41 protein-coding genes are annotated in these 53,586 nt (G+C 65.7%); 23 read left to right on the top strand and 18 right to left on the bottom strand.

The annotated features are described in order from the left end of the window. Positions 1 to 1,556: hypothetical protein (locus tag ACBJ59_RS60540; protein ID WP_375118986.1), on the bottom strand; the 1,556-nt coding region annotated here is incomplete at its 3' end. Positions 1,557 to 1,869: 313 nt separating this feature from the next. Here ACBJ59_RS60540 and ACBJ59_RS60535 point away from each other — a divergent pair. The 9 genes from ACBJ59_RS60535 to ACBJ59_RS60495 all read left to right on the top strand — a co-directional run bounded on the left by ACBJ59_RS60535 (position 1,870) and on the right by ACBJ59_RS60495 (position 18,512). Then, positions 1,870 to 4,992 carry a class I SAM-dependent DNA methyltransferase gene (locus ACBJ59_RS60535; RefSeq protein ID WP_375118985.1) on the top strand — a complete coding sequence of 1,041 codons (3,123 nt, stop codon included), beginning with the start codon at positions 1,870 to 1,872 and terminating at the stop codon, positions 4,990 to 4,992. Positions 4,993 to 5,785: 793 nt separating this feature from the next. Then, a complete protein-coding gene (locus tag ACBJ59_RS60530) occupies positions 5,786 to 6,769 on the top strand; it encodes a pentapeptide repeat-containing protein (protein ID WP_375118984.1) in 984 nt (327 codons plus the stop codon). Between the two features lie 694 nt (positions 6,770 to 7,463). Continuing rightward, on the top strand, positions 7,464 to 8,600 hold the full coding sequence (locus tag ACBJ59_RS60525) for a dsDNA nuclease domain-containing protein (protein WP_375118983.1): 1,137 nt from the start codon (positions 7,464 to 7,466) through the stop codon (positions 8,598 to 8,600). A gap of 115 nt (positions 8,601 to 8,715) precedes the next feature. Next, positions 8,716 to 9,165: a hypothetical protein gene (locus tag ACBJ59_RS60520; protein WP_375118982.1), complete on the top strand. Its 450-nt coding sequence runs from the start codon at positions 8,716 to 8,718 to the stop codon at positions 9,163 to 9,165. Beyond that, a complete protein-coding gene (locus ACBJ59_RS60515; RefSeq protein ID WP_375118981.1) occupies positions 9,162 to 11,051 on the top strand; it encodes a hypothetical protein in 1,890 nt (629 codons plus the stop codon). Before ACBJ59_RS60520 ends, ACBJ59_RS60515 begins: the two co-directional genes overlap by 4 nt. A 185-nt stretch (positions 11,052 to 11,236) precedes the next feature. Continuing rightward, a complete protein-coding gene (locus ACBJ59_RS60510; RefSeq protein ID WP_375118980.1) occupies positions 11,237 to 11,773 on the top strand; it encodes a hypothetical protein in 537 nt (178 codons plus the stop codon). Between the two features lie 1,303 nt (positions 11,774 to 13,076). After that, the gene (locus ACBJ59_RS60505; RefSeq protein WP_375118979.1) at positions 13,077 to 14,642 is read left to right on the top strand and encodes a tyrosine-type recombinase/integrase; all 1,566 of its coding nucleotides are present in this window, start codon (positions 13,077 to 13,079) and stop codon (positions 14,640 to 14,642) included. A 614-nt stretch (positions 14,643 to 15,256) separates the two neighbouring features. Continuing rightward, entirely contained in the window at positions 15,257 to 17,221 is a 1,965-nt protein-coding gene (locus ACBJ59_RS60500) for an NACHT domain-containing protein (protein WP_375118978.1), read from the top strand. Between the two features lie 139 nt (positions 17,222 to 17,360). Further along, entirely contained in the window at positions 17,361 to 18,512 is a 1,152-nt protein-coding gene (locus ACBJ59_RS60495; RefSeq protein ID WP_375118977.1) for an integrase core domain-containing protein, read from the top strand. Here ACBJ59_RS60495 and ACBJ59_RS60490 read toward each other — a convergent pair whose 3' ends face one another. From ACBJ59_RS60490 to ACBJ59_RS60480, 3 genes are all read right to left on the bottom strand, one after another. Beyond that, on the bottom strand, positions 18,513 to 18,671 hold the full coding sequence (locus ACBJ59_RS60490) for a hypothetical protein (RefSeq protein WP_375118976.1): 159 nt from the start codon (positions 18,669 to 18,671) through the stop codon (positions 18,513 to 18,515). 335 nt (positions 18,672 to 19,006) lie between these two features. Further along, positions 19,007 to 22,126, bottom strand: coding sequence for a BTAD domain-containing putative transcriptional regulator (locus tag ACBJ59_RS60485; protein WP_375118975.1), 3,120 nt, complete (start codon positions 22,124 to 22,126; stop codon positions 19,007 to 19,009). Positions 22,127 to 22,655: 529 nt separating this feature from the next. Further along, positions 22,656 to 23,246, bottom strand: a complete 591-nt coding sequence (locus tag ACBJ59_RS60480; RefSeq protein ID WP_375118974.1) for a hypothetical protein — start codon at positions 23,244 to 23,246, stop codon at positions 22,656 to 22,658. Between the two features lie 403 nt (positions 23,247 to 23,649). Here ACBJ59_RS60480 and ACBJ59_RS60475 point away from each other — a divergent pair, with 403 nt between their 5' ends. After that, on the top strand, positions 23,650 to 24,195 hold the full coding sequence (locus tag ACBJ59_RS60475; RefSeq protein ID WP_375118973.1) for a hypothetical protein: 546 nt from the start codon (positions 23,650 to 23,652) through the stop codon (positions 24,193 to 24,195). Between the two features lie 74 nt (positions 24,196 to 24,269). Here the strand turns inward: ACBJ59_RS60475 and ACBJ59_RS60470 are convergent, their stop codons facing one another. Beyond that, entirely contained in the window at positions 24,270 to 25,583 is a 1,314-nt protein-coding gene (locus ACBJ59_RS60470; protein WP_375118972.1) for a hypothetical protein, read from the bottom strand. A 654-nt stretch (positions 25,584 to 26,237) separates the two neighbouring features. Between ACBJ59_RS60470 and ACBJ59_RS60465 the strand changes: the two genes are divergently transcribed. Continuing rightward, positions 26,238 to 26,432 (top strand): hypothetical protein, encoded by a 195-nt coding sequence (locus ACBJ59_RS60465; protein WP_375118971.1) that lies wholly within the window; start codon positions 26,238 to 26,240, stop codon positions 26,430 to 26,432. A 425-nt stretch (positions 26,433 to 26,857) separates the two neighbouring features. Here the strand turns inward: ACBJ59_RS60465 and ACBJ59_RS60460 are convergent, their stop codons facing one another. Beyond that, the gene (locus tag ACBJ59_RS60460) at positions 26,858 to 27,082 is read right to left on the bottom strand and encodes a hypothetical protein (protein ID WP_375118970.1); all 225 of its coding nucleotides are present in this window, start codon (positions 27,080 to 27,082) and stop codon (positions 26,858 to 26,860) included. A gap of 30 nt (positions 27,083 to 27,112) precedes the next feature. Next, a complete protein-coding gene (locus ACBJ59_RS60455) occupies positions 27,113 to 28,378 on the bottom strand; it encodes a S1 family peptidase (RefSeq protein WP_375118969.1) in 1,266 nt (421 codons plus the stop codon). 836 nt (positions 28,379 to 29,214) lie between these two features. Between ACBJ59_RS60455 and ACBJ59_RS60450 the strand changes: the two genes are divergently transcribed. Genes ACBJ59_RS60450 through ACBJ59_RS60440 form a run of 3 tightly spaced genes read left to right on the top strand, consistent with a single transcriptional unit; the run spans position 29,215 to position 30,732 of the window. Next, the gene (locus tag ACBJ59_RS60450) at positions 29,215 to 29,631 is read left to right on the top strand and encodes a hypothetical protein (RefSeq protein WP_375118968.1); all 417 of its coding nucleotides are present in this window, start codon (positions 29,215 to 29,217) and stop codon (positions 29,629 to 29,631) included. Further along, entirely contained in the window at positions 29,628 to 30,410 is a 783-nt protein-coding gene (locus ACBJ59_RS60445; protein WP_375118967.1) for an NB-ARC domain-containing protein, read from the top strand. The genes ACBJ59_RS60450 and ACBJ59_RS60445 overlap by 4 nt, the downstream gene beginning before the upstream one ends. Further along, entirely contained in the window at positions 30,388 to 30,732 is a 345-nt protein-coding gene (locus tag ACBJ59_RS60440) for a class I SAM-dependent methyltransferase (protein ID WP_375118966.1), read from the top strand. The genes ACBJ59_RS60445 and ACBJ59_RS60440 overlap by 23 nt, the downstream gene beginning before the upstream one ends. Before the next feature lie 279 nt (positions 30,733 to 31,011). On the opposite strand, the gene ACBJ59_RS60435 is transcribed toward ACBJ59_RS60440, so the two are convergent. Next, positions 31,012 to 32,001, bottom strand: coding sequence for a hypothetical protein (locus ACBJ59_RS60435; RefSeq protein WP_375118965.1), 990 nt, complete (start codon positions 31,999 to 32,001; stop codon positions 31,012 to 31,014). Positions 32,002 to 32,289: 288 nt separating this feature from the next. Here ACBJ59_RS60435 and ACBJ59_RS60430 point away from each other — a divergent pair, with 288 nt between their 5' ends. Beyond that, positions 32,290 to 32,955 carry a helix-turn-helix domain-containing protein gene (locus ACBJ59_RS60430; protein WP_375118964.1) on the top strand — a complete coding sequence of 222 codons (666 nt, stop codon included), beginning with the start codon at positions 32,290 to 32,292 and terminating at the stop codon, positions 32,953 to 32,955. Between the two features lie 424 nt (positions 32,956 to 33,379). Here ACBJ59_RS60430 and ACBJ59_RS60425 read toward each other — a convergent pair whose 3' ends face one another. From ACBJ59_RS60425 to ACBJ59_RS60415, 3 genes are all read right to left on the bottom strand, one after another. Further along, complete coding sequence (locus ACBJ59_RS60425) at positions 33,380 to 33,916, bottom strand: WD40 repeat domain-containing protein (RefSeq protein ID WP_375118963.1); 537 nt, start codon at positions 33,914 to 33,916, stop codon at positions 33,380 to 33,382. 291 nt (positions 33,917 to 34,207) lie between these two features. Beyond that, a complete protein-coding gene (locus ACBJ59_RS60420) occupies positions 34,208 to 35,047 on the bottom strand; it encodes a patatin-like phospholipase family protein (protein ID WP_375118962.1) in 840 nt (279 codons plus the stop codon). A gap of 108 nt (positions 35,048 to 35,155) precedes the next feature. Continuing rightward, positions 35,156 to 35,800, bottom strand: a complete 645-nt coding sequence (locus ACBJ59_RS60415; RefSeq protein WP_375118961.1) for a TetR family transcriptional regulator — start codon at positions 35,798 to 35,800, stop codon at positions 35,156 to 35,158. 120 nt (positions 35,801 to 35,920) lie between these two features. Here ACBJ59_RS60415 and ACBJ59_RS60410 point away from each other — a divergent pair, with 120 nt between their 5' ends. The 5 genes from ACBJ59_RS60410 (at position 35,921) to ACBJ59_RS60390 (ending at position 39,366) form a co-directional block, all read left to right on the top strand. Beyond that, entirely contained in the window at positions 35,921 to 36,784 is an 864-nt protein-coding gene (locus ACBJ59_RS60410; RefSeq protein ID WP_375118960.1) for an oxidoreductase, read from the top strand. A gap of 249 nt (positions 36,785 to 37,033) precedes the next feature. Beyond that, positions 37,034 to 37,693 carry a hemerythrin domain-containing protein gene (locus ACBJ59_RS60405; protein WP_375118959.1) on the top strand — a complete coding sequence of 220 codons (660 nt, stop codon included), beginning with the start codon at positions 37,034 to 37,036 and terminating at the stop codon, positions 37,691 to 37,693. A 231-nt stretch (positions 37,694 to 37,924) separates the two neighbouring features. Next, positions 37,925 to 38,170: an LLM class flavin-dependent oxidoreductase gene (locus ACBJ59_RS60400; protein ID WP_375118958.1), complete on the top strand. Its 246-nt coding sequence runs from the start codon at positions 37,925 to 37,927 to the stop codon at positions 38,168 to 38,170. Further along, entirely contained in the window at positions 38,167 to 38,409 is a 243-nt protein-coding gene (locus tag ACBJ59_RS60395; protein WP_375118957.1) for a hypothetical protein, read from the top strand. The genes ACBJ59_RS60400 and ACBJ59_RS60395 overlap by 4 nt, the downstream gene beginning before the upstream one ends. Positions 38,410 to 38,631: 222 nt before the next feature. Then, positions 38,632 to 39,366 carry a GNAT family N-acetyltransferase gene (locus ACBJ59_RS60390; RefSeq protein WP_375118956.1) on the top strand — a complete coding sequence of 245 codons (735 nt, stop codon included), beginning with the start codon at positions 38,632 to 38,634 and terminating at the stop codon, positions 39,364 to 39,366. Between the two features lie 132 nt (positions 39,367 to 39,498). Here ACBJ59_RS60390 and ACBJ59_RS60385 read toward each other — a convergent pair whose 3' ends face one another. From ACBJ59_RS60385 to ACBJ59_RS60365, 5 genes are all read right to left on the bottom strand, one after another. Beyond that, positions 39,499 to 39,972 carry a recombinase family protein gene (locus ACBJ59_RS60385; protein ID WP_375118955.1) on the bottom strand — a complete coding sequence of 158 codons (474 nt, stop codon included), beginning with the start codon at positions 39,970 to 39,972 and terminating at the stop codon, positions 39,499 to 39,501. A 384-nt stretch (positions 39,973 to 40,356) separates the two neighbouring features. Then, positions 40,357 to 41,211 carry a helix-turn-helix domain-containing protein gene (locus ACBJ59_RS60380; RefSeq protein ID WP_375118954.1) on the bottom strand — a complete coding sequence of 285 codons (855 nt, stop codon included), beginning with the start codon at positions 41,209 to 41,211 and terminating at the stop codon, positions 40,357 to 40,359. Continuing rightward, on the bottom strand, positions 41,186 to 42,187 hold the full coding sequence (locus ACBJ59_RS60375) for a hypothetical protein (RefSeq protein WP_375118953.1): 1,002 nt from the start codon (positions 42,185 to 42,187) through the stop codon (positions 41,186 to 41,188). Before ACBJ59_RS60375 ends, ACBJ59_RS60380 begins: the two co-directional genes overlap by 26 nt. Beyond that, positions 42,184 to 42,594, bottom strand: a complete 411-nt coding sequence (locus ACBJ59_RS60370) for a hypothetical protein (RefSeq protein WP_375118952.1) — start codon at positions 42,592 to 42,594, stop codon at positions 42,184 to 42,186. Before ACBJ59_RS60370 ends, ACBJ59_RS60375 begins: the two co-directional genes overlap by 4 nt. After that, the gene (locus ACBJ59_RS60365; protein ID WP_375118951.1) at positions 42,584 to 45,484 is read right to left on the bottom strand and encodes a CHAT domain-containing protein; all 2,901 of its coding nucleotides are present in this window, start codon (positions 45,482 to 45,484) and stop codon (positions 42,584 to 42,586) included. The genes ACBJ59_RS60370 and ACBJ59_RS60365 overlap by 11 nt, the downstream gene beginning before the upstream one ends. Positions 45,485 to 45,817: 333 nt before the next feature. On the opposite strand from ACBJ59_RS60365, the gene ACBJ59_RS60360 reads away from it, so the two are divergent. From ACBJ59_RS60360 to ACBJ59_RS60350, 3 genes are all read left to right on the top strand, one after another. Continuing rightward, the gene (locus ACBJ59_RS60360; RefSeq protein ID WP_375118950.1) at positions 45,818 to 46,999 is read left to right on the top strand and encodes a tetratricopeptide repeat protein; all 1,182 of its coding nucleotides are present in this window, start codon (positions 45,818 to 45,820) and stop codon (positions 46,997 to 46,999) included. Positions 47,000 to 47,559: 560 nt separating this feature from the next. Then, positions 47,560 to 47,934 carry a tyrosine-type recombinase/integrase gene (locus ACBJ59_RS60355; RefSeq protein WP_375118987.1) on the top strand — a complete coding sequence of 125 codons (375 nt, stop codon included), beginning with the start codon at positions 47,560 to 47,562 and terminating at the stop codon, positions 47,932 to 47,934. Positions 47,935 to 48,171: 237 nt separating this feature from the next. Next, on the top strand, positions 48,172 to 49,272 hold the full coding sequence (locus ACBJ59_RS60350) for an integrase core domain-containing protein (protein WP_375118949.1): 1,101 nt from the start codon (positions 48,172 to 48,174) through the stop codon (positions 49,270 to 49,272). 283 nt (positions 49,273 to 49,555) lie between these two features. Here ACBJ59_RS60350 and ACBJ59_RS60345 read toward each other — a convergent pair whose 3' ends face one another. Together ACBJ59_RS60345 and ACBJ59_RS60340 are read right to left on the bottom strand one after the other, a co-directional pair. Continuing rightward, complete coding sequence (locus tag ACBJ59_RS60345) at positions 49,556 to 50,134, bottom strand: restriction endonuclease (RefSeq protein WP_375118948.1); 579 nt, start codon at positions 50,132 to 50,134, stop codon at positions 49,556 to 49,558. Between the two features lie 25 nt (positions 50,135 to 50,159). Beyond that, positions 50,160 to 53,309, bottom strand: coding sequence for a DEAD/DEAH box helicase (locus tag ACBJ59_RS60340; protein WP_375118947.1), 3,150 nt, complete (start codon positions 53,307 to 53,309; stop codon positions 50,160 to 50,162). Positions 53,310 to 53,586: the final 277 nt, after the last annotated feature.

Raw genomic sequence — 53,586 nt, 5'->3', positions numbered from 1 at the left:
CCTCCGACCAGCAAGAACCCAGCACACAGGCGTGGACACACGACTCGCAGGCTCTCCCACGCCCGTTGTCCCAGGTCAAACACCCAATTCAGCGCTCTCGTCTGCCCACTAACTGCGAAACTCGGGTAGCGGTGCAGGGCCTCCGGCGTCGGTTCGATGTCGAAGTTCGCCTCGGTCAGCACGCTCGGCGTGTGCAAGGGATCCATGTGATCTGCCTGTGCTCGCGCCCACGTCACCCACTGCGTAATCGTTGCCTCCTGTGCAGGCAGAGTCGCCGCAAGTGCTTCCAGCCCCCGGCAGAATTCGCGGATCTCCGCGGCGCAGGCCCATCCCTCCAGCGCCTGGCCGAAGACTCGCCGCCGATGCTCCTCCCTTGCCTGGTCGGCGGCCTGCGCACGTTCCTTATCGCGCGCTGCTTGCCGCTCCGCCTCCCGCCGCCGCTGTTCCTCCTCCTGGCGTCGCCACTTCTCAGCGCGTTCCCGCTCAGCTTTCTCTCGCTCCAGGCGTGCCTGCTGGTCGACCTCAGCGCGCCGCTCAATCTCCTTGACGGCTGCTCGTATCTTGTCCTCCAGACGTGAACGCTTGTCGTCCGCCCAGCACTGCAGACCGCGCCCCTCCCCCAGCTCGAGCCGGAGCCGGCCCGAAGGGACCTCGTCGTACTCGGGTGTGACCCGTTGCCAGGTGTAGAGCTTTTGGCTCCGGAGTTCCTCTTCGGTGTATACGTGAGGAACGCGGTCGAGTTCCTCCTTGATGTTCACCGCGTACTGGTGCCCACGCGCGTGCGCGTAGAGGCCGCGTGGTTTGCCCCGCCTGGATATGCCGAGGCAGTGACCCCGTTTCAACAGGTCCGCTGCTAAGGCGCGTACCACTTCCAGCGCACGGCCGATCGTCGCGTCGGTGACGTCGATCGAACGACGATCTTCCCGGAGCCAGTCCGCAAGCTCGTGAGGATCGGTGATCAGGTCGCGGGCGCTCAATCGGATGCGGTTCCAGTCCGCCTCGTCGGGATGCGCGGCATCCTCCAGCCGAAGGATGAGATCCCCGCGGTCGCGACCGGTATGCAGGAGGCGGAAGCCTTCCGGAATCAATCCCTGGCGCTTGGCCGCGTCCAAGGCCCGTCGATAAAGCGCCCTGGTGGCCTCGTCCGGGTCACGGACATGCAGCGTCCCCCCTTCGTCCTGCAAGCGCTTGATCAGTTCAGCCGCCAAAACGTGAGGTGATGGCGGCCTCGGGTCGGCAGTCCGTCTTCCGCCCTTGGAACTCACGGAGGAAGATGTCAGAGCCGCAACGCCCTGGTAGTAGCCATGCTCGAGATAGAAGCGTCCTGCTTCGGTTACCTCGGCGATCCAGACTCCGTCTCTCCGTGGGGTCGAAACCAGTCCCCTGTCCCGGAGTGCATACACGGTACGAGCTAGATCACTGTCCTTGGCGGTGACCGATTCTCTCTCCGCGATGCGGCGCAGGGTCGCCATCTGGCGCTCGTTCAGCTTCGGCCACTGACGCATATCACCAGATGACATCAGGTCGCCACCGTACGCAACCAGCTTGCGCGACAAGGACTGTCAATTCATGAGTGTCACGATTGATCAAAGCTGTTGCCGGGCCTGCGATGTTGCGTCTGCGATGTATATGACCACGTCGGCGGTCGATCTGAGGGGTTGTTGCAGTACAGGTGTTGACAGACTAGGGCAGTCTCGCCACCCAGTTCCTGACCCGCACCGGCCGCCCCTGCACGAGAAACCCAACCAGCCTGTGGGGGCACGGCGTTCGGGCTGATATGTGGGATTTGGCGGGACATACCGTCTCGGTAGAGAAGCGATGCGATGATGGCGCCGCAAGCCAGGTCACGGAGTGGGGGGAGCGAAGCGGGTGTTCGAGGGAGAAGGCCAGCTGGCCGGTTCGCTCTGGTCTATCGCCTCCCTGCTGAGGGCAGATTTCCGAGCATCCGAGTATGGAGGCGTCCTGCTACCGCTCGTGGTGCTGCGACGCCTTGACTGTCAGATGGAGGCCGATGCCTTCGATCGGGCGTTGGAGGACTCGCATACCGCTACAGAAACGCTCTTGGCCTGGGTGCGGCAGCTCCCGAAGGAGATTGGGCAACTCTTCGATGGCTTCAATCTTGGTGGAGTTCTGAGCCAGCTGGACACCGTCGGATTGCTGTCTCCCATCCTCCGCCAGTTCCAAGATCTGGATCTGCACCCCGATCGAGTGGCCGACGACCTGATGGGCGAGACCTTCGCCGAGCTTACCGACCGGTTCAGCGATGCCCAGCACGATACTGCCGGAGAGTGGTTCACGCCGGCCGACATCAACTCACTCATCGCAGAGCTCGTACTGCTGGGCTCGGACGCAGACGAAGGGCGTGGACCGATCCGTATCTACGACCCCGTTTGCGGGATGGGTAGAACGCTGGCGGCGGTGCGCGCCCGGCTGACCGGCCGTGACCTGCACCTGTACGGCCAAGAGATCAACATGGAAGCCCACGCAATATGCTCGGCTTCACTGCTGATGGATGGCCTCGATCCCGCTGCGATAGCACTGGGCAACTGCCTGAGCGAGGACCGGTATTCCGGGGAGACGTTCGACTTTCTGACGGCGCACCCGCCGGCCGGATTGGAGTGGAAGCACGTCTCCGACGTGGTGCAGACCGAAGCCAGGAAGCAGGGCTTCGCGGGGCGCTTCGGGGCTGGGCTGCCGCGCATGTCGGACGCGTCACTGCTGTTTGTTCAGCATCTGGTCGCACACATGAAGCCCCGTGAGGCGGGCGGATCGCGAGCCGTGATCGTGGTGAATAGCTCACCACTGTTCAACGGAGTCGCAGGGTCGGGCGAGTCTGAGATCCGGCGGTGGATCGTGGAGAACGAACTGCTGGAAGGTATCATTGCGCTGCCCGGCGGATTGTTTACCAACACCACCCTGCCGTTCTTCTTGCTGGTGCTGTCAAACCACCCGCCGAGCGACCACGGTGAGGTGGTCTTCCTCGACGCGCGTAGCCTCGGTACAACGCTGCGTAAGCCTGTGGGAGACAAGCGCCAGTACTTCACCGATGGCAAAGTTGCTGAAATCGCCGATTGTTATCGTCGCGCTCGCTTGGGGCACGATGGTCGTGATCCCATCGAGGGACTGACGGTCAGACGCCTCAAGTCGTCGGAATTTGGCTATCAACGCATCCAAATCGACCGACCGTTGCGACTCCGATTCCAGGTCACGCCTCAGGCCGTGGCACAGCTCCGGGAGAGCAGTGTGGTGCAGCGGTATCCGGCAGGCGAGGATCTTGTGTCCGTTTTTGGTGAATTCGCGGGCCGGACGTGGACGACCAAAGCGGCATTCGAGGACTATGTGGCAGACGGACTCCTCGCTGCTGGCTGCGAGGAGCCGCCAGAGCGGGTGTGGTCGGCTGTAGTGAAGGCCGCGTCGGAAGTGGACCCCGGTGGCGAGGTTCAGCGGGACATCTCTGGCAGCGTTATCGCCGATCCTGATCTAAGGTCCTATGACCGTATCCCGCTGCGTGAGGACGTCCATGCCTTCCTTCACCGTGAAGTCCTTCCCGGTTCGCCGATGGCATGGATCGATGCCGCGACAGTGAAGATAGGCTACGAGGTTCCGCGTTACCTGCTCTTGGAGACTCGGTGGCACGGTGAGCTTGGTCCACTGTCCCGCGTGGCGCAATTGATTACAAAGAGAACGTTGCCCCTGGAAAGCAGACGCAGCCAGCCGTTGCTGACGGCCGCTGGGCTGTCAGCCGAGAAGGCCACTGATCTTCCTGATGCGGCGGAAGCCGACCGCCCCCTGAGCCTGTGCACGGACGGCGACATCGTCGGGTATCCCGGCCAGTGGCGGTTCCTCCCATCGGGTTTCGGTGAGGCCTTGACCACGCTCAACGTTATCCGGCCCTATGTCGGAGGCCGTGCGCTGTGCGAATGGCTGAACGCAGTGGGCCCTGACAGGACCGGCCCCCTAGCGTCGCTATCGATGGACACCCCAGTGCCCATCGAAGCCATCAAAAGTCCCGACTTCGCCAGCCTGATCGAAGAGTCGGATGCCAGCCGCGCCGAACTGACACGACTTACTCGCTCCCTCTTGCCTGAGTTCCCCAACATCTTCAAGGGACCCACCGAGGACCTTTCCGGGCTCCAACGGGCCATGCAGTCGAAAGCCGCCGAAGCCCATCTTCTCGGCGAACTCGTGCAGCCGTTGAGCGATCCGGTGTGGCGCGCGGAGCTCAGCTACCCGTTCCATGTCGCTGGACTCTCCCGGCACTACCGAACCGCGCACCACGTCGACGTCCGCAAGGAAGCACTTCTCAAGCTCGGTGAAAGCCTCGCTCGTTCTCTGGGCGTCATAGCACTGGCAATCATGATCCAACGCAACGGAGGATTCACTCCGACCCTGGCGGCTCCGTTTACCCGGGGTGCCGGAGCGACCTTCGGGACCTGGACGACGCTCCTATCGAACTTTCTCCGTAGTGGTGATGTTCTAGAGCTCCCCGTGTTCGAGAGTATGCGCGATACCGATGGGGCGCTGGCCATACTGAAGAAGATCAAGAATCACCGGAATGCGTCCGGACATGCATTCGGCGTCCGCCCTGCGCATGAACGGGATGCCGAGGTCAAATTCCTCGAGCCAATCGTCGTCGCCGCCTTGGAGTCTCTGCCGTGGCTAGCTCGCCTCCACTGGGACCTGATCGAACATTGCGGCTACATCGGCGCGGGCTACAGACTCCAAGGGCGGCGCCTGCGCGGAAGCCACCCCGAATGGGAACCCCTTGATGAGGAATACCACGCACAACTCGCCCCCCATCGCATTTACCTACGCGGTTCGCTACTGGCCGCCTCTATCGACCTGACTCCAGTAGCTTCAGTCAATATCTGCGATATGTGTGGCCAAAGGGAGCTCTTCCTGATCAACAAGGCGAAGGTGTCCGGCGGTCAGGTGACACAGTTGACGCTGCGCAGCGATAAAGACCACGAGGTGGCGCATGACCTACCGTAACTGCGGATCAGAGTCCGTCCAGGGGGCACAGCGGTGGCCGCTGATTGAGGGTAAAGCGCGGGAGCAGGATCGTGACCTCCCCGACGCCGCCCTAAGATTTAGGTAACCTTCTGAAAAGTTACCCTCGCGAGTGGTGGACCTAAAGGAGTTCGAACTCCCAGGAACCAGTGACCGCCAGCCCCATCACCACGCTGGCTCCACTCGCAGAGACCCCAGGTAGCCGCCTTCTTGGGGCCCTGGCATTTTCTCTTCGTAGGTTTCGGACTCAAGCCCCAGTGCCCTTCCGTCTCCCGCTCCCCTCCTCGAACTCCTATCCGATCTACAAGAGCTGGCTTCGGGACGGCCATTTTAATCCGTAGGTTCCGGGTTCGAGCCCCGGGCGCCCTACCACTCTGATCTGCGATTTCACCCCACCCCTTGATCAAATAATCAAGAGGTGGGTCATAGCTGGTTCACGTCTGGGACAAACAGACACCACGAGACTTTTCTGGCATTGCGCTCAGCGTGGCGGCCGGTTCATGGGCGACGTTGGAGCTGCAGTGTCCGCTTCCGTAGTCGGCGACCTGTTCTTCGTGCTGTGGCGAGGACCAGGCGTGCCGTGGTGTCGGCGTACACCTGGAAGTGCACAAGCATGTACAAGCCAACGTGCAGAGGTGAGGCAGAGCAAGGAACGCTCGACGAGTTGGCGCCAGGTTCCGCGGTAATCGGTTCCCCTGGTTACATCTTCGATCGACCGAGTACGATCCGGGGCTGGCCCTCGTGTCGCGAAGGCCCAGCGGGGTGGAGGCGGAAAGTGCGGCTGGCCGAGATGTTGCGGGCGATGGCGGCCTTACGCACAGTCGTCCGCATACGAAGGCTGGATCTGGCGTTCGTGGCGGTTGCCGGCCTGATCCTGCTGGGGGGCCTGATCTGGTTGCTCGGCCCCGGGGCCGGGTGGGTCCTGGAGCACGTCGACGATGTGACGGGGTTGTCGGGCAAGGAACGGGCCGAGGCGCTGGACGCGATCCGGGGTCGGGGACTGGCGCTTTCGACGGGAGTAGCGGCACTCGTGGCGGTGTTCTACACCGCCCGAAATGCCGACACCGCCCGGCGCACCTACGAGGTGGGCCAACGAACTCTCGCTCTCAGTGAGCAGGGCCTGGTCACTGACCGATACACCAAGGCGATCGAGCAACTCGGCTCGCCGGAACTGGCCGTCCGGCTGGGTGGCATCTACGCGCTGGAACGGATCGCCCGCGACTCGGCGCGCGATCATCCGACCGTGATAGAGGTGCTTACCGCCTTCGTACGCGAACCATGCCGTCTTGCCCAGGCCAACCAATCCGACCACGGCACGCACCGGCAGGCAGCGAATACGCTGGCCGCGCTGGAGGTGCGGCCACGGCTGAGGGCGGACGTACAGGCGGCGGTGGCCGTGATAGGCCGCCGGGACGTCAACCATGACGACCGCGATCGTGGGCGAGTCGATCTGGCAGAGGCGCATCTTGCGGGCGCGGATCTCGCGGGAGCGCAACTCGGCGGCGTTGACCTTGCCCAAGCCGATCTCACCGACGCGGACTTGACCGGAGCCGATCTCTCTCGCACGAACCTATGGCGAGCCAACCTCACCCGCGCTCGCCTCACCCAGGCGGATTTGTCTGGTGCGATTCTCGACGGGGCCAGACTCATTGATGCGGAGACAACAAGGGCGAACTTCGACGATGCCCACCTGAACGGCGTGCTCGGTCTGCCGGACGACGTGCTTGGAGAGCAGCAGAAGTCTCCGCCCACGACCTGAACACCTGCAGAACGAGGCCTGTCAGGCGCCACGATGACCAACGCGCTCCGGCTGATCAGCGCTCTGTATAACCACTCGTACGAGGGTCTGCACAAATACCTGTACGCCGACACTTGGGTTCTCCGCTGTTCCACCAGGCCAGAACGCGCTGACCTGCGGGTTCAGACCCGAACATGCCCTGGATCCCGGATTAGCTGCGGAACGCGGGTCGCAGACCGCCCCGAACACCAGGTACTCGGCAAGCTCCTCCGCACCCAACCATCCCTCCGCGGGCCCTCCACCGACCCCGTCACCGGTGGAGGGCATCGGTAAACCGAGATCGGCCAACTCTCCAGCCGCCAGCCGCGACGGACGCAGCCGCATCAGCGCCATCGACCTGCACGATGTCAAGGAGCAACGACCAGCAGCGTGCCATTCGGCGCCGTCGCGCCAGGCGCCGAAGACTCTCAGTTCCACGCGCCATCCCCCGCGTCGCCCTTCACGCCAGTTCACAGCGAGCACCAGGCAAGCGAAGTCCTGCGGGCCCGGCCGTCCCGGAGCTCAGCCCGTCCGTCATCACAGCAAGGACAATGGCCACACGCTGCGCCTCTCAGCCAGTAGCGCTAGCAATACCAAAACGTGGCATAGATCTCATACAGCTCGATGTGTACCTTGGGAGCAAAGCCCCATGAGTCGCGCCATATGGAGCTGTCCATTGGATCTGGGCAAGGTTGAGACGCCTCCGTCGTCGGTCTCGCATGAAGCGGCAACTCCGCCAGGCGTTTACGGCAGGAGGAGCCGTCGGGGCTTCTACTACCAAGATGCATGCGCTCTCCACGATTGCCTCGATATGGTAGAAGGCAAGTGGGACAAAGTTGTCTTAGAAAATTTCGAAGACATCACGTGCGAATCAACAGAACGCATTTTATACAAACAGGTCAAAACTGATGAAAGCCCGGAGCAGCTTCACAGCATCGCCACGCTATGCCGACCCGAGAAGGGACGTGGGCCGGGGACAAGTATGCTTGGACGCCTCTTCGTTGATAAGCCCTTACCAGACAACGCCGAGCTCGAATTAGTGCTCAATGAACAAGTAAACACTCCGCTACAGGCTTTCGTGGTGGTGCCCGATGTAGATAGCACTCCGGCTCCGGAGGCTACAGTGCTCGAGATGACTGGAAAACTTAGTGGGTTACAGCCGCCCAACGAGCGCACAATTGAGTGGTGCTTAAGGCGCTTTCATATTCGCATTGAAAGCCGCACTCCAGATGATCTGGAAAATCGTGCGCGAGCCCGTCTAGGCAACCTCATATCACTCTACCTCCAAGAGAGCCCGTTAACAGAAGAGGTGGAAGACATTCTCATTCATCTCCTTTGGAAGGTCTCTGCCGTCGCCCGAAATGTCGCTGTGACGCCGTTGAACCGCGATGACTTTATTCGCGACTTTATCCGCATCGGAGAGCGCACGTTGCGTAGGTCAATAGGGTCCGCTCCAGACTACACCAGTCTACGGGAGAAGCTCAACATCGCGGGTGTCCAGGAATATGAAATTGATCACGCCGTAGAAATGTCTCTGCGATACTCCCGGAAACTACGGACGACTGTTGGAAGGGCCAAACATGCTCTGGACTCCCTAAGCGATTCAGTTTACATGGTCTGTGCAGAAACCTCGGCACTTCGCCGCGCTGGCGAGTTAGAGCCCGGCCCTAAATCGTATGCAGAAACTATACGCTCAATATCAGCTATGTGGGATCGTGAGGATCACGCAAGCAATGGATTGAGCAAGGCTGATGCGTGGGGTGCTCTAGCCTTTATCACAAGCCGGTGCCGAAATAGGTATCACGATGACTAGACAACTAGGCCCGAATCATGTGCCGCCTCTGCACCAAGTCTATGATCCCGACGATAGCCCAGATTTTCACGCAGCGCGGATCCTGATACTCCTACACCGTTGCGGTCAGGGACGCATGCCAGCTATCGAAGGCCGGACGAAGCTCGCCAAGCTCGACTTCTTCCTTCGCTATCCCCGATTTTTAGAACGCGCCGAGAACGAGCTACAACTCCGAGACGCCCCAGCCACTCTTTATCGGGCGACTGGGCCTGAAGTTGAGGCTCCAATGATACGGTATCGCTTCGGGCCTTGGGATACACGATATCGGCAATTCTTGACGTTTCTGCAAGCCAGGCAACTCATACGCATCACCAGAGGCACTCCCGAAAAAGTCACGTTGACAGCTCAGGGTCGTAACATGGCTGTTCGGCTAGAGGACAGTGAAACATTTCAGCCCATAGTAGAACGCTGCGATGCGATGTCGGACAACCTCGCCAGAATGAGCGGAACAGCACTTAAAGATCTGGTGTATAAGCTATTTCCCGATGAAGTCGTCCAATTGCCGATGCGGGGGGAGATTCAATGACCTCCGAGACCCAGCAGCTTACTGCAGTCGCCGGCATTCGCATTGAACGCCTAAGTCGGGTCGACCACAACGGCGAGCTTGCTGAGATTGATTTATCAGGCCCGGCTACAATCATCTATGGCCCACGCAATAGTTCAAAAACAACCACTCTTAAAATTATCGACTACTGTCTCGGCGATCCCGACTCTGCAATCAAGTCATTAGGCGAGGCGGTCGCAGGACGCTATGTCGAATTCTCGGCCGAGATTTTGTTGAATGGAGTAAGACACTCGCTCAGCCGGTCACTCGACAAATCCTCTAAAAGAGTCACCAAGACTCGAGTCGATGACCAACGCGACCTGAATGCTCGAGAATTATCGGACTGGCTGTTGCGTGAGTTGAATTGGCCAAACGTCGACATACCGCTAGGCCGAAATCAGTCCTCAGCAACTCAGCTGATTCCCCTCACCTTTCGTACGTTGCTGCGCCATATATACCGCCGCGAAGATTCTTGGCTTGAATTTGCAGTCAAGGAAGAAGAGTTTTACAGACGTGCAGTTATAAGCCTCTTTCTCGGCCTAGCAACCTCGCGATATAGCGGCGAGGAGTTCCGCCTAGGCCAGGCTGAGCGGAGATATGAAGAGGCGCAGGCTAGAGCGCGAGAAGCAACTGAAATAGCTGATGAAGCGATCAGGTCTGTAACTCAGGAACTCGGTATGCAACCGGTTGGTCTCCTGGCTCTGTCAGAGTTGCAGAGTCATCTAGAAAGAGATCTCGATTCTTTGGTCGCCGAGCGTACTCGTATCCAGGAAGCGCCTCGACGAGAAGACGGCTGGGAGCCCGAGCTAGGCGCTTTATACGGCTCCGTCTGTCAAGAGCTGGAACGAATAAAGGCGCACGAGGCGCAACTTCTAGAGACCATAGACTCATATGAGGAGTCTGAAGGGCTTATCAGGTCTCAGACAGCACGGCTTGAACGACTGCAGACGTCAGCGTCTCTCTTTGACGAAATTCCCGTCACAATGTGCCCAGCATGTGAGCAGAAGATAAACCCTGAGCGGGACCATGATGCTCATTCTTGCTACCTCTGCAGTCTCCCGGTTCAACCCGATCTCCGCCACCGTCGAATAGAAGTAGAGCTTCGCTCCTTGGAGCGCGAGCAGGAGGACCTCACAGGCGTCTTGCAGCGTACGCGCGAGGAGTTGCTTATCGTTCGTGAACGCATCGGTACCTTCGAAGCGTCACGCGAGGAGCTTACTTCCCGGCTGAATGACAGACGTGGTCAGCTTCTGGCCCCGTTCGTGCGCCAACTGGAGGACTTTGCTGCCGCCGAGACGAGTATCAGGCAAAAGCTTGCCGCGATCCGTGGCCTTGAGCATCTAGTTGCGTTAGTTGCATCCGCGGAGCACGCTGTCCAGCAGGCTCAGCAGGCTGTAGAGGATGCCCAGCGTGCTTTTCGGAGCATCCGTGTTGATAAGGGCAGCGCCATCAACCGATGCTCGCTCTTCGCCGAACGAATGAACGAGTTTCTCGGAGCGCTCAACCGTAGCGTATGGGTACACCGCAGCGTCACTCTCTCTGAAAACGAATTCACTTTTTACGTCGGTACCCGCCCATGGGATCAGGCTCTAGGAGCAGAAACAAAGGTAATCTTCTTTCTCGCCTACAGCTATGCACTTTTGCATCTGCATGTCGATCTACCGGAGGTGGGCAATGCTCCCGGATTACTACTGCTCGACAACCCCTACCAGCAAGGCCTGGCCGGACCGGTGGTCGAAGAGGCATTGGGTATGATCACTACAGCTGCGAACGTACATAACGCGCAGGTGCTAATAACTGCAGCTCGATTGCCCAGGCTTACTGCTTCGCATCGAAGTTTTCGCATGACGCAAACATTCGATACTTAAGCTTGGGCTTAGGCTTTCAGCCTGGCCCCGGCGTGTATTGCGGCGCGATCAGCCCTGTGCGTTTGCTAGCAATGGCTACCTGACATCTGAGTGTATCCAAGATGAGCACGCCACTCTGATACTGGTTGCGTCTGCCAACCATAAACGTGGCCGGTAGTGCGGCACGTCGATCAAAGGAAGAAGCCATGATTGATGATAGCTATTCTAATTGGTTCCATCAGTACACCAGTGATATCCTCCTGCTTACCTGGTGCTCCGCGGCCACGACCGAGGATGTCCTGGCAGCCTGCGGCATCTCACCCGAGACCGCGGAGCCGATGAATTTCCTAGGTGGCGATATCGACATGCTCATTGGGCGTCTCGGCAACGGCACCATCATCATGGATTACAGCGTCGATTACGTCACACCCAGGGCTCTCCCCGCCCTAGCGCAGTACGGTCCTTGTCTAAGCGCTGCCTGGTGCGACGAAGTTCCGGCGATGGTGTCCTACTATACTCACGCCGGTCGCGTAGCGCGGTTCGACGCAAGAGAACGGGACTGGTACCCGGATCCCAATCTCGCCAGCGTTGAACAATGGATCGCCACTACACCCGCCGGCACGGAAGCATGGGACAATCGCTGGGACCGCGCCATTCTTATCACCGCCGAAGCGCTGCTGCAAGCTGCTATTGATGAAGAATGGATGCGATCCACACACGTCGGCGTTACATTCCCCAAGTAAACACCTACCTCCAATCGGGACCGAGAACGCTGCACGAACATGCGCGGATACTGTAGGGCCAGTCCAGGCTCAGTAGCCGCCGGGGGCAAGTGACAGCCCCGGCGAGGGTCCAGCCCAGCAAAAGACCAACATGCCGAAATCATGACAAATAGAACAGTCAAGAGTACGCAATGGCGCGCCGGATCCCCCGCCACGTGCTCGTCGCGCGCTCTTCGGCTATCGGCACCCGTGAACACCGGCCGACATTTTCAGACATTTTAAATGCGACAAAATTCGGCAGAGTGATACAATTGAATACGTTGAAGTATAGCCTGACAGAATTCCTTGCGACTTTTAATCCGCAGGTGCGCTGAACTCGCAAGGATCTTCGTTCACCCTGCTGGCCACCATGACCGTTCGCCCGGCGGGTCTAGGTAGCCGGCCGATGGTAGAGGACGAGGGCTTGCACCCGGAACGGATGCATGGTCCAGCGATCTTGGTCGAACCTTTGCTTCGCCTGCTGTCCGAATCCGGGCCCGATCGCAGGTATTTATAAAGGTGACAGGGATCAGGTGGTCCAGGTGATCGGGCCACACCACATGACTTCACTGCACAACACCGCAACACCACCGACCCACAGCATCCGTCGGACCACGCGACCGCGAACCATTCCGTTCAGCACGACCAGCGACTTCCGCCTGCTGATTAAGAGATCCATCAGCAGCAACCGCACGGTCGGTCCCGGCCGATGTGCGGGGAAACATGTGCTCAGCTCGCGCGCACGCATGGGTGCGTTCCTGTAGGCGGGAGCCGCGCCTACGTTGTAGCGCCCCGAAGCGAGGAGCGGCGGGATGGCAGCGACGCCCTGTCCGTAGCCGTGCGGAGCCTGCCGGCACCCCGCCCCCGGCGTTGACCGTCGGATTCGGCCTTGACCATCGGCATCCAGGTGGGCGTCGATACGCCCCATCCGGCACGGCCAGCGATGCGGCGGGGTGACGACCACGGGCGTGCTCGCCCAATCACGCCACCGCATCGGCCACGCCGGACGGGAACACGACGACCCCGGCGCTCCGCACCGCACAGGCAGCGGCACGGGCGCCAGAACCGCCGTGCGCCCGTATCCAGCGATCATCGGGGCCACGGCCGGACGGAAGCCGCGGGATACGCCCTCGGCACAGGACCTGCGACCGGGGCGGCCAGTCCTTTCACCGGCCGCTTCAGGGCTCGGCGCAGCAATCCTGCGCCGAGCGCCGATCCGCATCCTGCTCTCACTACCGCCTCAGCCCCACCCAACAGCACTGACGAGAAGGGACCACGACACAGCATGGCCGACGGACGCACCTTCAAACGCTGTTCCTGCCGTGACAGCGACGGCAAGGCACTCGGGCAGAAGTGCCCCAAGCTACGTCGCCCCGGCGGCGGGTGGAGCTACCGGCACGGCATCTGGAACTACCAGATCGAGCTCCCGCCCGCCCCGGACGGCAAGCGGCGCGGGCCGCTGCGGCGCGGCGGGTTCGACTCCCAGGACGCCGCCGAGGCCGAGCTTGGGCAAGTGCGTGACCTGCTCGCGTTGGCCGACCCGCGTGAGCCCGCCACTCGCATCCAGATCGCCGACCTGATCAAGCGCACGCTGGCCGAGACCGACACCCTCCCGGACGCGGCAACGATCCGCCGCAAGGTCAAAAGCGGGCAGCATCTGACTCAGGAGATCACCGTCGAGCAGTGGCTGGCGGAGTTCCTCAACCGCAAGCGGAAGATCGAGGAGACCACCCGCCGCTCTTATGAGGGCCACATCCGTCTCTACCTCACCCCGTACCTGGGGCGGCTGCGGTTGGAGCAGCTCAAGGTCAGCGACATCGCGTTGATGTTCGAGCAGATCGAGGAGTTCAACGACACCATCGCCGAACGCCGCGCCGACCCCGACCCAGCGGTGCGCGAGAGCGTCAAATACCGGCGGCCGATCAGCATCGCCACCATGCACCGCATCCGCGCAACCCTCCGCCACGCGCTCAACCTGGCCATGCGCCAAGACCGGCTCATCGACTTCAACCCCGCCGCTGTCCTGGAGATGGCCGCTTACACCCGGCCCAAGCCGCTGGTGTGGACCGAGGACCGGGTCCGCACCTGGCAGGCCGACTACCACAGCTACCGGGAAAGGGAGAAGCAACGCCGGGGCGGGCGGCGGGTCGATCCGATCGACGCCTACACCAGCGTGCCACGACCATCCTCGGTGATGGTGTGGACGCCCGCGCACACCCGCCTGTTCCTCGAAGAAGCCCAGCGTCACCGCCTGTTCGCCCTCTACCAGCTGATCGCGCTGCGCGGCCTGCGCCGAGGCGAAGCGTGCGGGCTGCGCTGGAACGAGGTCGACCTCGACGCGCACACTCTGACCGTGAACTGGCAACTGGTACAGCTGGCCTGGGCGGTGCATGAGGGCACCCCGAAGACCGACGCCTCCGTGCGGACGATCGCCCTGGACAGCGACACCGCGAAGGTGCTGCGCGCTCACCGGCAGCAGCAACTCCAGGAGCGGCTGGCCATGGGCGAGGCGTGGACCGACACCGAGTTCGTGTTCACCCAGCCCGATGGCAGTCGCCTGCATCCTCAGCACGTCTCCGACCAGTTCCTCTGGCTCGCCTACCTCGCCGGCCTGCCACCCATCCGCCTTCACGACCTCCGCCACGGGGCGGCCTCACTGATGCTCGCGGCCGGGGTGGAGATGAAGGTGGTACAGGAGACCCTGGGCCATACGTCCAGCGCCTTCACCGCCGACACCTACACCTCTGTCTACCCACAGGTGGCCACGGCGGCAGCCGAGAAGACGGCGGCCCTGCTGTTCGGCAAGGAAGACCAGACCGCGCCCGGGAAACTCATCTCGTTGAGAAGCTGAACAGTCGGATTAAGCATCCGGCCCCGCATTCGCCGCCTGCTCGCGGCGAGGCGGGGCCGCTGCTCTGCCGACAAGGTCGGCGACAACGAATGGATCATGGAATGTGCAGGATTGGTGCAACCGAGCACGCACGGAGCACGCAACCGCTAGACGAAAATTCTAGAACGAGTCCGATCCCGCATAACCGCAGGTCAGAACATGATCAAAGCGCGCCCTGCAGGATTCGAACCTGCGACCGTCGGATTAGAAGCAAGATCTTTAAGTGTGGTGGAGTGTCATCTAACGGTGATTTATACCGTCTCGGCGCACAATGCGTGTCAAGTGGTGCCGGGACCTGACGGCGCGTGACGGGGCGTACGAGCACGCGCCGAGCACGGCCGGGCCACTCCATTCGACATTGCGTCGCGGCCCCCGGAATGGATCCCGCGCTCCAGCCACACCAGCGCCATCTATAGATGACGGTCGCAGTGCTCGGCGCGTGCTCCACCTGTACACCACTCCCGTGGACGCAACTCCGGCCGTCCGACAAGACCGACTCGGCGGCTTGACCTGCGTAAACGAATTTGTTCGGCAGGCGCAGAGTTGGTGTCCCGCGGTGGGCGCATTATAGAGGCATGATGCCGGAGCGTCGAAGAATCGTGCTGGTCACGCTCGCCCTGCTCCTCGGCTCGCTGGCCGGTCTCGTCGTCGTCGCGGTGGCGATCGACAGGGACACGGCCGTTGACGTCGCCACGATACTGGCGATCCCACCTGCGGTGGCGGCGCTTTGGATCGCCTGGAAGGCACTTCAAACAGGCTCCGGCTCCTCCGCGCCGGCTCTGAGCACGATCGCCCGAGAACTAGCCGCGACCGTACGCGACCAGTGGCAGCTCGACATGGAGGCGCGAAGGATCTACGACCCGTACCCGCTGCCCGTTCGGTGGGTAACGGCTCATCCGTCGCTGGTCGACCACTGGGTGAACGTCCGGGATGACGGTATCGACGCGCCGCTCGCCCTGGACGGGAGGTTCCAGAGCATCGCCGTCACCTACCAGCGGGTGCCTTCAAAGAGGCTCGTTCTGCTTGGCGGGAGCGGTGCGGGCAAGACGATTCTCGTGGCGAGCCTGGCGCTGACGCTGCTGGCGGACCCTGATGTAGGTTCAGACACGCTGCGGCCCGTGCCGGTCCTGCTCTCTCCAACCTCATGGGAGCCGAACCGGGAATCATTCCAAGCCTGGCTGGAGCGCGAGCTGATCCGCCTGTATCCCGCCTTGTCCGTCAAACCCACGGGCAAGAGCACGCTGGCTGCCCAGCTCGCGAGAGGCGGGCTCGTCCTGCCGATCCTGGACGGGTTCGACGAGTTGGCCGAAGGACTGCGCGCCTTAGCGCTGCACGTCCTTGGGGACTCGGCCGGGGGCCTGCTCCTCACCAGCCGTACCGAGGAGTACCGTGCCGCCGGTACGGAGAACGGCAGACCGCTGGCCAGGGCAGGCGCCATCGAAATGCAGGATCTCTCGCGTGACGACCTGGATGCGTACCTTTCCCGTACGACAGGAGCCGCGGCCGGTGACTCTTCCATCTGGGCCGACGTCCTGAACAGGCCGCCAGTGCGGGCAGCGCTGGCGACCCCGCTCATGGTGTCACTCGCGCGTGCCAACTACAGCGACACCGGCACCGACCCCGCCGAGCTGCTCCCGTACCGGACCAAGGACGGCATCGAGGAGCACCTGCTCGAGAGCTTTCTCCCCGCCAGGTACGACAACGTGTCCGATCGGCGCACAGGTAGATGGGACAGCAGCGAGGCTCGCCACTACCTCTTCTTTCTCGCCATCCACATGAAACGCTTCAACACGGATTCCATTGAGTGGTGGCATCTGTCGAGATCCGTGCCTAAGGCCGTCCCTGTGGCTCTGGGGCTGCTCGGCGGTGTGCTTCTGGGCCTGGGCTTCTGGCTCGCGCTCGAAGCGATGGGCGGGAACCGCCGATTCGGCCTCACCTACGGGATGACCGGTGGCTGCGTGCACGGCCTGCAATACGGCCTGGCCTGCGCGTTCGGCCGCTCGCTGCCCCCGTCCCGGGCCACGTTACGTCTGCGCAGGCATCGTAAAGGAGCTCGATTCGGATGGCGCCTGGCTGGTTACGGCTTCCTCTACGGCATGCTGAGCCAACTGGCCAACGGCCTTGCCGCAAGCTCCGCGCTGTTTGTTACAACTGGCGTGTTCACACTGTCGCCGATCGGCCTGGCCATGGTCTGGGGGCTCGTGGTGGGCATGCTGTTCGCGGTTGTGGCGGGCGCCCGCTCCCCAATCGACCTCACGAGCGTCGAAAGCCCCGAATCGCTTCTACGCCGCGACAGGGCTGCCACCATCGTCACATCACTCCTGGGCAGCGTGTCCCTCTCTTTCGCCCTGATGGCCTGGGGGCGCCTACAACTGGCGCGCGTCTGGTTCGCCACCACCGGTCGGCTGCCATGGAGGATCATGCTGTTCCTCAGGGATGCACAACGACGCGACGTCCTGCGCCAAGTGGGGACTCGATATCAGTTCAGGCACGACCGCTTCCGCGAACACCTCCTGCGATCGGCGCACGTCCGGCCGTAGTCGTGCGGACGAAGCGGGTCGTCCCCACGTGGGGGTGAAACGACGACCACCCCGTGCACTCCTTTACCTGATCGCCACACGGATCTTCGCGTGGCCCGTCCTGCTGTCCCGTTCCCCCGCGGCCAAAGAGGCAGAAATATTGATCCTGCGGCACGAGGTAGCGGTACTGGGCCTGTGCGGTGCCAAAACTCGTCCATGGCATCTGACCTGGCCTTCTATCCTCAGCACTCGTATTCCTACGCCTGCTGTATCTGCTGATGGTCCGGTTGTCGGCTGGTTGGCGCTTCTCGCGCGGGGCGACATCTCCAAGGACGTGGAGATTTTGGTGCTGCGTCATGAGGTCGCCGTCCTGCGTCGTCAGGTTTCCCGGCCGCAACCGGACTGGGCCGACCGGGCGCTGCTGGCCGCACTGGCGCGGCTGCTCCCCGCACGGCTTCGCCTTCATCGGATCGTGACGCCGGGCACCTTGCTGGCCTGGCACCGCCGGCTGGCCAGCCAACGCTGGATGTACCCGAACGCGGCCGGGCGTCCGCCGATCCCGGACGAGTTGCGTGAGCTGGTGATCCGGCTGGCCAGGGAGAATCCCCGATGGGGGCACCGGCGGATCCAGGGGGAACTGTTCGGCCTCGGCCATCAGATCGGGGAGGGCACCATCCGCCGCATCCTCACCGCGGCCGGCCTCGGCCCAGCGCCACGCCGAACATCACCGACCTGGCGACAGTTCCTCGCCTCACAAGCCTCCGGCATCCTGGCCTGCGACTTCCTGCACGTCGACACCGTCTTCCTCAAACGCCTGTACGTCCTGTTCGTCATGGAGATCGAGACACGCCGCGTGCACCTGCCGGGCCTCACCTCCAACCCGACCGGCGCGTGGACCACCCAGCAAGCCCGAAACCTGCTGATGGACCTGGGCGAACGCGCCGACGCCTACAGGCTTCTCATCCGAGACCGTGACGGCAAGTTCCCCCGCTCGTTCGATGAGGTGTTCACCGCCAATGGCGTGCGGATCGTCCAGACGCCCGTCCGGTCACCACGGGCGAACGCGTTCGCCGAACGGTTCGTGGGAACGCTACGCCGTGAGTGCCTCGATCACCTGCTCATCCATGGTGAGCGGCACCTGCGCAAGGTCCTGACCGAGTACGAACACCACTTCAACCAGCATCGCCCGCATCAGGGCCGTTCCCTCCGCCCTCCCTTGCACGACCCCAGCCAGATGATCGACACGGCCTCCCGGATCCACCGCCGAAGGACCGTCACAGGACTGATCAACGAGTACCACAGAGCAGCCTGATCACCCGACAAACGCCCAGCTCAGCAGCAGTATCAGCGTTATGGCACCGCACAGGCGCAGGGCGAGAATCTCCACGTCCTTGTCCCGATCGCCCATGGGCGGCAACCGCAGCGCGGCGAACGTGTTCGTGACGGTGAGGTAGGCCAGGCGAAGGAACACGACCGATCATCCTGCCGCACGCGTTTCCGTCTCCTGGGCGGCTGGGGTTCGCGCCGCCACGCGAAGCCCTCACATGGCCATGACCTGGGCGGATGTAATTGTCGGCATGCGCAAGGACACAGCATCGAAGTCCTGCTCAGGATCTACGCCAAGTGCGTCGTAGGCCAGGACGAGGCCGCCAAGCGCCGCATCACTGACGCCCTCAGGGAGGACTGACCGGAACCTAACGCCGCAGTCGGACCCGTAGTTTCCGGCTCTGAACCCCCGGCGAATCCGTCACCGTGCGTCGCGTATCCCGAGGATGTATGCCGCGGCGAGCGCGGCGGTCTCCCCGCTCAGGGCGCGACCGGGCGGTCGGCCATCGCGGCCAACCGGTCGATCGCCTGCTGCCTCGGCAGGTCGGCACCCTCACCATAGGCCGCGCCGTAGCCGTCCTCGCCCAGATGCCCAATCAGCTCACCGATCAGGGCGCGGATCTCGGGGTCTCCATGATCGAGCGCCCCTTTGATCCTTTCGCTCATCCCCAGCGCGTGCGCCGCGCCCTTCGGATCGCCCTCCAGAGCGAGCAGCCTGCCCAGCCACTCGCAGACGCTGGCGAGGTGACCGGGGTTGCCGTAGGCGAACGCGCCCCACACGGCCTGAGGAAGCAGCTCGCGCGCCCGCGCGGCCTCGCCCTCGGCGAGCAGGAGGGACACTCGCTCACCCGCGATCAGGCCCCGGACGACCTCCTCCGGCATGGGCACCCGGTGAATGAGCGTCTCGAGCCGGTCCAATGTCTGGTGAGCCTGCCGGTACTCGCCGGAGCGGCGCAGGACCGCCGCCCGGTGGTTCAGGAGAGTGGTCTCCAGGCGTCGGAGGCCCCGCTCTCTAGCCTGGCGGAGGCCGGCGTCGAGGTCCTGCAGGGCGCCGGCCAGGTCACCGCTGCGGGCCCGTGCCGCCGCCAGCCTTCCCTTGGACCAGGCCAGATGTTCTTCCGTGCCCAGCTCGGAGCTGATAGCCACGGCCCGCTCCGCGGCCCAGATAGCCTGCTCGTAGTTGCCTCGTACGTCCTCGTCCATGCTGATGGCCAGTAGAGCCATCACCATGCCCCAGCGGTCACCGGCCTGCTCGAAGGCGTGCAGCGCATCTCGCCGCGCCTGTGCCCCGGTCGTCATGTCGCCCTGCTGAGTGCGGACGAAGTCCTGGGCCCAGAGTGCGCTGGCTCGTACCCATGGATCGGCGGAGTTCAGCGCGTGCTCCAGTTCGATCCGGCTGTGGTCGGCACCTTGATCTGCGCCTCGGTCCGCGCTCTGATCCGAGTCTTGGCCCGCACCTTGGTTCGCGGTGGCGAGCTGGGAGAGCCGGAACAGCGGCACCGCCGGGTGGAAGCTCAGCGCCCGTCTGTCCAGGCTGGGCGGTTGCAGCTCGCCCCGCGTCCCGGCCGCCACCCCTTGAACCACCTGGAAGGCGGCACGCACGTCCGCCGGTAGTTCGTCGCCGAACGCCAGCACCTCGGAGAGGAATGTCTCGAACTGGTGGCTCATGCCCCTAATGCCCCAGTACCAGAACAGCGCACGCACGAATCTGGACGCCGTGGTCACGTCGCGGGCGGCGACGGCCAACCGCAGTGCGAAGATGAGGTTGTCGTGTTCCGTGTCAAAGGCCGCGATCGCGCGGAGTTGGTCGCTGGTCCGCAGCAGCGGCTCGTGCTCTTCGGCGAACATCAGGAAATATTCGGACAGCCGCGCGTTGATGTCGTCTCCCGATTCGGCAAGGCGGTCGGCCGCGTAGGCACGTACGGTCTCCAGCATGCGGTAGCGGTCCTCGGTCTCCTGCACAAGGGACTTGTCCACCAGCGAGCCGATCACGCCTAGGACCTCCTCGGCGGGAAGGGACTCGTCGGCGCAGATCACCTCCAGCGACGGCAGGCTCGCCCCGCCAGGCAGCGCCGACAGCCTGCGAGCCAGCACCCGCTCCGGCTCGTCCAGCAGGTCCCAGCTCCACTCGACCATCGCGAGCAACGTGCGCTGGCGGGGAAGCGCGGTCCTGCTGCCCGACGTCAGCAGCCGGAACCGATCGTGCAGGCGCCGCACGATCTCCCTGGCGCTCATCGCGCGCAGCTTCGCGGCCGCCAGTTCGAGCGCCAGCGGCATGCCGTCGAGCCGGCGGCAAATCTCCACCACGTCGTCCACCGTGCTCTCGTCGAGAGTGAAGCCCGGCCGCACGCCAGCGGCGCGATCGACGAAGAGCCGCACCGCCGCCGCCTGTTTGGCCTCGGCCGGCTCGGACTCACCTGGCGGCAGGTCGAGCGGGCCGAGCTGGCACAGCGTCTCCCCAGTGATCGCGAGCGCTTCCCTGCTGGTGGCCAGGATCTTCAGCCGCGGCAGCCGCAGCAGGATCTGCTCGGACAGCTCGGCCGCTGCCTCGACCAGATGTTCACAGTTGTCGAGCAGGAGCACGCCGTCGCCGTCGCCGACATCGAGCAGGCTCACGATGCGGTCGACAGGTGTGGCCTGCTGGAGCTGTGCACTGTCGTAGAGACGGCTGTCCGATGAGCTGAGCACGCCGAGGACGGCGTCGGCGAGCTGGGCGGGCTCGCTCACGCCGGCCAGGGGCACAAACCACACGCGCTCGTTCAGCCGCGATGCGGCCTCCAGAGACAGCCTGGTCTTGCCGGCGCCGCCAGGGCCGACGATGGTGACCAGCCGGGCGGCGCGCATCAGTTCGGCCAGCTGCCGCAGCTCATCCTCCCGGCCGAAGAACCTGGTCAGCCGGGCGGGCAGACGGTTCGGAGCGGACCCGGGCGGCGCCGTCGGCCGATCCAGCTCTCCGCGCAGCAGAGCGAGATGAACTTCCCGCAGCCCCTGGGAGGGGTCCACGCCCAGCTCGTCCCTCAGCCTGCTGCGGATCTCCTCATAGACCGCGAGCGCGTCCGCCTGGTGTCCGGCTGCCGACAGAGCGCGCATGCGCAGCTCGGTCAGCCGTTCGCTCAGCGGATGCTCGGCCGCCGCCGCACCGAGGTCCGCCAGCACCTCCGCGTGCCGGCCGAGCCGCAACTCGGCGTCGAAGCGACCCTCGGCCGCCGCGGTCCGCACGTCGTACAGCCTCGTGGCGTTGCCGTGGGCGAACGGGGCCTCCTGGATGTCGGCCAGCGCCGGCCCCCGCCAGAGTTCGAGCGCGGCCCGCAGCGAGGCGGCGGCCTCCGCGGGCCTATCGGCGGCCAGTTCGCGCCGGCCCCGCGCAACCAGCTCCTCGAACCGATGCGTATCCACGTCGTCGCTGCCCACCGGCAGCCGGTAGCCGCCCGCCACCAGCTCGACCGCTCCGACGCCCCCGAGGGCCTTGCGCAGTCTGGACACCAGGCCCTGCAGCGCGCTCGTGGCGCCCGACGGCGCGTCATCGCCCCACAGGTCGGCGATCAGCGCGTCCGCGCTCACCGGCCGACCGGCCGCAAGTGCCAGCCGGGCCACCAACATGCGGAGCCGAGTACCGCTGATGCTCACTGACATCCCGTCTGAAGCGAGCACCTCGACCGGGCCGAGCAGCATGATTTGCACACCGCAAGTCTCTCAAACATCACTTACATCACGCCTTCCGTACCCCATGACCTGATCGGCTTCCGACGAACGGGCTGACCACCTGCACTCTCCATTGACCATCGAGGTCAATGCCTCTTGCTACCCCGTCCCTCTGGAGCCGCTCCCTCGCCCCTGAAGCCTTCGCCGGTCGCCGCTGTTGATCCATTCGGGCTTGGGCTCGCAAGGGCTATCACTCAAGTAACAACCTCGCATGGCGCTTCGTGACGAACGGGCTGTGGTTCACCGTGGGGTACGTCCGGCGGAGTCTGCGGAGCCAGGGCACAGAGGAGGCGGCATGCAGAGGCTGAGGCCCAGAGGGGCAGGGCACTCAGGGGGCGGCGGGGGCGGCGTCCAGAGGGAGAGGAGTTGGGTGCAGGATCCGTAGAGGACGGTGCCCGCAGGGGGCCGCAAATCCGAGAGGAGTGGGTTACAGAGCGCGGGCCGCGGCCGGGCGCTGGCGGAAGTATGTGCGAGCTGAGGGCAGCAGGAGCAGAGCGATGACGATCAGGGAGATCAGTGGAGTTGTGAGCATGCGGACATCGGTCACGGTGAGTAGCCAGCTGGGGTAAACGCTCTCGCTCGCGTCGAGAACGGCCTGCGCGTTCGCGCCGTCACCGAGGATGGACTGGAGGTACTGGGTCTTCGACGCCTGACTGGTGAAGATATAGACGTCGAGGAGAAGAAAGATCGGCTGGACGATCAGGGTCAGGATCCGGCCTGCCCGTCGGCCGGCCAGGTTGAGCAGCGCGAGGAGCGCGAGGAGCGCGACGATTACGGCGGTTGTCACCGGCAGGACGAGCGCGTAGCCGCCCTCGTCGAAGTGGACGTTGTTCTCGGCCAGGATGGTGGGCGACAGTCCTTGCCGCGTGAGCTCGGCTTCGGCCGCGGCCTGGACGTCTCCGCCGTAGCTCAGGCCTGCGAGGGGAGCGATCAAAAAGGCTGCGGCGAACAGCAACTGCAAGATGCCGGCGAGGGTGATGAGGCGGGGGCGGGGCTGCTTCTTCGTGGTGTTGTTCATGAGAGAGACGATGGCGTCCGCCGCTGACACGGCTTGGATGCGGCACAAATGCGGCACTGACGCGGCGCAGAGATGTGTCGCCGTTCCACGTCATGGTGGGGGCCGTGGCGGCATTTGGGGCGGGGTGCGGTGGTGGCTGCCGATCTGACCAGCGGGAATCTCGTTAACGCCGGATTCCGTTCCAGATCTGCAACTGACCCCTAGCTAGCCCCGAACCAAAAATCTCGCGGCTGAGAGTGCGTTCCGCGAGCTGATGTCCCTCTCGTCGTTGGATTTGGGATAGGCAGGCTGGTCACAGGCTCACCGGTCGAGCTATGGGCACGGCTGAGTGAACAACCCCGGCTCGGTCTCGACGAGGATGCCGCGGCTGGCCAGGCGTTTGAGTTTGGCGCGGAGGTTCTGGATGTCGTTGCGTGTCAAGGGCAGGTCCATGGCCAGGGCCAGCTCGCGGGCGCGCAGGGATCCGCCGATCTCGCCGAAGACCGCCCAGGCCGACGGACGCGACGTCGGCGACCGTCCGGTGTCCAGCGGGCTGGCCCGGATGACGCCCCTGGTCGAGATGATGAGCTTGTCGAGCGGCCCGCTGTTCGACGAGTTCGCCTCTCCGCCCCCGCACCTCCTGGCAGAGATCAGCGAGCGGGAAGCCGTCCTGTGGGAGCGCCTCGCAGCGGGCCCGCGTCCCTCGCGGGACGCCAAAAAGCACGCCGCCGCCGCGCGCCAGAAGGCCGCCACCTACCGGGCCCAGGACGCCCACACCAAATCGATCGCCGAAACCCAGACCCTGGACCAGCACGCCAGCGAGCACGAACGGCGCTGGCCCAAGGAGATCTGGGGGCCGTACCGCGTGTTCCCCGACCTGGCCAGCGCACGCGACTGGTGCGCTCACTGCAACGCCTGGATCGGCGCCGTCGCCACCGAGGGCGGCGACGACCCGTCGTCTCGGTCCTGACCAGTGCTCCGGCCCGAGGGCGCTGGCGCCGGCGCAGGCCGCGGCCTGGACCGAGTGGCTGACGGCGGATGGCGTCACGTGCCAGTGCCAAGCATGGCGTTGAGGAGTTCCACCTCCCGCGTGGTGAAACGGGTATCAACCCCAGACGAGCCGGAGGACGCTACAGGGAACGTCGACTGATCATGCGCGGGGGTCGGAGCCATCTCGACAACCTGCTCTCGGGCGGCCTTATCCGGGCGCCGCAGGACAGACTCCCAGTACAGCTTGCGGATCTTGGCCGCATTGCACACCGGGAAGTACTGGATGGTCCGGGTCTGGGCGGCATGCCGCCCAGTGGAGAACGCCGCCAGGCAGATCGGCTCGTCACAATTGATCGTTTCCCCGTACGCCAGCCATCTGTCGCTGAGGTCGTGCCGGCCGGCCGTTCGGTAGGCATCGGCTACTTGCCGGCAGATCTCTCGGGGAATCGAGCCGTGGAAGCGATCGCCGTAGCGGGGCGTGATGCCGAGGCCCAGGTAGGTAACCTTGTCCTGCGCCCACTGCAGGAACTGGTTGCCTTCGCTGGTCGCGTTCCGGTTGACCAGCAGGATGCCCAGCTCGAGACAGGCGAGGGCGTACTTGATTCCGCGGGAGGCATTCCGTGCGGGCAGGGCTGTTTGGAGAAGCCTGGTCCCACGAGGACCGAACAAGCCGCTGATCCGCTCATGGCCCAGCCCGGGGGCGTCCTTGGTGCCGAGCGCGTTCAGCGTGGCGAAAGCGGCCTCTTGTTCCACCGGCTGCGGCAACGACATTGGTGTCTGAGGAGGGGAGGCCGCGGGACGGTCAAGTGGCGTGTAGGCCGGCTTGGGGGCTGCTGGCAGAGCGGGGTCGGAGTGGACCACAGCGGGATGTCGAGGGTCGGGCTGTACATCCCAGCGAGCGGTTGTCGAAGACGTCAACGGCGGCGGCTGGTCCAAGGCGGTGGATGGCCAGTGCGGCGTCGCGGGCCTGGTCGCTGACGAAGGGGTGAAAAGCACGTCCCGCAGCGTCGGGATGCCCGGCTCCACCGGAAGGCTTTCCAGCGGTGAAACGGGAACGGGCGTTGCCCCGCGTCGGGCAGGGGTGACCGAGCTCGGCGTTCCTGGCTGCGCGGCGACCGGCGGCACTGACCCCGCGCGGTTCGCAGGCGACTCACTCCGGTCGGCGGCCACCTCGCTCGACGTCGCTGCGGCGGCGGGCGCCGGGGCCGGCGCGTTCAGGAGAGCCTCATAGCGGCGGTGCCAGTCGCTCAAGGTCCCCAACACGACGTCGGCGTCCAGGCCGGTGGCTTGCGCGTGCCGATGGCAGGCGCGAAAGAAGGACGCCGCCCATTTCCAGCGCTGCGGCTTCTTCCGCTTGCCGTTCAACACGTCGTGTACTGCTGTTCTGCTCAGGCGCGGTGACCCGGACAACTTGACGATTTCGCCCAGGGACGGATTCCCGGCCCTCCGCACAGCTCATTCAGCGCTGCGACACACAGCTCCGCAGGTGTCGAGCTGGGGGAAGTTCCGCTCACGGGCGATCTGCACCGCCAATCCTGATCACCATTGATGAGGAAGGTAGATCCTCGATTCTTCCGTATGGCCGCAGAGGCGGACGACAACACGCCTCGCGGCCGGTGTTCCGAATCGTTCCGGAACGCGTGAGCCTCGGCGTACGCGCCGATGCCGACCGCTCCACCCACGATTCGGAACACGATTCGGAACAACCTGGAACGGCAGCCGACGCGCCTGTTCCTCCGTCATGCGGGCCTTCCTTGGCAGACCGTTTCGGAACGACTCGGAACAACCAGGAACCGCACCCCGGGAGTCTTCCGCACCTGCTGTCGTGCCCGGTCACAAAGAAGTTTCGACCACCTGTTCGTTCCGGATCGACCCGTTCCGATCCTTCTGGCGAGCGCTGCTGTGAGCAGGCGTTAGGCATGGAAGCGAGATACGAACACACACCCCTATTCGCCCTCCTGGGTGAGCGGGGGCCGCGTTTCGTGTCGACTGGCAACCGATTCACACACGAGGAAAACTGAAATGCGCAATGATCATGGCCTTTGGGTGGCCATCATCGTCACCGCTGGCCTGTTCGTCGCCCTGGTCGGAGGCGGCCTCGCCTGGATGGGCGGCATGCCGGCCCCGCTGGCCATCCTGGCCGGTGCCGGCGGCTTCGCCGGTTTCGTGGGGCTCGCTCTGGCGGTCATGACGTTCCTGGCACGGCTGCAGGGCTAGCGAGGGTTGACGAGCTAGAGGCGGCGGGGCGCTCAGGCCTGATGACAGATAGGGAGTCCTGGGGAAATGCCCCGCCGCAGCACCGGCGAGAAGCGCGGCTACTGGTCGGTGGGGAAGCTTGGCGACCGCGGCCTCCAGGTCGCCGTGGGTGGGGCAAGGTGTACCGGCGGGTGGTGTCCAGGCGGGCATGCCCCAACAGCTCGGCGACCACGACGATGTCCACGCCCTGGCGCAGCAGGTTTGGTGCCGAAGGTGTGCCGCAGAGTGTGGGAGGAGGCGGCCGGCGCCGAGACCGAGCAGTACGCGCGATGACGAGCAGTGCGCGCGCGATGAGGACCAGCAGTTTCATCCATTGCCCGTGGCCAGCTCGGCACGGCCGCCCTCCTGCTGGCCCAAGCGCGCACCGCCGTCGACCGCGCCACCGCCTACGGCGTGGCGTGCGAGCTCGTCCGCGGCGACGAGGTGGACGACGACAGCGGCAGCCCTGCGACGCCGAGCACCTGTATGCGGCCCTGGTGTGGCTGCCCGACGCAGCTGCGGCGGCGTCCGAGGGCCGCGGTCCTGAGGATCAGGGTGGTGTCCAGCCCCGAGGTGAGGGTGAGAAGCCCGACAATGAGCGCGAATTGCCATATGGAGGTGGTAACTGCCACGGCAGGCACCTTACCCGGGGGCCGGCGGTGTCACGCGTACAGCAGAGAGACGTCGATGCTGGAGATGTAGTTGATCGCCATGTAGACGGCCCAGTTGCAACCGGCGGTCCCGGTTCCGGTGGACGACTGGCCCTTGTAGATGCCGTAGGCCCGGTTGGCGTTGAACCAGGGGCCCCCGCTGTCACCCGGGTAGCACTTCAGGTTGGCACCGGACACCCGGATCCAGGTGGCCGCGCAGGTGGGGCCGTCGCAGGCGTTGCGCCATGTCGGGCGGTAGGAGATGGTGCTGACCCGGCCACAGCTGTAGCCGGTGGACTTCCCCCGGTGACAGACGTAGTCGCCGTTCTGGCCGCTCCGCACCACGCGCCCGGTGACCGGCCGCGTCGTCTCGGTACTGGCGGCATGGAACCTCGCGTAGGCGACCATGTTGGGACGGGTGTGCCACTGCACGTCGCTGGTGGCGTTGCGTTCCTGCCTCCGGAAGGAGGTCGTCACCCAGGTGCTGGAACCGTAGAGGCGGTACCGCTGCGTGTTGCCGCAGTGCCCGGCGGTGAGGATGCCTTTCTCACCTGCGCCGTTCCTGACGGAGAATCCGCTGGTGCACGTGTCCATCCGCAGTCCGCCCCGCTGGCCGTCGCCGGCGGACTGCGGCGTGAGCCTGATCTCGGCGGAGCGGATCTCCGCGGGCAGGGAGGCGGGCAGCGTCGCCCGCAGCGAGGTGATCACCTCCTCCCGCGAGCGGTCGCCGGTGGCCGCGCCGACCATGTCCAGCACGAATCGCTCGTTGGTCGAGTCGTAGAAGACGCCGTCGACCGCGCCGTGCGTGTCGAGGGTGTTCCCCGTCGAGTCGATGATCTTCTCGGCTTGGGCGAGGCTGTATCGCGCACCCGCTTGGAGGGTGACCCCCGGCACGCCCTTCACGATCTGCGCGGCCTGCTCGGGGACCGTGTCACCGGTGAAACGGACGCGCAGGCCGAAGTCGCCCTCGTGTTCGACCGTCGATCCGGCGAACGTGTCGGGATGGGCCGCTTCGATCTCCTCCACCAGGGCGCCGAAGTCGTTCTGCGCCGTGAGCCTGGCCCGCGCCTGCTCTGTCGTGACCCCGAACTCCTTGGCGTAGGACTCGGCGTCCACGGCGAGACCGTCCTCGGTCCCACCGGCCTCGGGGTCGAGGTCCCCGGGGTCGTCGTCGACCACGGCGACGGACGCCGCCTGCACCGGGACCGGCGCCAGTAGTCCGCCCATGAATAAGAGGAGTACGGCCAGCACTCCCGGCACCCGCTTGCTGATCCCCATCTTCGTCCCTTCCTCGTCCGCCTGTAATGGTGATCATCGGCGGACTGGATTAATGATCGTTGCACGCGTCGGCAGCAGCGTGGAATACGTCGGGAATACGCCCGGTCTATCCGGAATCGAGAGATGACTTCGGGCGGAGCCCCTTTGCCGGGGGCGCCTGTCTTTGCAGTGATGCTGAAGGAGCCGGGGGGTAACGGCGATCAGCGGCCAGATGCGCCGGCAACCCAGGTGATCGTCAGATTGCACGATCACTCTGGACGCCTCATCACGGACCGCTAACAGGCGAAGAAGTCCCGGGTCGCTACCGCCAATTTCGGCACTCAGCCTCCCCGAAGGCCGAATCGCGACACGCGAGCTTGAAGCCCCGCCTGGAGCGCAGGGCAGGCCGAAGGCAGGCTGGGCGGCTGGTCGTGCTGTGCCGCCTCGGCGTGCCCGGACCACCGCGCGATGGTCGACGTCGTCGTCAGTCGTCCCACTCGGGCTCGTCCGGGTTTCGCAGCTCCCGCACGCCCCCGAGATCGTGACATCATGATCAGTGGCCTGGTATCGCAGATAGTGAGTCACTATCTGCGATAACCGGGGGTGTTGCCCGCGGAAGCTCGCCGCGACGCCGGTGGCTCCCCATGCATATCTGCGATGCCAGGCATTCGCGCTGACCTTCGGCGGCAGGCTGGGGAACCTCAGGTGATGATCATTCGGTTATCGGAGTAATGCGGAACGTGTTCGTGGCGATAGCCCGGACACAGGGCCAAAGGGCGAGGCCGAGGAGGGGTGGGATGTTGGGGGAGGCGTTAGCGGCGTTGGCGGCGGCTGGTGGTACGGCGCTGGTGTCGGCGATGACCACCGATGCGTGGGCGTCGGCGAAGCAGGGTTTCGCCCGGCTGCTGAGCCGGGGCCGTCCTGAGCGGCAGGAGGTCGCGGTGCAGCGGCTGGAGCGCTCGCGGCAGGAGCTCGCCGGCAGGACCGGTGCCGAGCTGGAGCAGGCCCGGGCCGAGCAGGAGGCGGCGTGGCGGCTGCGGCTGAGTGACCTGCTGGAGGACGCCCCGGCTGCGGAAGCCGAGTTGCGGGTGCTGGTGGCGACGTTCGGCACGTCGGCGTCCGCCTCCGGGCCCGGGTCGATCGCGATCAGCGGTGACAACAGCGGGATCGCCTCCACCGGCGCGAACGCGACGAACGTGCAGATGCAGGCAGAGGCGTCGGGGTCGGGCCGCGTGTATCAGGCCGGCCGGGACCAGACCATCACCGAACGATGAGCGTGCCCCCACCAGCCGCAGGCGATCCCGACCCCCGGCAGCTGCAGGTCCAGATGGAGGCCATCGCCTCCGGCCACGGCCGTGCCTATCAGGCCGGGGGTGACCAGTTCATCAACGAGACGGTGCTGCCCGAGGCGGCGGTGCGGCCGGTGGTCGAGGTGGCTGCGGCGCCGCGGCTGGTGAATCTGCCTCGGCACACGCGCACGTTCGTCGGTCGCGGTGAGGAGCTGGCGCGACTGGAGGCGGCGCTGCGCGGCGGGGGTGAAGTGGTGGTGGCCGCGGTGCATGGCCTGGGCGGGGTGGGCAAGTCCACGCTGGCCGCGCACTACGCGCTCGCCCAGGCGGTGAGGCCGGATGGTGAAGGCCTGAACCCGGTGTGGTGGATCACGGCCGACTCCGCCCAGGCGGTCGAGAGCGGCCTGGCGGGGCTGGCGGTCGCGCTGCAGCCGGAACTGGCCACAGTCCTGCCGTTGGAGGCGCTGGCCGGGCGGGCCACCGCGTGGCTGGCCGCCCATCAGGGGTGGCTGCTGGTGCTCGACAACGTGGTCGACCCCGCTGATGTGCAACCGCTGCTGGAGCGGACCCTGGCCGGGCAGGTGCTGGTGACCAGCCGGCTGGGCGAGGGCTGGCACCGGCTGGACGCCCAGTTGCTGCGCCTGGACGTGCTGGGCGAGCGAGAAGCGCTCGAACTCCTGACCCGGCTCGCCGCCCCCGGCCTTCCCGTGAGCAGGCTATGCTCGACGGGCATCCGCCCGCATGACCGACCTCGAACTCCCTGACGCTTCAGTCGCCGGCCTACTCGGTTTCTGGTCGCTGATTCATGTCCCCGACGACGCGGTTCTTATGGCCTTCGGCCACTTCAAGCGGGTGCTGCGGCCAGGCGGGACGCTACTGCTCGGGTTTCACGTCGGTGACGAGTCACGGCTGAAGACCCGAGGTTACGGCGGGCATCCTATGAAAGTTCACGTTCACCTGCGCCAGCCCACGCAAGTGGCGGGATGGCTGCGCGATGCCGGGTTCACGGTCAAGGCCCAAATGCTGCTCGATCTGGACGGGAGTGCTCCAGGGGCAGTCCTCTTCGCACGCGTTCAAGAGCTCTGAGAAGACGCCAAGATCTTCAACATGCTGACTTGACAGGGAACATCATCGAGACCGGCACCGATTCCTACCGCTTCGCCAAATCCCAAGCTCAGGCCGCAGTCGGCAAGAAGGCCGCCGCCGCGAGCTGACCCGCCCGCTGGACATCTGCTCGGCTCGCACGCCCCTTCCGGGTCACCAGGACGACAGTGTCGGTCGGCGCTTCCGCCTCGAGGACATCGTGGCCTTGGTGGCCAACGGTTAAGAAGTCTGGAGCGATCTCGCAAGCGCCGAGGTTGAAGGTCAAGTTGGCGGAGCGGTGCGGCGGAGCCGTACCGCTCCAAAGGCGAGCAGCCCGAGGGCGGCCAGCGCGAAGACCGCGTTGCCGATGAGGTCCACATGCGCGGGCGCTGGGAAGCTCGGCGGCTGCGGGAAGCCGTGCCAGGCGTAGGTGACCAGGCCGGCAGCGCCCAGGGCGAACTTGTGCCAGGGTCCCCAGCCCGTGCGCCGGGACCAGCGCAGGATGAGCAGCGTCATCGTGGCGTAGAGGGCGAGGTAGAAGCCGACCGTGATCCACGCGGGCACGATGGACTCCAGCTTGATCCCCACCAGGGCGAGCAAAGTGGGGAGCCAGAACGCCAGCCCGGCCACGATGGTGATCGCGAAGACGGTCGACGGGTTGGCCGGTGTGGCCGAACGGAGGGGGCGGCGGAATCGAACGGACAGGAACGCGGCGGTGATCAGGGCGACGGCCGCCGTCAGCGTCCAGGTGATCTGAGCGGCCGACAACGGGTAGATGGCGGCCGGACTGGCCAGGGCGATGGGCACCGCGCCGCCTAGCAGGAACAGGACGGCTGACACGGTGAGGCCGGCCTTGCCGAGCCAGGGGGTGGCCGGACGGCGTGAGCCCGCCTCTACCATCGAGATCGGCACCGCGATGCTCCATACCCCATGGATGGCCAGGACGAACACGGTCCAGTAGGCGCCGATGCCCAGTGCCGGGATGAACCCGTAGTCGAGCAACCGTAACCCGACATAGTCGGGATCGAACAGCGACCGGGTGAGCAGGCCCTCCTCGATCACGGCATAGGCGAGCCCGAGCAGGATGATCCCCGGCCACCCCAGCCGCCACCGACGGGCGACCTCACGAATCAGCAGCGCGCCACCGCCATAGAGCGGAATCAGCCCGATGATCATTGGTAGGGCGTTGATGGCGATGTTGCCCAGCAGATACTCGCCGATCAGCGGCGCGAGAACCAGCAGGCCAAGCGCAGGAAGAATGCGTTTGAACACCTCTATCCTCACCGGTTGCAGAGCTCTGCGCGCAGGGCAGTGCGCGCAGAGGCGGGATCGAAGGGACAGGCGGGTGCATGGTCAGGGGACGGAGTGACCGACTCATCGCGATAGTACGTGTTTATCACGATTGAAAGCTATGTTGCTTTCAGAAATTCTGTCAATCAATGAATGCAGATGATGCAGGTAAAGTCCGATATATTGATGCGTTGACCGTGAGGCTGAATGCAATGAAACGTTGCATTGTGTGGTGTCGAACGCAATAGTGGTGTGGTGTCAGAAGGAAGGTTGACTCAGCAGGACCGCCGGCGCATCGCGACCGGCCTCGCCGAAGGCCGCTCCTACGCCGAGATCGCCAGGCGGCTGGACCGGCCGACATCGACGATCAGCCGTGAGATCGGCCGCAACGGCGGTCCCAGCGACTACCGCCCCGAGCGGGCGCACCAGGCGGCAGCGCGGCGGGCGCGGCGCAGCCCGGCCCGTTCGCCCGAGGCCGAGCCCCGGGACCGCAAGGTCCTCGAGGTGGAAGAGGGAGCCGTCGAGATGGCGGTCGGGATGGGCCTGCCGAAAATGGTGGCGCGCGTGCTCATCGGCCTATGGCTGAGCGAGGACGGCAGGCTCACCGCGGCCGAGCTGTCGCGCGGGCTGAAAGTCAGTCCCGCCTCGATCTCCATGGCCGTGGGCTACCTGACCCAGCAGGGGCTGATCAGGCGCGAACGCGATCCGCGGCGGCGGCGCGACATCTACGTGGTCGACGACGACGCCTGGTACCACTCGACGGTGATCAGCTCACGGCAGACGCTCGCGGCGGCGGAGATCACGAAGGCGGCGGGGCAGACGCTCGGGCTCGACACGCCCGTGGGGCGCCGCCTGGCCAGGGGTGGTGCGTTCCTGGAGCGGATCAGCCTGGACGCTCTGGCGTCGGCCGAACGCTGGCGCGACCTCCCGCCGTGATCAGACCGCAGGGATCGGCACCCCAAACTCCGCTGCTCCTCGGACAGCGGCGATCTCGCGTGCCAGAGGAGCAGGTCAAGATGGAGCGCCCGGAGGCGAAGCCAGGACGAACGATCTTGACCTGAGACGATGGTGCGTGACCATCCGGCCGCCGAGGATGAAGCGGCGTCAACGACTTCGGTGCCGCGAAGCGCTGCCCCTTCTCACCGACATTTCTTGCCAGCAACCGCCGTAAGCGCTGTCCAAACTGACCGACAAACGCTGCTGCTCGTCTTCGACATTACCACTCGGGGAGATCGTCTCGGCGGAGTCCTTCGCAAATACCGACATGCCACTTGAACTGCATGGATGTAGTTTCGGCAGGAGCCATCATCGACGCTCTCAGAGCCGTCCCCTGAACGACTAGGCCGGCCTCTGTCCATGATCAGCGCTTGACGTACCACTTTCGCACCGTTTTATCCGTCCCGGTGGTGAAGAGCGCCTGTCCGTCCGCCGTGAACGCGAGGTCGGTGACCTTGCCAGTGTGGCCGGTCAGCGGCGTGAGCCCCTGACCAGTTGCGGCATCGAACAGAGCTGGTTCGCCCTCCGTCGTCACGGCGGCGATGAGGTTGCCGTCCGGGCTGAACACCAGATCGCCCCGCACCGTTGCGGTCAAAGTCGCGCGAGCCTTCCCGGTCGCGAGGTCGAAGAGGCGGACGCCCCCGTCCTTGTCGGTCGCGTACGCCTTGGAGCCGGGCGTGAAGCCGGCGAAGCGCCCGGCTTTGGCAACCGAAGTCTGTGACTTGGATCGTTTGAGGTCGTGATTCTTGGACCGGTATTTGTCGTCGGGGTCGCCAGCCTCGCGACGGAGCCTCAGTGTCGACGGCGGGGCGAGATGCTCGGTGACCTTGGCGATGGCTTCGGCGCCGGGCTTGACGTAGCGCATGGCGGTGCGGGGGTTCTTGTGCCGGGTTTTGCCCATGATGTGCTGAGCGGGACTTCGGGCTCGCCGAGGTGGGTGGCGGCGCTGTGGCGCAGTTGGTGTAGGTCGAGGCTGGCGTACTTGTCCAGCAGGACGCGGGCGCGGTCGTAGCCGAGGCTGGCGCGGCCGGTGTGCGGACAGATGTCGGCGGCGCGCCGGGCGGCGGGCCGGGACGGGGCGGCGTTCGGACAGGAACAGTGACCCGTGCGTGCGCGTGCTTCCGTCAGGGAGAGGATCCGGTGGCGCATCGCGGCGGCGGCCTTCCGGCGCCGCGACCTGTGGCCGGGAGCCTCACGTCAAGTCGATCTCCAGCTGACGGCCCTGGGCGCGCCCCGCTTCGGCAGCCGGGCGACGGGTGGAAGGGTCCGCCGGGTTGGTGCCGATAGCCGCGCGGGAGGCGGGGTCGGGCTCGACGACCGCGACCTTGGTGCCGTTCGCGCGCAGCTCCTCGATGGCCGCGGCCAGCGGTTTCTCACAGGGAAACAGCTCCATGTGGCCCAGTGGCGCGATCACCAGCACGCGGGACGCGCCCGCCGCGAGGTCGGCGCTGGTGTTGGAGCGGACGGCGCCATCGACGTACCGGCGGCCGTTGATCGTCGCGGGCGGCCACATGCCTGGCACGGCACAGCTCGCGTGGACGGCGTCGACCAGGCTGACGCCGGAGGCGTTGTCGAAGACCCGCGGCTCCCCGCTGTCGGCGTCCGCGGCGATGAGTTTCAGCGTCATGTGGGAGGGCCACTCGTGCGACGGCAGCCGGGACTCGATCACCCTGCGCCGCGCCGCCTCCGGCACGGTGTCGGCGTCGAGCGCGAACCTGCCAAGCGCACGCCGCACCTGCTGGATGCCGTCGGCGCCCTCCAGCACGGCCTTGAGTTCCGCGCCGAAGTTCTGCAGGTCGACCTGCCCCATGATCTCGAAGGCCTGGAGTTCGGGATCGATCTGCCGGGCGTAGAGCTCCCGCAGGCTCAATCCGCTCCCCAGTTGCGCCGCGACGGTCGAGCCCGCGGACGTCCCCACGATCTCCTCGACATCGGTGACGTTCCGGCCCGCATCGGCCAGCCCGATCAGCAGGCCGGTCATCCACGCGATCCCCGCGGGACCTCCGCCTCCCAGCACCAACGCCTCGGTCATGTCTTCTCCTTCAGCCATTCAACGTGTTGTTCCGATGCCGCATCGTCATGCGTCACCCCGGTTCTGCCGCGGTTGTGCACGGTCTTTGCTCGGACCGGACGGTTTCCTTCAACGGCGTCGCCGTTCGTTCGGGGCCTCGGAGCCGGATTCGGGCGTGCCGGAAGCGTGTGCCTGATCGGTGCCTTCCTCGGTGGCGGCATGGGGTCGCACCAACAGGGTGATCGCCTTGACGACGTCCTCGCGCAGCACCTCGGGATCCGGCTGCCTGGTGGACGTGCCGAACGGGAACGCGGGCGACCAGGACGTGGCGATCGCCATCAGCGTCGTCACGAGGAACTCGGGCGCGAAGGCGGGGTTTACCAGGCCTTCGCGCTGGGCGTCGGCCACGGTCGCGGCCATGTCTCGGAAGGAGCCCGCCCGGGATGGTGGCAGCTGGGCGCTCTGGTCGAGGGTCGACCACGCGAGCAGCCTGATGATCTGCGGGTGTGCCATGGCGAAGTCGTACACCTTTCCGGCGAAGCCGGGGAGGTCTGCGGGCGTGAACGGCATCTTCAGGTTGACGTCCGCCAGATGGCGTTGGAGCACCGTGGTGAACAGCTTCTCCTTGTTCTCGAAGTAGATGTAGATCAGGTTTTTGTTGCACCCGGCGTTGCGCGCGATGCGGTCGACGCGTGCGCCGGCGATCCCGTAGGCGGAGAACTCCTCCAACGCGGCGTCGAGGATCCGTTCGCGCGTCGCTTCCGCTTTGCTCATGTTGGCGCCTCCTTTTCGGGCGACTCTACCAGCTTGACTAACCAGTTAGTTTCATCATAATCTCTGGCTAACTGGTTAGTTAGTCGCTGGTGAAGAGCGACCGACAGGGAAGGAAACGACATGACCGCAGCATCCGCTGGAAGCGTTGCCCTGGCCGACGGCCTGACCGTCAACCGCATGGGCTACGGCGCCATGCAACTGGCCGGCCCGAACGTCTTCGGCCCGCCCCAGGACCGCGACGAGGCCGTCCGCGTGGTCCGCGCCGCCGTCGAACGTGGAGTGAACTACATCGACACCTCCGACTTCTACGGCCCGCACGTGACCAACGAGATCATTAAGCAGTCGTTGGCCCCCTACACCGAGGGCGTGCACATCTTCACCAAGGTCGGCGCGCTGCGCGGTCAGGACGGCTCGTGGATCCCCGACATCACGCCCGCGTCGCTGAAGCAGCAGGTCCACTCCAACCTCAAGACCCTCGGCCGCGATGTCCTCGACGTCGTCTACCTCCGGCTGCCCAACCACGACGGCACGACCGACGACCCGATCTCGGATGAGTTCGGCGCGCTCGCCGAGCTGCGCCAGGAGGGCCTGATCAAACACCTGGGCCTGTCCGGCGCCTCGGACACCCAGCTCACTGAGGCACAGCAGATCGCCCCGGTCGTGGCGATCCAGAACCTCTACAACCTGGTCATCCGGCAGGACGACGCCCTTCTGGAGCGCTGCGCGCGGGAGAACATCGCCTTCGCCTCGTTCTTCCCACTGGGCGGCTTCAGCCCCATCCAGTCGGACACGCTCAGCGATGTCGCCGCCCGGGTGGGCGCCTCACCGCAGCAGGTCGCGCTGGCCTGGCTGCTGCAGCGCTCGGCCACCTCCGTGGTGATCCCGGGCACCTCGAAGCTCACCCACCTGGAGCAGAACATCAAGGCCGCCGAACTGACCCTGCCCGCCGACGCGATCACCGAACTCGACGCTATCGGAGCCTGAGCTCCGCCGACCGGCCCTTGAGGAGCACCTCATGACCGACACGACATCGATCAGCCGTCCGGCCGTGGGGTTCATCGGCCTGAGCGACCAGGGGCCGTCGCGTTGCCGCGCGAGCGGTCGCCCTCAGCGTCACGCACATCAGACCAGTGGGGTCGCGCCCCCACCCTCTGCGCGCCTGCCGACGGCGACAGCGACGGCAGATTTCCGACAAAGAGCGAGGATCCAGTGAACACGAACAGCAACGAGCCGATGGCTGATGTGCGGGACATGTACATGGCCCACACCATGATCCGCCGGGAGTTCGGCCTGCTCCCCCAGCTCGTGCGAGACGTCAAGCCCCGAGACACTCAGCGTTCGGAGGCCGTCGGCGCCCACGCCGACTTCATGTGCGGTCTGCTGCACTTCCACCACGAGGGTGAGGATGTGGTCCTCTGGCCCCTGCTCCAGGAGCGGGGCGGGGAGGAGGCCGAGTCCATTGTGCCCGTCATGGAGAAGCAGCATGACGCCATCGAGTCCGCCAACGCCGAGGCGATGCGCTTGTTGGTGGCATGGCGGTCCACCGCGACCGGCACGGAGGAACTCGCCGCGGTGTTCGACCGGCTGCTGGCCGCGCTGCTGGAGCACATGGTGATGGAGGAGGAGCGGATCCTCCCCCTGGCCGAGAAGTACGTCACCGCCGCCGAGTGGCGCAAACTCGGTGAGCACGGCATGGATGAGATGCCGAAGAAGCTCCTTCCGCTCGCCTTTGGCATGGTGATGTACGAGGGCGATCCCGAGGTCATCAGGGCGGTCCTCGCCCAGGCGCCGGCTCCCGCTCGCTTGCTCATGCCGTTCATTGCGCCGCGCCTGTACGCCAGGCACGCCAAACGGGTCCACGGCACGGCCACCCCGCCGCGGGCCACCGCCTGACCCGAAGGCCGGCCCACGACTCGTTTCCGACACCGCTGGGCAAAGGACTCCCATGAGGATCGGGTTCCCGCTCCCCTACCTGCACCATGTGGCTCATCAGGTCGCCCGGATTGCGGAGTTCGCCCGCGTGCCGGAAGACGCTGGGGCAGCGAGCCTCTGGGTAGGGGACCGCAACGTCGCCGCCGTGAACCCGCCGGTCGGGATCGCAGCTCCGGCGACACCACGATCCCGGTGGAATACCGGACCGCCGCGGACCCCTTCGTGCTGCTCGGTGTCGCGGCCGCGGCCACCGAACGGGTGTCGGTGTTCAGCCACGCCCTGATCGCGCCCATCTACGCGCCCGTGCCGTTGGCCCGCGGGCTGACCACGATCGGCCCGGTCAGTGGCGGGCGTCTGATCGCGGGCTTCGGTGCGCTCTCCAACGTGTGGGAGAGCGAGCCGACGGCTGGCTGCCGGCGTGCACGGTGCTGGGCTTGACGGACGCCGATACGGTGCTGGAACAACGTATGTACATCGACCGGTTCGCCACCGCAGCGGGACGCGACCCGTCGCGGATCGACGCGGTGATGCGCGTCGACACCGCCGAAAGCGCCTCGCCAGCTGAGGTCGCCGTCACCATCAAGTCGCTGGCCGAACACACCGGCAACAGCACTTCATGGTCGAAGCCATGTCCCTGCCCCACGTCGACGCCTCGCTCGAACTCGTCACCTAGATGATGTCGCTCATCGAGCGTGGCTGACCACCGCTCCGCGCCTCTGTTCGGCGGCCGGGGCGGCAATGGCAGAGCACGGTTACGGGCCCGGCACGTCGGCTGGACAGACACAGGACACCATCACGCAAACGAGCCGGGTCCGTAAAAGACAGATTGTCGGCGCCCGGGATATGGAGATCACCGACATATGGAACGGGCCGGCGCTCCGAGCGCTGAGATGTCGCGGGTGACTGCGAACTTCCGGCAGTACCTCGTGGGCTGGGGTCAGGCGGATCGGTCGACAGGTGACCTCGAGTACTACCGCAGCGGGCTCGCGCAACCGCAGTTCAATGGTGTGGTGCGGGTGCGGTCCCTGGACCTGATCGACCAGGCCGTGGCGACCGCGCGGGTTCGGTTGGCAGGCGTCCCCTGGTGGTGGTGGGTCGGTCCGGACAGTCCCGCGGGCACCTCCACCGCCCTCGTCGCCCGTGGGGCGGTACGGTTCGGGGTGCTCCCGCTGATGACCAGGCCGCTGGACCACGTCGCCGACCTGGAAGGGCCCTCCCCTGGCCTGAGTATCGAGGCAGCCGAGGCGGGCGGCCGGCTTGCAGAGCTGGTCGTGGTCTACAGCACCTCCATGGGCGTCACGCCCGGCGTGGAGCCGGGCATCGTGCGGATCGAGGCCCAGCACCCGGACAACGCCGACATCGTGCGGCTCGCCGCCATTGTCGAGGGGCGCGTGGTCGGGACGACGGTGGTCGTCATGGCACACGGAGTCGCCGGGATCTTCCTCGTCCACGTCGCCGAGCAGCACCGCCGACGGGGCATCGGGGCGGCACTGACCGCAGCGGCGCTGCGGACCGGACAGGAGCGCGGGATGGGCCTGGCCGCCCTCCTTGCCAGTCCGGCAGGCGAGCCGCTGTACCGGCGTTTCGGATTCGCGAGGGTGTTCGAGTACCGGCTTTTCACACTGCCCGCCTGACACCTGCGGTGCAAGCCCGCTGCCTGCTGGTTGCGCCAGCCGCCTGTCCGCCGATCAGCGTCCTGGTAGTTGGGGTTGCCGTAATACTCGCCGGGAATCGGGCGGATATCGCTGACCTGCGGTGAGCTTGTGTCAGGTCCTGGTCGGGAGCGCGGCGAACTCGGCGTGGGCGTGGTCGACGGCGTCAGGGTAGGCCTGCGTCTTGGCGTGGTCGGCGAGTGCGCGGTAGATGCTGGCCAGGCTCGGGTTCTTTCCTCTGCGCTTGCCGGTGGGGATGATCAGGTCGGAGCGGATGTCCTCGACGGACTCACCGCCTGCATGCCGGCGCAGCACGTTGTGCAGCATGTCGTCGGTGATGACCGGCAGCCGGCCACCATGGTTTCCCTTGCGGGCAGCGGCGTTGAGCCCTTCGAGGGTGGCTTCGCGGATGTTCTCGCGTTCGGTCTCGGCCATCGCGGCGAAGAACGCGAACAGCATCCGGCCTGGCCCGGCCGGGTCGTAGATGCCGGCCAGTGGCCCGGCGAGCATCTCCAGAACCAGGCCGTGGGCGGTCAGGTGGTCGGCCAGGGCGGTGAGTTCGGCGGCGTCGCGGCCCAGCCGTTTCATCTCATACACCGTCAGGATGACCCGGCAGTGCGGGGGCGTGCGCCTTGATCTGAAACACCCCGCGAGATCCTCGACGATCTGCTTTCGTGCGTGGGAACTACATCAGCTTGCCGGAGATCAGGATGAGGTCGGCAGGGCAAGTGGCCGGGTCGGTTCTGCGGAGGTGGATCCGGAGGCTGTGGGGTGCAATATCCCGTTCATCAGTCTGAGCTGCGAAGTCCAGGCGAGCAGCAGACCGGGTTTGAGCAATCGCTCAAGTCGCTTAAGCGTTTGCTCAACCACATTTGAGCGATCGCTCAGGTAGTGATCGAAGGATCGATGAAAGTACCTGGTCAGAGCGATGGCGTAATTTTCGGCACCCACAGCGTAGCGGGGCGGCTTGGCTCAGGGCTTGGTGGGCTCGGTGCTGGTTGTAGAAGCGTTGGTATTCGCGTAGGGCGTGCCGTAGGTGGCGTTCGTTCCAGAGGAGGCAGCGGTCGAGAAGTTCGTGCGGCACGACTGCACCCACCACTCCATAGTCGAGTTCATGCGCGGTATCCGGATGCCGGTGATTACGGTCTTGATGCCGGCTTCGGTGAGGATCTCGTCCATCAGGGCGGGGAACTTCCCGTCTCGGTCTCGGATCAGATAGCGCGCCCGGCAGCCCGCCTCTTCCAGGTCCATCACCAGGTTCCTGATCGTCTGGGTGACCCAGTCGGCGCTCGGGTGCGCGGTGGTGCCGAGCACCCGGATGCGCCCGGTGGTGTGCTCGATGACGGCCAGGATGTATTGGCGCTGTCCGTTCAGGGTGATGGTCTCGATGAAGTCGCAGGCCAGCAGGGCGTTGGCTTGGGAGCGCAGGAAGTCGGCCCATGTGGTGGACGCCCGCTCGGGCGCCGGATCAACATCTGCCTGCTTGAGGATCTCCCAGACCGTGGATGGTGCCACCTTGATGCCCAGCGTGGTGAGCTCACCGTGGACCCGCCGATAGCCCCAGCCGGGGTTCTCCCGGGCCAGGCGCAGAATGAGGGCGCGGATGGAGCGGACCGTGGGTGGGCGGCCAGGCCGCTTCGGCTGGCACGTACGGGCATAACGCCGTCGCATCAGATCGCGGTGCCAGCGTAGGACGGTGTCCGGGCGGACGAGGAGCCGTAGCCGGCGTAGGACCTCGCGGGGCAGCGAGGTCAGGAGAGGGGAGAGAAGGGCCCGGTCCTCGGGTGCGAGCTCGCGTACGTCAAGGCGGAGCCTTCGCAGAGTCATGACCAGGGCGGATGTGATTATCGGCAGGCGCAGAGTCGTTCTCGGCGGCCGGCGTACCAAAAACCGGATGGTCGGCGTCGGAGCCGCGCAGAAGATAGGTCGTGATGCGGCGGCCCTCGGCGCGTTCCTGGTTCGGGGTGGCGGGGAGCGGCCAGCGTAGCTGCTCGTACAGGGCGGTCCTGTAGAGGTCGAATACGGCCTCGACCACGTTCGCGTAGATGACCGCCCGGTCGGCTGCCCAGAACCGCCACGCGGCCCAGGCTGTGCCGAGGCCGACCGGGATCGCCCACAGTGACCACGGCGCGAACGCGAGGAACAGAAGGCTCCAGATGCCCGCGCCGACCGCCGAGTCCAGTGCGGTCCTGGCGCTGCTCAACTCCTGGCGAGCGGTGTCAGGGAGGAGCATCCACAGATGGGGCCAGACCTGAACGACGTCCAATCCGTACTTGTCCACGGGGCGGCTCTCCGCGGCACGCAGGATATTGCCGATGCGGGTCGGCATGAGCCAGTCGGACGAGGGGCGGCGACGGGCGCGCTGGTCCAGCCGGATCAGCTCGGTGCGCTCGACCAGGGTGAGCTCGCCGGCGTCCCTGCGATCCATGAGCTCCTGGAATCGATCGCTGTCCTTGCCTGCTTGCCTCCTTGCCCGACTCACTCCGGCCATGTGCAGCCTCGTCAGCGGGGCGGGGAGCCGTGGCCAGTAACCTTCCAGCAGCCTCAGCACGGGCAGGGTGCAGCGGCGGACGAGGATGGCCGAGGCGCCGATGGCCACCATGATTGCGAATAGGATCGCGAACTGGGTGGCGGCGGGCTGGCGGTCGACCTGGCCGGCGAGAGCGGCCAGGTCGTCGAGCCCGTCTCGCCCGTCGATCCAGGCCAGCAGCCCGCCGCACCAGAAGACCAGGGCCGGGATCGAGGCTGAGACCAGGCGCTCGGTCAGCTTGCCGGTCGCGCCGGTCCAGAGGTCGCCGATCACCGTCCGTCGGCCCGCACCAGGGGGACCTCGTGGTCCGGGCAGAGCTTCACCTGGTCGCCCGGCGACTGCCGCCACCAGATGTAGTCGCGCTCGACCGGGCAGACATACTTGGTGGCGTCGATGTCCTCACCGTCTCCGGGCGAAGGGCGTCCCGCCGAGCGGCGGACGGTGCGCGACTGAAGCTCAGGTGGGCGGTGCAGCTCATCGGCCAGCACCTCCTCCTTCCAGAGGTGAAGTGCCATGGTCTGCGACAGCGTCGCGTTGAGCTCGAAGGCGACGTCGGCGCCGGCCCGGGCGGCGTCCAGCAACCGGCAGATCTCCTGATCGACCTGAGGGGCGGCGTCCCCGATCAGGTCCGGCAGGTAGGGGCGTACGGTCCGGGCGGCTTCCAGCAGGTCATCGTCCATGGGTTCCTCCCGGATCGGCGACGCGGGCAGTGAGCACGGCGGCGGGATCGCCGACGACGAACCACGGCGACCACCACAGAGGGTCGGCACGGGAACCGGTCGTGGACGTGACCATCCTGCGGAGCTCCTGCCGGGCCCATCGCGTCGCCGCGCCCACCGCGAGCGACCGGGCCGGCTGCGCGACCGGCGCCGCCGGCGCATGGCCGAGCAGAGCCGCGACCACCAGATCGCTGAAAGTGGGCGCGGCCTTCTCAGAGACGGCGGCGATGCTCACGATCGCCGCCCGGGCGTGGGTGACGATCAGCAGCTGCCGAACGATCCCGAGGAACTCGTTGGTGTCCTCGCCGGCGAAGTCGCCCGCCTCGCAGCCGGTGAGCAGCAGGATGTCTGCCCTGATCTTCAGGTCCAGCAAGTCAACGGGGGTGACCGTAGTGCTCAGGTGCAGGCCGTGGCGGTTGGCGTGACTGGCCACGTGCAGCAGCTCGACGCTGCGCCGCAGGCCGAGGAAGGTGTCGGAGTCGGCTGAGGTGAGACAGCTCCCGCGATCGTCGCCGAAATGCTGCTGGGCGATCATCGTCACCTCCCGGTCCACGCCGGGCAGATACGACAGGTCGGTACGGGCCCGCGCGTTGTAAGCGACGCCGAGATATCCCGCGTCGGCCGCTCTGGGAGGGCTGCCGCGCAACCGGAGGAACGACCCGGCGGCCGGGACGACCGACGTCGAGAATCGGTCGCCCACAGTCGTGTCCTCGAAGGGCAGCAGGTGCCAGGGCGTGGCGGCCAGCTCACCCTGAGGACAGATGATCAACGTGTTCACCTTGGCCGGGATTGGACCGAGCAGCGCATCCATGAAAAGAGGATTGGCGGCCATGCCCTCCTCGGTGCCGTGCCTGGCGAGCTTGCTCGCCTCCCGCACCCAAGTGAGGAAGGGCATCCGATTCGGATCCGGTACGGCGATGTCGAAGCGATCCGCGGTGATCGCGAATCGGACCAGGTGGCCGTACCGCCAGAGGTACTCCAGGTAAAGCTCGCCCGGGCGGAGGACTGCCTGGATCTCGCTCGGGTCGACCGGCTCACTGTTGACCAGCTGCATCGCGTCCGGTTGGTCGCGCGTGAGTTGGTCCAGCCGTTCGCGCTGCTCGTGTTCGTACGTGCGCAGCGCCTGCTGGGCAGCGTCACGGGATTCGCCGAGGCGCTGAGCGCGCTCCATGTCCCCGGTGAACAGCGCGCTCTGCAGATTCCACTCGGTTTGCTCCAGTGCGACCATCGCCATTTCGGCCTGACCGGTCAGCTCGCGCAAACTCGGGTCGACGGCGAGCAGGTGGCTCCACGCCTCATGCTGAACCTGCTGGTCGAGGAAGGCGCGGCCTTTGACAGCCTGAGCCGCTCCCCAGATCGCCTCCTGCCATCGTCGGAGGCCGCCGCAGGTGGCGGCGGCGTCCTGCAGATGGCCGATCACCAGTGTCAGCATCTGTGCGGTCCGCCGGTCATCGTCCTGTCTGCGGTGTGCCAGCAGGGTGGCGCTACGGGCCAGCTCGTGGCTCCGCAGCCAGGTGAAGATCGCGTCCAGCCAGTCGTCGGTCCACTCGCCACGCAGGCCGATCTGCACAGCGATCTCCAGCCGGGACGTGGCCTCCTCCAGCGGCCGATCGCCGCGCTGGAAGGAGTCAATCGACCGATGCAGGTAGGCTAGGGACCGCTCTTCGCCCGACGGCATGGGCGGGTGCATGAAGATGACGAAGGCAGCGAGATGCTCGGCCAGCCCCTTGACCCACCATGCCTCCGTGGCGGCGAACCGCTGGGAGGCGGTCTCGAGGATCTCGACGCATCTGGGGCGTTGGTCCTCCTCGAATCCGCAGACTTGGCTGAGCATATGGCCCGCCTGGTAGTAGGCGTCCCCAGCCTTCCGGACCAGGCCGAGCGTGTCGAAGATCTCGCCCGCCCGCTCGGCCTCCCCCGTGCCGATCTTGGCGCGTTCCATCGCGGCCTCCAGGGACCAGGGCGAGATCCGCGTGCGTTCCAGGCACTGCGCGCGCTGATAGCGGCACACCGCCTCGGCATGGCGCTGGCCGGCGCGGCGATGTCGTTCGGCCAGTTCACTGAACCGGACCACGCCCAGGTCGGGCACCTCGCGAAGCGCCCGTCCCAGGAACTCCATCCCGAGGTCGCTCATCTCGGACAGGCCCTGTTCGAGACCGATCTCCGCGACGAGGGCGAACTCGCTCGACGCAGCGGCTAAGTCGCCCTGCTCCTGACGGGCCCTGCCGATGATCATGCGCATCTGGCCTTCGATCGCCCGGCTCTCGAAGGCCGGGTTGTCGGCCACCTCATCGATGACGGCTCGGGCGAGCGGCTCCGCGGCGGACAGCCGGTCAACGTCCTCCTCCTCGTCCGGTGCGGCGAGCAGGCGTGCCTTGTGATAGACCGCACGCAGCCGCGCCGCTCGAAGAAGCGGGAGGTCGTCTCGCTCTGGGGCGAGTTCGAGTATCACCTCACATCTGGCCGCGATGGTGTCCCGGTCGCCTTGCTGCGCCACGGTGGCCAGCCAGGCGTCATGGGCGACCGCTCGCTCCTCGACGGAACCGTGGCGATCCAGACAATCCGCGGCGGCGGAGAAGTGCGCCAGGCTCTCGTCGAGTTTCCCGGCCCGGCTCAGTGACTCGGCACAGGCCAGTTCGGAAATCCCCACCTCAACCCGGAGCCCCAGCAGTCGCTGGGATGCGGCGAGCCGGGCGAACTCCTCGGCCGCCTCGTCGTATCGCTCCCACAGCGTGAGTCTGCCGGCTCGCCTCTGCCGAGCCTTGACCTCGTCGCCGAGGTTCCCGCTGCGCTGGAATGCCGTCACGGCAGCGGTCAGCGCGCGTAGCTCGCGCTCACGCGAATCGCTCATCTTCGCCACCTCGTCACCGGCCGTGAAATCGATATCTAGCTACAGTATCGTGTCATATGTGGTTGGATGTCTGTTCCATGGAAAGCTGGGATAGTCAGTACATACCTGCTTAATTAGTGTCGCAAGAGTGTAGTCTCGGCGTGTCGGATCGCGATCAAGGTGAAAATTATGCCGATTCGTGGCGAATGTGCATTTTCGCGACACCAATGGCAGCCTACTGGCGAAACTGGCTCTCGTCGTATGTGGGTAGAAATCAGGTGCCGACTTTGCCGAGCCGGTCACCGACTGGAGGTCATCATTGACGATGACGATCTGGTGCGGTCTCATATCGCCGTGTTCCCCGCAGAAGGCGTAACAGACGGTACGGTTGGGCCGGAAATCGTCGCGTGGTCGCTGGAAGTCTGCGAGAGGTCCATTCAAGATCTGGAAAACAGCCAGAAAATCAGGATCATTCGCCAGACGCCCGTCATCGGTTCGGTGCCCGCCGACGACGGGGATGAAATGTTCGATCGGGCCTTTCGGATAAAGGACACAGACCCGAACGAGGCGGCTCGGCTATGGCGGATCATCGCCGCACGAGGTGACCGGGACGCCGCCCACAATCTGGGTATGCTGCTGGCCTCGACGGCGCCGGACGAGGCGCTGGGCTGGCTGCGCAAGGCGGCTGACGACGGCAATGCCGACAGCGTGCTCGCCCTCGCGTCCCTGCTCGAAGATCTCGGCCGGTTGGACGAGGTCGTGGAGGTCCTGGAGCCGCTGGCGCTGAGCGATGACCCGCAGGCCGGCGGGGTCGCGTTCAACCTGGGGCAAGTACGGTTGCGGCAGGGACGCGCCGATGAGGCGATCAGCTGGTGGCGGCAGGCTGCGCAGAGCGCGGAAACCGAGATCGTGCCGGTGGCCGCCCACAACCTGGGCGTGGCGCTGCGCGAGGTGAATCCGGCGGAGGCCAGAGAATGGTTCCAGCGAGCCGCTAACGCGGGACATCCCGGATCGGCGGTCAATCTCGCGGAGATGTCCGAGGAGCCGGACGGGGAGGCTGTCCGCTGGCTCCTCGACGCCATCATGGCCGGAGAGGCGGACATCGCCGTCCGCGCCGCGCACCGGCTCGGCCGCGACTTCGGCGGGAATCAGCTGCGGGAGGCGCTGCAGGTCCTCATCCAGGCCGCCGGTCGGGCGGAGGCCGGGGGGGACAAGAGGCGGGCTGGTATGCTCCGCCTGTCCCAGGGCGTGCTGCTCAGGGAGCTGGGACGGTGGGAGCAATGCCTGCTCCCGCTGCAGGCCGCGGCCGAGCTGTATGAAGAGATCTCCGATCTTGAAGCCGAGATGCGTGCGCGCGGACATTTGCTCATCGCGCTCAATCCGCGGCGGCCACAGGAAGCGCAGCAGCAGATCATTCGGATGACCGAGATCTCCGCGGAGCTGGCGGCGTCGAGCCAGGATCATCAGGCGGAAGGAGAGCGCAACCTCTTGCTCGCGCGATTGCTGGAAGAGCAGGAGGGCGAGCGGGAGGAATGACCTGATCGCCTACCGCCGGTGCTGTCGTGCTTTGTCGAATGCTGCTTGCGCTTTGTCGTAACGTGCCTTCGCTTCGTCGATTTTCGGGCGGGCCCAGGTGTCCACGGCTGGATCGACCAGATCTTCAGCTGTGTCGAGTCCGTCGGCGGCACTCAGGAGTCCAGAAAGGCGCCCCCGGTCGCGCTTATCCGTGTGCGGCCATAGGGATCTTTCTCGAGGAATCCCGCGCGCTCCAGCCGGGCCGCCGATTCTGCGGATTCGCTTGATCCCACAGGGTTGTTGAGTACGGTGCCATCGCCTTTGCGCAGGCCGAAGTGGGCGTAGACGGAGCTGGCCCGCGGGCCGCCCTGTTCCATCTTTTTGCCTGTGGGGTGCCAATATCCCGTTCATCAGTCTGAGCTGCGAAGTCCAGGCGAGCAGCAGACCGGGTTTGAGCAATCGCTCAAGTCGCTTAAGCGTTTGCTCAACCATATTTGAGCGATCGCTCAGGTAGTGATCGAAGGATCGATGAAAGTACCTGGTGAGAGCGATGGCGTAATTTCGGCACCCACACCCGGGCGATCCCGGTGGACGAGGTCACGATCGAGCTCTATGTGCACTACCAGTTCGAGCGGGCCGAGATCGTCGAGGACGCCGGCGACATGGTGTTCGTGAACCTGTTCCACGCGCCGCTGGGTAAGGCCATGTCGTACGGGGCGGCCTATGAGCTGTTCTGCCACCTGGCCAAGCAGGCCGGATTCCGGGCCCAACCGCACATGCTCCGCCACTCGGCGATCACCAGGCTCCGGCGGGCCGGGGTGGATCGCCGGGTCGTGCAGGAGATCGCCGGTCACGTCTCGGTGACCTCGCAGGACCCGTACTCCCATGTCACCGACTCCGACAAGCGCGAGGCCGTGGAGATGGTGGCGGCCAGGAGAAGGCAGTCCCGTTCGTGAGCGGTCCAGGCAACGTGCTCGCCTTCCCCGGACCGGAGGACGAGCCGGACGGGCGCGGGCCGGTCCGGGGAGCGCTGGCACCGGCGCAGGCTGAGATCTGGACCGCGTGGTTGTCGGCGAACACTGCGGTTGCCGATTATTGCATCCGCCCAGGTCATGGCTCTGCGAGGGCTTCGCGTGGCGGCGCGATCTCCGACCACCCAGGCGACGGAACCAAGTGCGGCAGGATGATCGGCCGTGCTCCTTCGCCTGGCCTACCTCACCGTCACGAACGCTTTCGCCGCACTGCGGTTGCTACCCGTGAGCGATCGGGACAAGGACGTGGAGATCCTTGCCCTGCGCCACCAGATCACCGTCCTTGAACGCCAACTCGGCGCTGACACCAGAGTGAGGTTCGCGCCTGAGGACCGGGCCTTTCTCGCCGCTCTCCTGACATCGCTGCCCCGCGAGGTCCTGCGCCGGCTGCGGCTGCTCATCCAACCGGACACCGTCCTGCGCTGGCATCGCGATCTGATGCAACGGCGTCATGCCCGTACCTGCCGGCCGAAGCGGCGTGGGCGCCCGCCCACGGTTCGCTCCATTCGCGCTCTCATTCTGCGCCTGGTTCGGGAGAACCCCGGCTGGGGCTATCGGAGGGTCCACGGTGAGCTCACCACGCTGGGCATCAAGGTCGCCCCGTCCACGGTGTGGGAGATCCTCAAGCAGGCAGATGTTGACCCGGCGCCCGAGCGGGCGTCCACCACGTGGGCCGATTTCCTGCGCTCGCAAGCCGACGCCATGCTGGCCGCCGACTTCATCGAGACCATCACCTTGAATGGGCAGCGCCAGTACATCCTGGCGGTCATCGAGCATGCCACCAGGCGCGTCCGTGTGCTGGGCACCACGGCTCATCCAAGCGCGAGCTGGGTTATCCAGACGATAAGGAATCTGGTGATGGATCTGGATGATGCTGGCTGCCGGGCGCGCTTTCTGCTCCGCGATCGGGATGGGAAGTTCCCGGCGCTCGTGGACGAGATTCTCGCCGAGGTCGGCATCAAGACGGTGCTCACCGGTATTCGGATGCCGCGAATGAACTCGATCATGGAGCGGTGGGTGCAATCGTGTCGCCACGAGCTTCTTGACCGCTGCCTCATATGGAACGAACACCACCTGCGGCACGCCCTACGCGAATACGAACACTTCTACAACCAGCACCGGGCCCATCAAGCCCTGGACCAAGCAGCGCCGCTTCGTCCCGCCCCCGACCCGATCACGGACCCCGAGCGAATCATCGACCTGAACGTACGCCGACGAGACCGGCTCGGCGGCGTCCTCCACGAATACTCACATGCCGCTTGATCTGCATGGATGGAGTTTTCGGCAGGCGCAGGGTCGAACGCAGTTATGAAGAGGATCCTTTCCTCTCATCGTCTCCACAACCTGGGCAGAGCAGTACGTGATGCTATTTGATATCGGTCGGTGAGGGCGATCTCTTCGAGGTGGTTGCTGGCTCGGCGTACACGCGGATGCTTACCCCGGCAGCGATACTGCTGACCACGGCGAACGAACCAGCCAAGCCCGAGGCGCGGCAAGCGCTGGCTGATCTGCCCTCGGGTTCTCGCCCCGGACCTTCGCCTTGGACTCAGGGGGTGATCAACGCCGAGTGTGTGTTGTCGGAGTTGCCGGTAAGCAGAGTGAAGTCGTAGTCCCCGTCGCTGTCGGGCGTCATCGCGTAGCCGGAGTACGCGCCGGTGAGCACGGGCGGTGTCGTTGCGGTGTGGCGGGTGATGTAGGTCCAGGCGTTGTCGACCAGGCGGACGCAGGCGATGCCGTGGGCCTTGGCGAACTCGAGGGCACCGCTCTGGAATCCGGTGGCGGCCACCACGACGCCCTTCTGAGCGCCGGTGGACTGGAGTTTGGTGAGCAGCACCTGGACGTCGGACCGTTTGACGGGGTCTTTGTGACGCTTGCACTCGAACAGGATGAGGAAGTCCATGCCCGCCAGCTGGAAGCGTGCTGTGACGTCCATGATGTAGGTCCCGTCCAGCCCTTCGATCGGGTCGAGGTGTTTGACCTCCCAGCCGACCAGGTCCAGGTCCATCGACTTAGCGATCGCGGCGACCGCTTCCTCGTATGCCTTGGGCGTGATGTCGAACGACGGCCAGTGATCTTCCTCGCCCGCTGCGGAAGCCGCGGTCGTGGTCGCGGAATCGTCGCTCATGATGTTGCTCGCTCTCGGTGCGAAGTTAGTCGGTGGAGGCCAGCAGCAGGTCGGCGAAGTCGGTGCTGTCGTCGCCGTCAAGCGCAGCGCTAGCAGCGCGCCGCAGTGCCTTGATCTTGCTGTTGTTGCCGTTGAGGCACGAGAGCAGAAGGTCATCGTCGGCATCGAGGATCGCGGCCGGATCGGTGAGCGGCTGGGAGGCGAGCCGCAGGTAGTCCGCCCGGTCCAGTGAGGCACCGGCATGCTGGGCCAGCGGTACCAGCTCGGGCGGGATGCCGAATTCGAGCTGGACCGGCAGAAGGCGGGCTAGGTCGTCGAGGCGGGCATCGGGATGCAGGCACCGGGCGATATCGATGACGGTGCTGACGACGCTTTGCGTGCGGTCTGCGGAAGTCCGGGTGACGCCAGCTGCGTCCTTCGCTGGCAGGTGCACCGTGAGCTGCCGCTCGATGTGGCCGATCGGAACGCCGGCCATCCACATCATGCAGGCCACCGCCCGTTTCGCTCGCTCGGCGGCGGTTTTGCGATCCGGGCCGGGCAGGGCCGCCAGCACGGGGCCGGCAAGACGGTGGCGCTGCAACTCGCCGAGATAGGTCGTCTGCTCCTTTTGCCATCCTCTTCCGTTGACGGGAGGACGGGCAGTGGCCGTCTCGTCGGTCAGCTGGGCCGCGGCGACGATGGTGACGCGATTCAGTGCGGTAGGGTGCACCGCCCGCAGCGCTCGGGCGACCCGCGCGGCAGACGAGACCCGCAGACCGCTCTGTGAGACGTAAGTTCCGAGCTCGGTCAGCTCGATCCCGGACGGATCGGATGACAGCAGCCCGGCACGGACGAGATCGTCCAGGACGGCGGACACGGTGGCGGCGGGGAACGGATCCGGGGCGCCCGCAAGCCGCTGCTGGTGTGCGGCGAAGCTGTTGGACAGGTACGCGATGACGTCGGGCTCGCTCAGGCCCGTCACACCCTCCCGTCGTGAGGCGGCCGCTACGACGCGCAACAGCAACGTCGCGATATCCTGCCCCGGATCCAGAAGCTGAGACCGCAGGTTCTCGGGCTTGCCGAGCACGTAGTCCCGCCAGCGGCGGTCGCCGTCGATGCCGCCGCCCGCGATCAGGACAGCGCGGCCTCTGTCAGTCAGCCCCAGCCGGCCAGCTCGGCCGGCGATGTTCTTGTACTCGGCGACCGAGTACGGAGCTGTCTGGGTGGGCCCTGTCGGGTGGTCCAGCTCCACGATGATCACAGTCTCGGCGGGGAGGTTGACCCCCTGGGCCAGGGTCGTCGTACATACCAGTACCCGGATGCCGCTGTCCGGGGCACGGAACTGATCCTCGATGGCGATCTTTTCGTCCCGGGCCAGGTCCGAGATGTGGAAGGCAACCCCGCCAGCGAGGCATTGCCGCAGGTCCGCCAGCACGGCGCTCGGGTCGGCGCCCGCCAGGCTCTCCAGTGCCGCATTCGCCTCGGGCAGGCCGAGGCTCCGTGCAAGATACCGAGCGCAGCCGCGGGTCGCTCCGCGAGTGCTCCGGAAGATGATGATCTGTTGCCCCTGATCCACCAGCTTGCGCACCAGCGGAATGATCAGGTCTTGGTTGCTCCGCGTCCATCTGGGCGGCGGGATGAGCTGCTCAGATGCTTCCTCGCCGTCGGCGTCGACGTGCCGGTAGATCCCATCGGGACCGAGCACCCCTTCGAGCAGCGGGATGGGCCGACCGGTCCGGACGATGACGTTCACATCGAGCCAGCTGTCGAGGCCGCCGAGATCGCCGAGCACCGCGGACAGCGCGACAACCTGCGGTGTGACACCTTCGGGACGGCGCGCCTTGAGCACAGTGAGGAGGAACTCGAGGTAGGCGCCACGGCCAGGGTCGACGATCGTCTGGACCTCGTCGATGACGATGACGGAGAGCAGCTTCAGCAGATGTGGATTGCCCAGAGCCAAACCCGCGAACTTCTCGTAGGTCAGCACGGCCAGGTCGAACTGCCCCTGCAGGAGCGCCGGCACATCGTCGGCGGTTTCCCCGGTGGCCCGGATGGTCTGCAACCCGGTCGGCCCGTAGGTGCGCGAGAACCTCGCGTACTGCTCGTTGACCAGCGCGCGCGTCGGCAGCAGGAACACCGACCGGCCGCCCATCTGGGCGGCACGGATAGCGGCGAGTTCCCCGATCAAGGTCTTGCCGGAGGACGTAGGAGCCGTCACCAGGACGTTCGCCCCGGCGAGTAGACGCCCTTGATTGATCGTGTCGATCTGAAGGTCATTGAGCTCCTCGATACGCGCCGCCCAGGCATCCAGCACCACCTGAGGGATGCCGTGCCCGCGCAGGCTTGCGAGGTCACGGGTGACCGGAGCGCGCACGGACGACGGGAACTGCGCCGAGTAGAGCGGGCCGGTGTCGGTGAAGACCGGCCACCGAATCTCTCCGTCCATCTGACCCCGCAGGCACGGGTCCTGCTCGGCGGCCACCGTTCCGGACGCCTTCGCCTTGACCTCACGGGTCACGAACGCCAGCAGGTCGTAGAGGCGAACCTGCCCGCCATCTCCGGCCGCCGCGCCCAGCAAGGCCTGCAGCAGGTGGTATGTGAGCAGGCCGTGTCCCAGGTGGGGGTCTTCCCACGCTTCCTGCTCGCCGGTCGCCGCAGCGAGGATCAGCCGCCCGGTCCCTGCCATCCGCTCCAGCCGTGCATCCGTCGACTCCGGCAAGCCGGCCACGCCGCCACGCGGCGCCAACGGGGCATTGAGCACCTTGGCACCTGCGCCTCCGGCGAAGCAGCAGTCCAGGATCACGACCAGTTGCCGGGCCGGGATCGCGCTCACCAGCTCCGTGAACTGGTCAAGCGGCAACGACGTCGAGGGCAGGTTGTCCGGGTCGGCGTCGTGAGTGACCAGTTCGTGGGTCGTACTGCCGTGTCCGGAGAACGAGACGACTACGACATCCTCGGGCGTGCTGCGGGTCTGAAGATCCACGAGGGCGGCCACGACAGCGTCGCGGGTAGCGTCCCGGTCTGCCAGCAACGTGGTGTTGGAGTCACCAAGGTTGTCGGAGAAGACGGCGTGCAGCGCCTTCGCGTCACGTGCTGCCGAAGCCAGCCGCCGCACCGACTTGGACCGGTAGCGGTTGATACCTATGAACAGACCATGAAAGTTCCGCGCCGAAGCTACGGCCGGGTTGCCCGGCATTCAACCCCTCACGATGTGAAAGTAACTTGTGCCGTTTTCCGCAGAAGCTGTGCTCGGCCGCGCCCCATAGCGCCTTTTCCCAACCAGCCGGGGGCACACGAGTCGAGCGGTAGCAAAAGAGCGTAGCAGGTGCAGGCGAAATCAATACCAGCCTCGATGACTCACGCCTTGATCGTCCTGAGTAATGGGTTCGGTGTGGCGGAGGTTTCCGCCTGATCATCCTGTTCGTTCGCTCGGTGTGCCGTAGTGTGCCGCCCGAGGCGCTCGGATGGGCGGC

Origin of the sequence: Nonomuraea sp. MTCD27, assembly GCF_041950495.1 — a bacterium.
Lineage (GTDB): Bacteria > Actinomycetota > Actinomycetes > Streptosporangiales > Streptosporangiaceae > Nonomuraea.
The sequence above is the reverse complement of the archived record's forward strand: the minus strand, read 5'-3'. Positions and strand labels throughout refer to the sequence as shown.

Bases quoted from the DNA above. Each gene is read 5' to 3' on its own strand.
- ACBJ59_RS60520 (WP_375118982.1), top strand. From the start codon at position 8,716: ATGCCAGCTATCGAAGGCCGGACGAAGCTCGCCAAGCTCGACTTCTTC.
- ACBJ59_RS60515 (WP_375118981.1), top strand. From the start codon at position 9,162: ATGACCTCCGAGACCCAGCAGCTTACTGCAGTCGCCGGCATTCGCATT.
- ACBJ59_RS60510 (WP_375118980.1), top strand. From the start codon at position 11,237: ATGATTGATGATAGCTATTCTAATTGGTTCCATCAGTACACCAGTGAT.
- ACBJ59_RS60505 (WP_375118979.1), top strand. From the start codon at position 13,077: ATGGCCGACGGACGCACCTTCAAACGCTGTTCCTGCCGTGACAGCGAC.
- ACBJ59_RS60500 (WP_375118978.1), top strand. From the start codon at position 15,257: ATGATGCCGGAGCGTCGAAGAATCGTGCTGGTCACGCTCGCCCTGCTC.
- ACBJ59_RS60485 (WP_375118975.1), bottom strand. From the start codon at position 22,126: ATGTTGGTGGCCCGGCTGGCACTTGCGGCCGGTCGGCCGGTGAGCGCG.
- ACBJ59_RS60480 (WP_375118974.1), bottom strand. From the start codon at position 23,246: ATGAACAACACCACGAAGAAGCAGCCCCGCCCCCGCCTCATCACCCTC.
- ACBJ59_RS60475 (WP_375118973.1), top strand. From the start codon at position 23,650: ATGTCGTTGCGTGTCAAGGGCAGGTCCATGGCCAGGGCCAGCTCGCGG.
- ACBJ59_RS60465 (WP_375118971.1), top strand. From the start codon at position 26,238: ATGCGCAATGATCATGGCCTTTGGGTGGCCATCATCGTCACCGCTGGC.
- ACBJ59_RS60455 (WP_375118969.1), bottom strand. From the start codon at position 28,378: ATGGGGATCAGCAAGCGGGTGCCGGGAGTGCTGGCCGTACTCCTCTTA.
- ACBJ59_RS60450 (WP_375118968.1), top strand. From the start codon at position 29,215: ATGACCACCGATGCGTGGGCGTCGGCGAAGCAGGGTTTCGCCCGGCTG.
- ACBJ59_RS60445 (WP_375118967.1), top strand. From the start codon at position 29,628: ATGAGCGTGCCCCCACCAGCCGCAGGCGATCCCGACCCCCGGCAGCTG.
- ACBJ59_RS60440 (WP_375118966.1), top strand. From the start codon at position 30,388: ATGACCGACCTCGAACTCCCTGACGCTTCAGTCGCCGGCCTACTCGGT.
- ACBJ59_RS60425 (WP_375118963.1), bottom strand. From the start codon at position 33,916: ATGGGCAAAACCCGGCACAAGAACCCCCGCACCGCCATGCGCTACGTC.
- ACBJ59_RS60420 (WP_375118962.1), bottom strand. From the start codon at position 35,047: ATGACCGAGGCGTTGGTGCTGGGAGGCGGAGGTCCCGCGGGGATCGCG.
- ACBJ59_RS60415 (WP_375118961.1), bottom strand. From the start codon at position 35,800: ATGAGCAAAGCGGAAGCGACGCGCGAACGGATCCTCGACGCCGCGTTG.
- ACBJ59_RS60410 (WP_375118960.1), top strand. From the start codon at position 35,921: ATGACCGCAGCATCCGCTGGAAGCGTTGCCCTGGCCGACGGCCTGACC.
- ACBJ59_RS60405 (WP_375118959.1), top strand. From the start codon at position 37,034: ATGGCTGATGTGCGGGACATGTACATGGCCCACACCATGATCCGCCGG.
- ACBJ59_RS60385 (WP_375118955.1), bottom strand. From the start codon at position 39,972: ATGAAACGGCTGGGCCGCGACGCCGCCGAACTCACCGCCCTGGCCGAC.
- ACBJ59_RS60380 (WP_375118954.1), bottom strand. From the start codon at position 41,211: ATGACTCTGCGAAGGCTCCGCCTTGACGTACGCGAGCTCGCACCCGAG.
- ACBJ59_RS60370 (WP_375118952.1), bottom strand. From the start codon at position 42,594: ATGGACGATGACCTGCTGGAAGCCGCCCGGACCGTACGCCCCTACCTG.
- ACBJ59_RS60365 (WP_375118951.1), bottom strand. From the start codon at position 45,484: ATGAGCGATTCGCGTGAGCGCGAGCTACGCGCGCTGACCGCTGCCGTG.
- ACBJ59_RS60345 (WP_375118948.1), bottom strand. From the start codon at position 50,134: ATGAGCGACGATTCCGCGACCACGACCGCGGCTTCCGCAGCGGGCGAG.
- ACBJ59_RS60340 (WP_375118947.1), bottom strand. From the start codon at position 53,309: ATGCCGGGCAACCCGGCCGTAGCTTCGGCGCGGAACTTTCATGGTCTG.